Below are 57,671 nucleotides of genomic sequence, written 5' to 3' on the forward strand. Positions count from 1 at the left end.
CATTTTTAATGCGGTCCAAAATGTGCGGACGACCTTCATGCACCTTGTTCACTAAGCGAGGATTAATGCCCGCTTCGCCCAAGATAATAGCAGTGCCGTGAGTCGCATCAATTTCGTAACCTAACTCAATAAGCTTGGCAGCTAAGTCTGATACTCGCTTTTTATCACTGTTGCGCACAGACAATAACGCGCGGCCAGATTTAGGCACTTCAGATGTCGCACCAAGCTGGGCTTTGGCATAGGCTTCAGCAAATGTATCACCGACTCCCATGACTTCACCTGTAGAGCGCATTTCTGGGCCTAATAGCGGATCAACACCTGGGAACTTATTAAACGGTAATACCACTTCTTTTACCGAATAAAATGGCGGAATAACCTCTTTGGTAAAGTTCTGCGATATCAAGCTTTGACCTGCCATAACACGCGCGGCAATCTTGGCTAATGGTACACCAGTGGCTTTTGACACAAATGGCACTGTACGAGCGGCGCGCGGGTTAACTTCAATCATATAGATTTCGTTATCTTTAACCGCAAACTGCACGTTCATTAAGCCAATAACGCCGAGCTCGAAAGCAAGCTTTGTCACTTGATCACGCATTCTGGCCTGAATGTCTGCACTGAGTGTATACGGAGGCAATGAACAACCAGAGTCACCAGAGTGAACGCCAGCTTGCTCAATGTGTTCCATTATCGCGCCAACGACCACAGTTTCACCATCACATACGGCATCAATATCAACTTCAATCGCATCATCTAAAAAGTGATCAAGTAATACTGGTGACGCATTCGACACTTTAACGGCTTCATTAAAGTAACGTAGTAAATCCTGCTGGTCATATACAATTTCCATTGCACGACCGCCCAACACATAAGATGGACGAACCACTAACGGGTAACCAATTTTTTCAGCTTCAATCACAGCACTTTCAACAGTGGTTACTGTCGCATTTTGCGGCTGCTTCATGTTTAAACGTTGAATGGCTTGTTGGAAACGCTCACGGTCTTCTGCACGATCAATTGCATCAGGGCTAGTACCAATAATCGGTACACCTGCGGCTTCTAATTCGCGTGCAAGCTTAAGCGGTGTTTGGCCACCGTATTGAACGATAACGCCTTTTGGCTTCTCGATACGAACGATTTCTAGCACATCTTCTAGGGTTACTGGCTCAAAGTACAAACGATCTGATGTGTCATAGTCGGTTGATACTGTTTCAGGATTACAGTTAACCATAATGGTTTCGTAACCGTCTTCACGCAATGCTAATGCCGCGTGAACACAACAGTAATCAAACTCAATGCCTTGACCAATACGGTTAGGGCCGCCACCCAAAATCATGATTTTGTCACGATTTGATGGGTTAGCTTCACATTCGTCTTCATAAGTTGAGTACATGTAAGCGGTGTCAGTTGAAAACTCAGCAGCACAAGTATCAACACGTTTGTAAACGGGATGAATATCATGGCGTTGACGTAGTTTACGCACTTCGCTCTCATTTACGCCCAACACATCAGCTAAGCGCGAATCAGCAAAACCTTTGCGCTTAAGTTTACGTAACACATCTTGGTTTAAACCTGACATGCCAATTTCAGCCACGTTGGCCTCTTCAGCAATCAAATCTTCAATTTGAATCAAGAACCAGTGATCAATATTGGTCAATTTGAAGATTTCATCGCGCGATAAACCAGCGCGGAATGCATCTGCGATATACCAAATACGGTCACAGCCAGGCTCTTTTAATTCATGACGAATTTTTTGCATTGCATCTGGAGAAGTCACATCGATGATTGAGTCAAAACCGTTACGGCCAACTTCTAAACCACGCAATGCTTTTTGCAATGACTCTTGGAAAGTACGACCTATGGCCATCACTTCACCCACAGATTTCATTTGGGTTGTTAAACGGTCATTAGCACCGGCAAACTTCTCAAAGTTAAAACGGGGGATTTTAGTCACTACGTAATCGATTGCTGGCTCAAACGATGCAGGTGTTTTACCACCGGTAATGTCGTTGCTGAGTTCATCTAATGTGAAACCAACAGCAAGCTTGGCGGCAATTTTTGCAATCGGGAAACCAGTGGCTTTAGAGGCAAGTGCCGATGAGCGTGATACACGCGGGTTCATCTCAATAATCACCATACGACCTGTGTTTGGACAAATACCAAATTGGACGTTAGAACCACCCGTTTCAACACCAATTTCACGCAGTACTGCTAAAGAAGCATTACGCATTAATTGATATTCTTTATCTGTTAACGTCTGTGCTGGGGCAACAGTGATTGAGTCCCCGGTATGGACGCCCATTGGGTCAAAGTTTTCAATGGCACATACGATAATACAGTTATCGTTGCGGTCACGGACCACTTCCATTTCGTATTCTTTCCAACCAATGAGTGATTCATCAATCAATAACTCGTTAGTTGGCGACAAATCCAAGCCTTGAGAACAAATCTCTTCAAACTCTTCTTTGTTGTAGGCAATACCACCGCCGCTGCCACCCATGGTGAAAGATGGGCGAATAATACAGGGGAAACCCACCATATCTAACACGCCGTAAGCTTCATCCATGTTATGAGCAATACCCGCACGAGGGCAGTCTAAACCAATGGATTTCATCGCTTTGTCGAAACGACTACGGTCTTCAGCTTTATCAATCGCATCAGCCGTTGCACCAATCATTTCAACATTGAATTCTTTTAGTACGCCTTTAGCTTCTAATTGAAGTGCGCAGTTCAATGCGGTTTGACCACCCATTGTGGGCAAAATCGCATCAGGACGTTCTTTAGCAATAATATTGCGAACCACTTCCCAATGAATTGGTTCGATATAAGTTGCATCGGCCATTTCTGGGTCGGTCATAATTGTTGCTGGATTAGAGTTTACCAGAATGACACGGTAGCCTTCTTCACGAAGGGCTTTACAGGCTTGAGCGCCTGAATAATCGAACTCACACGCCTGACCAATTACAATTGGACCGGCACCTAGGATAAGAATACTTTTTATATCGGTACGTTTTGGCATTGCTTCTGTCTACTCCCAGATAATTACTTAGCGTGCTGACGGTATTGTTCAATAAGCTCGATGAAATGATCGAACAGTGGCGCGGCATCATTTGGGCCAGGGCTTGCTTCAGGGTGACCCTGGAAGCTAAACGCAGGCTTATCGGTTAAATGAATACCTTGAAGTGAACCATCAAATAACGATTTGTGAGTGACCTTAATGTTAGCAGGTAATGTGGTTTCATCTGCAGCAAAACCATGGTTTTGACTGGTGATCATCACGTTGCCCTTTTCAATGTTGCTCACTGGATGGTTTGCACCATGGTGACCAAATTTCATTTTTAAGGTTTTCGCACCTGAAGCTAACGCTAATAATTGGTGACCTAAACAGATACCAAAAACGGGTACCTCAGTTTTTAGGATTTCTTGAATCGCAGTGATGGCATAATCACATGGTTCAGGATCGCCTGGACCATTTGATAAAAAGACCCCATCAGGGTTCATTGCAAGTACGTCTGCGGCAGACGTTTTCGCCGGAACAACGGTCACATCGCAACCACGGTCAACCAGCATGCGCAAAATATTACGTTTTACGCCATAGTCATAAGCCACAACTTTATATTTAAGTTCAGACGCTGGCGTATCAGACGGTAAACCACCGACTAATTTCCAGCTACCGTTACGCCATTGATAGGCTTTGTCGGTAGTCACTTCTTTTGCTAAGTCCATGCCCTTTAGGCCTGGGAAGGCTTTAGCGGCCGCCAATGCTTTCGCTTCATCTAGGTCACCCACCATAATACAACCGGCTTGAGCACCTTTTTCACGCAAAATTCGAGTTAGTTTGCGAGTATCTATATCGGCAATACCTACAACATTATTCGCTTTTAAATAATCGCTTAATGATTGTGTATTGCGGAAATTACTCGCCATAAGCGGTAAGTCACGAATGATTAAGCCACATGCATGAACCGAATCAGATTCTGTGTCTTCTTCATTGGTACCAGTGTTACCGATGTGAGGATAGGTTAATGTTACTATTTGGCGTGAATATGAAGGATCCGTAAGAATCTCTTGATAACCTGTCATTGAAGTATTAAATACCACTTCACCAACAGACATACCGGTAGCACCAATTGATGTGCCAGAGAATACGGTTCCGTCTTCGAGTACGAGTAAGGCAGACTGTGTCAACGCGACCTCCAGAAAAGAGCCAAGCCACTGAAATTAAGTGTTTTTGTTTTTAACTAAAATACCAATTTTCGTTAAATTACGAAATTTTGACAAATTCTAGCGATTGTATAAGAAATTAGCATTTACGTCTATATTTTGTCGGATTGTTTTCAAAAAAAAACACCAGAAATAGGTGTTTTTTAAGGTTAATGCAATCCAAGAACTTGCTGCATGTCGTAAAGACCAGCATCTTGATCTGAGAGCCAAAAAGCCGCTCTCATCGCCCCATTAGCAAAAGTCATCCGACTCGATGCTTTATGGGTTATTTCTAGCCGTTCGCCTATATCTGCGAAGATTGCGGTATGTTCACCCACAATATCACCAGCACGAACAGTCGCAAAACCTATGGTATTACGGTCACGTTCACCTGTAATACCTTCACGGCCATAAACAGCACATTCTTCTAAATCACGGCCTAATACTTCAGCAATAACCTCGCCCATTTTTAATGCTGTACCTGACGGTGCATCTTTTTTATGACGATGATGCGCTTCGATTATTTCGATATCCGTATAATCACCCATCACTTGTGTAGCCAGTGCGAGCAACTTCCACATCACGTTAACGCCGACCGACATATTCGGTGCAAGTACCACTGGCACTTGTTCAGAATATGCATTAATTTGCTCTTTTTGAGCATGATTAAAACCGGTAGTACCAATAACAATGGCTTTGCGATTTTTAGCACACCAATCGATATGGACAATAGATGATTCAGGAGAAGTAAAATCAATCAGCACGTCAAAGTCGTTAACAACCAAATCAAGTGAATCAGTGATCGCGACATTCATCGTCCCTACACCAGCCAGTTCACCAGCATCAACACCTAACAAGCTTGAACCCGTGCGATCAATAGCAGCACCAAGCACAATAAGCTCTTGCTGTTTAGCTGATTCAATCAGTGTACGGCCCATACGGCCACTGGCACCCACAACAGCAATTCTCACTTTAGCAGTCATAAACTTCTCCCAGTGTTGAATGAAAAATGGCTTATACAAAAACGCCTAAGTTAACTTAGGCGTTTTAACGTATTAGATAATGTCTAACAACTCAACTTCGAAAACCAAAGCCGAGTAAGGCGGGATTGAAGCACCCGCGCCACGCTCACCGTAAGCCAAGTGATGTGGTACATATAATTTAAGCTTAGTGCCAACAGGCATTAACTGTAGCGCTTCAGTCCAACCGGCAATAACACCCGATACTGGGAACTCAGCAGGTTGACCACGAGTCACTGAACTGTCGAATACGTCACCGTTAAGGAATGTACCGTGGTAATGAGTACGTACAGTTGACTCATAGGTTGGCTTTTCGCCATCACCTTGTACTAATACTTCATATTGAAGACCAGACTCAGTCACGGTTACGCCATCACGCTTTGCGTTTTCAGCTAAAAATGCATCGCCTTCAGCAGTCGCCGCTGCAGAAGCCGCTTCTTGTGCTTCTTGTAAACGACGGCTGATTTCAGTAAAGGCCACTTGTAACTCTTCCATTGTTACTTGGCTTTCTGTACCGGCAAATGCATCAGCAAGACCAGCTTGAACAGCAGGGATATCAATACCTTCAAAAGAGTTTGCTGCTAGTTGCTCGCCCATTTGACGACCTACACCGTAGCTTGCATGCTGTTCCATAGTGCTGAACAAATCTGACATAATAAAGTTTCTCTCAATAATTCATTAAAAATTCGCACAAGAGTTTATCACAATAATCTACTCCCATGTTGGCAAAAAGTGCTATTTAACTTGAGCAATTTTACACTCAGTCAAAGACTGTTTTCTTGCCTGTGTATAAAGTGGCATCACTTGATTTTGAGCCGCTTGTAAGTCTTCAATACGATGGCTGTGAGATGGGTGAGTTGAAAGTAACTCTGGGCCTTGCGCTCCACCCGCCTTGGCCATGTTTTGCCATAAACTAATACTCTGGGCAGGGTTAAAGCCAGCTTTGGCCATTAACTCTAAGCCAACGATATCGGCTTCTGATTCTTGATTACGGCCAAAAGGTAAAATAATACCCACATTTGCCCCTAATCCTAGTGCGGCCATATATAAATCTTTATTGGCTACGCCCGACACACCAATAGCAGCGTCGGCCACTTGCATCCCTAAACCTGTTAGTTGTGCCCGTGATACCTGCTCGTTACCATGCTGGGCTAATACGTGCGCAACTTCATGGCCCATAACGGTTGCGAGTTGTTCTTGATTACTCGCCACCTTGAGTAACCCTGTGTACACACCAATATGGCCACCCGGCAAAGCAAATGCATTGACTTGGTCTGATTCAAACAACACCACATCCCATTGTTGAGATTGATCAGGCAGTACCGCAACGATACGTTTTGCAACGCAATTAACGTAGTCTGTTTGGGCTTTATTTTGGCTGATTTTCTCGCTTTGTTTCATCGTATCAAACGACTGAGCCCCCATCTGTTGCATTTGTGCATCAGAAAACAGTAATGTCTGTCCACGTCCGGTCGGTGATTGGTTATTCACACACCCCGCCAATAAAACGGATACTAATAAGGTTAGTGCAAGTGGTTTCATGGTATCGTCCTTTAACATGTATTGAGCCAAACTCAATCCGTAATTCAGTTATTTTATACTATTACCAATGGCGATTACATCACGGTAATAAACGCGAAAACCTACTATCGTGCTGGTTTACGTTTGCTAAAATCACTTTTGCTGTGTTTGCTCGCCGTACGACGATTGGCTTGTTTATCGCGTGGCGCTCGCTTGCTGTTATCACTCACAGGTTTATCTGTCACAGTAAAACCGGCGAGTTCATTTAAAGGTAATAATAGGGCTGTTAATGCTCTTATCGCTTCTAGGTAATCCATTTCTGCATGGCTCACTAACGATAACGCAACACCACTAAGCCCTGCTCTCGCTGTACGCCCTATACGATGCACGTAAACAGCAGCTTGCGCTGGCAATGTCATATTAATCACGACAGGTAGCGCATCAATATGAATACCACGCGCGAGCACGTCGGTAGCCACTAACACATTAAGTTGTTTATTTTTGAACAAGGCTAATGTTTGGCTACGCTGCGTTTGTTCTTTATCGCCGTGCAGTGCGTCCGCAGTAATTCCGGCCTTGAGTAGTTTTTTACATAAGCCATCGGCTTCATCTTTGGCATTCACAAACACCAAGACTTGTTGCCAATTATTTAGTGTAATTAACTGTATTAACGCTTGAGCTTTACTGCCTTTATTAACGTGATAAACCGTCTGAGCAATATCATCGACTGCACTGTTAAGTACCTGAGCTTCAATACGCACACTCTTTTTTGACAATAATTGCTCGGCTAACTCATTTAATGCAGCAGGCATGGTGGCCGAAAACAATAATCGCTGCCCAGCAGGCATCGCTGTAATGATGGCATTAATGTCATGAATAAAGCCCATATCCAGTAACCTGTCGGCTTCATCGAGTACCATACTGTGCACTTTGCTACACGGAATAACACCTTGTTGTATTAACGCTAGTAACCGCCCAGGGGTGGCCACAATCACATGAGCAGGCGCGCTTAATCGCTCAAGTTGCAATTCAATCGCTTCACCGCCGCACACTATATCAACCTGTAAATTTAATGCGTGGGCTAATGGGGTTAAGTCTTGCATAACTTGTGCAGCAAGCTCTCTGGTTGGAACCACGACCACAGCAGATAAACCTGAAATACCTTGCTGACTAATATGCTGCAAAATAGGTAAACCATATGCATAGGTTTTACCACTGCCTGTTTGGGCTAATGCCAACACATCTTGCCCTGCCAATATGGCAGGGATAGCTAATTGTTGAATACGACTTGGTTCAGTAATACTGCTAGGTAAGGCTTTCAATAACGCAGCGCTGAGTGTGAATTGAGAAAATAACATTGATAACGCCTAATAATAACAAACCTAAGAGTACCCATTGTACACGCCAATAAAAAAGGCTGCTTACCAAAGTAAACAGCCTTTAACATGGTCGCTAAGAGTTCGCGATTAACTGTTTAAGTCTTGAAAGAACTTTTTTACGCCATCAAAAAAACCTTCAGCTTTTGGACTGTGTTTTTTTGATTCGCCCGTTAACGTCGCTTCAAACTCACGCAATAACTCTTTTTGTTTTTCATTCAAGTTAACCGGAGTTTCCATCACCACTTTACACAGCAAGTCACCTACTGCATGGCTGCGGACCGACTTAACGCCTTTTCCGCGTAAACGGAACATACGCCCAGTTTGAGTTTCTGTTGGAATTTTAAGGCTCACTTTACCGTCAAGTGTTGGCACTTCAATCTCGCCACCTAACGCCGCTTTACTGAATGAAATTGGCACTTCACAGTATAAGTTGTTGGCATCACGGGTAAAGATTGCGTGTTCACGCACACTGACTTGAACGTATAAATCGCCCGGTGGTGCACCAAACTCGCCCGCTTCACCTTCGCCGGTCAAACGGATACGGTCACCAGTATCAACCCCAGCAGGGATCTTAACTGACAAGGTTTTGCTCTTTTCAACACGGCCTTCGCCATGACACTTGCCACATGGGTCTTTGATAATTTTACCGCGACCATGACAAGTAGGACAGGCTTGCTGTACTGCAAAAAAGCCCTGACGCATTTGTACTTGGCCTTGGCCATGACATGTACCACAAGTGGTCGCCGAACTGCCTTTTTTAGCACCGCTGCCATCACACAGATCACACGCGGCCAATGTTGGAATACGTAACTCTTTAGTTAAGCCACGTACGGCTTCTTCTAAAGACAACTCTAAGTTGTAACGTAAATCGCTGCCGCGCGCAGCTTGACGTTGTCCGCCACCACGGCGTCCACCACCAAAGATGTCACCGAATACATCACCAAAGATATCGCCGAAATCACCTTGACCACCGCCGTGTCCACCACGGTTAGGATCAACGCCAGCGTGACCAAATTGGTCATAAGCTGCTTTCTTGTCGCTGTCGGTTAAAATTTCGTACGCTTCTTTAATTTCTTTAAAGCTGGCTTCAGCGGCTTTGTCACCCGGATTACGGTCTGGGTGAAACTTCATCGCTAAGCGCTTGTACGCTTTTTTAATTTCGCGTTCACTGGTGTCACGTCCAACACCGAGAACTTCGTAATAATCACGCTTTGACATAGTGTTCTGTTTCTCGAAGGTGTGAGTAAATTGTTAAATTCAATTTATACAAACGGGCGTGTGAGGATAGCCTCAACGCCCGCTTTAATGGTAACTAACTGAAATTGTTAATTACTTTTTGTCGTCTTTAACTTCTTCGAACTCAGCATCAACAACATCATCAGCAGGTTTTGATTGACCAGCATCTTGTGCTTGGCCATCTGCGCCGCCTTGAGCTTGCGCTTTAGCTTGAGCAATTTCCATTAACTTAGCAGATGCTTCGATAAGTGCCTGAGTTGCTGTGTCCATTGCTTCTTTATCTTTGCCTTTGATGGCCGTTTCTAGCTCAGCAATAGCCGCTTCAATCTTTTCTTTTTCGTCGCTTGCTAAATCGTCGCCCGCTTCTTCAACTTGCTTCTTAGTTGCGTGTACTAAGCCATCAGCTTGGTTACGTGCTTTAACTAACTCTTCAAACTTCGCATCTTCGTCAGCGTGAGCTTCAGCGTCACGTACCATTTGTTCTACTTCTTCGTCTGATAGACCAGAGTTAGCTTTAATGGTGATGTTTTGCGCTTTACCGGTTTTCTTATCGGTTGCAGATACTTTTAAGATACCGTCTGCGTCGATGTCGAAAGCCACTTCAATTTGTGGTTGACCACGTGGTGCTGGCTCAATACCGTCTAGGTTAAATTGACCTAGAGATTTGTTGTAGCTAGCTTGCTTACGCTCACCTTGAAGTACGTGAATCGTTACTGCATTTTGATTGTCATCAGCGGTAGAGAACGTTTGGCTCGCTTTAGTCGGGATAGTGGTGTTCTTCTCGATAAGCTTAGTCATTACGCTACCCATGGTTTCGATACCAAATGATAACGGTGTAACGTCAAGTAGTAATACGTCTTTCACTTCACCAGAAAGTACGCCAGCTTGAATGGCTGCGCCTACTGCAACAGCTTCATCTGGGTTAACGTCTTTACGAGGCTCTTTGCCGAAGAAGTTTGTTACCGCTTCTTGTACTTTAGGCATACGAGTCTGGCCACCCACTAAAATCACTTCGTTGATGTCAGTGACTTTTAGATCAGCATCAGCAAGTGCAACTTTTAGTGGCTCTAATGTACGTTGAATTAAATCTTCAACCAATGACTCTAACTTAGCACGAGTAATTTTAACCACTAAGTGCTTAGGACCTGTTGCATCAGCAGTGATGTAAGGCAAGTTAACTTCAGTGTGGTTAGTGCTTGAAAGTTCGATTTTTGCTTTTTCAGCCGCTTCTTTCAAACGTTGCATTGCTAAAGGATCTTTACGAAGATCTAAGCCCTGGTCTTTTTTGAATTCATCAGCTAAATAGTTGATCATACGGTTGTCGAAGTCTTCGCCACCTAAGTGAGTGTCACCATTGGTTGCTAATACTTCAAATGTTTGGTCGCCATCATTGCTGTCGATTTCGATGATAGAGATATCGAATGTACCACCACCTAAATCGTATACTGCAACAATGTTGTCGCCTTGCTTCTTATCGATACCGTATGCTAACGCAGCCGCTGTTGGCTCGTTGATAATACGCTTAACATCAAGACCTGCGATACGGCCAGCATCTTTCGTTGCTTGACGCTGTGAATCGTTAAAGTATGCAGGAACAGTAATTACCGCTTCTGTTACTTCTTCACCTAAAAAGTCTTCTGCCGTCTTTTTCATCTTTTTCAAGATCTCAGCAGACACTTGTGGTGGCGCCATTTTGTTACCACGAGATTCAACCCATGCATCGCCATTATCTGCTGCGATAATTTTGAATGGCATGATGTTTACATCGCGCTGAACTTCGTCATCTTTAAAACGACGACCGATTAAACGCTTAATAGCAAAGAATGTGTTTGCAGGGTTAGTCACTGCTTGACGCTTTGCTGGTTGGCCAACAATCGTTTCGTCATCGGTATATGCGATGATTGAAGGCGTTGTACGGTCGCCCTCTGCGTTTTCAATTACGCGTGCTTTGCCGCCATCAAGGACAGCCACACAAGAGTTTGTCGTGCCTAAGTCGATACCAATAATTTTGCCCATGGGGTCCTCCAGAATTGACGCTATTACGTCACAAATATGTTATTTGATGTTGATATGGGGATGAACTACGTATTTTTCAACCTTTTGGTTGGTAAATTTGCGGTTCACATTTAGCCACTCATATCAGCCTTGATACCTATATTGGGACAGCAAAATGAATTACAAGGGTATTGATAAAAAATTTATGCCATTTTGCTTATATATCGAGAAATCTATTACCGTAAGCATTATGAGTATCGTATAGCCTCGACCAAAGGCTTTCAGCATCGATTTAGTTTTCACGCAAAATGAATTTTAGGGACTTATACAGCTAAATGTTTGATAAAAAACGGTATCAGAGTTATAACAAGATGTAGGAAAAAAAAGATCAAGCGCAAGAAGAGGATATGCGGCAATGGGACTGCCAAGATGGAATTTTAGTGACAAGACTGAACGACAAATAAGAATTGTTATCTTAACGATTGTTGGCCTGATCATGGCCTATGAAAAGTGCTATGGCGTTTCTAGCACCCAATACCCTGCAATGTATTTATGTGTATTTGCCCTCATCGCAACTTATATGACCAATAAGGTACAACGCCGCTTTTTTACTTATGTGATGGAGTACGCTCAAGCGTTTCGTATTGTGGCAATGCTAATGACTTGTGCTTTTTTCATCATTTGGTTATTAACGACCTATGAGCGTTTTACCCTCCCAGCCACACCTAGCCACCTTATTTACAACTTATAAGCAGCCATTGACACCATAAAATATGAGAGCGCTAAACAGCGCTCTTATATTATGGGTTAATTACGTTTTATGGCCTGCTAGTGTAATCGCCCCAGGCCAGCCACTTATAAGTGGTTAACGCATCGAGCGCCATCGGGCCACGAGCATGTAACTTTTGCGTACTCACCGCGACTTCTGCACCTAAACCAAATTGAGAACCATCGGTAAAACGAGTACTTGCATTGACATAGACGGCAGCAGAATCAACTTGATTCATGAAATGCGCTGCGGCATGAATATCGTCAGTTAAAATCGCCTCAGAGTGACCACTCGAATACTGCCTAATGTGCTCAACAGCTGCGTCGATATCGTGCACCACTCTTATGCCTAAGGTTAGCGATAACCACTCAGTTGAAAAAGATTCATCGTGGGCCGGTGTCACATCAAAACCTAAGCCCTCTAAATACGGTAATGCATGAGCACAAGCGTGAAAACGCACGCCTAGCGAATGAAGATGCGATGCAATATTAGGGATGAATTCTGCAGCAATACGTTGATGAACTAATAAAGTATCCAATGCATTACATACGGTAGGACGTTGCACTTTTGCGTTGGCGATAACATCAATCGCCCGCACTAAGTCGGCCTGTTTATCGACAAACAAATGACAAATACCAATGCCGCCTAGAATAACCGGGATACTCGACTGCTCGGCACATAAACGCTGCAAGTTTTGCCCGCCACGAGGAATAATCATGTCGACGTATTTATCTAAGCGCAGTAAACCGCTAACAATGCTTCTGTCGGGCGAGTCAATGAGCTGTACTGCATCTTGGGGTAATTTTTGGTTGACTAACGCAGAGCGGATAACGTCACTTAATACTTTATTTGATGTGAGCGTTTCTTTACCACCGCGTAAAATAACAGCATTACCGGTTTTAAGCGCTAGCACTGCAATGTCGACGGTAACATTTGGCCGAGCTTCGTAAATAACCCCAACCACACCTAATGGCACACTACGACGTGTTAACCGTAAGCCGTTATCAAGCACGCGACTTTCAGCTTCATTTCCAACGGGGTCGGCAAGTGCTATCACGTTATCAATATCAGCAATAATGCCCGCTAAACGGCCTTCATCAAGCATTAACCGGTCGATCATCGCCTCGGTTAAACCATTACGTTTCGCATTGGCAACATCTTGCGCGTTAGCGTGTAATATTTGCTCTTTATGCTCGCCCAACTGATGGGCTATTTCGGTTAACAAAGCCGATTTTTGCTTGGCCGATAATGCCGCTAACGTAAAACTAGCGGTTTTAGCGCGCTGGCCAAGTTGGGTTAAATATTCTGTTTCTGTGGCAGACATATGCTTATCCTTAATTATCGAGTACAACCATATCATTACGATGAATGATGGCATCTCCGTAGTCATAACCTAGCAAAGGCTCAATATCATTTGAGTGCTTGCCACTAATTTTAGTTAAATCGTTAGCACAGTATCGGCTTATTCCTTTGGCCAATACTTTTCCTTTTTGATCAACGATTAACAAGGTTGCTCCACGTTCAAACTTACCTTCTACTGCGATGATCCCTTTGGACAATAAACTACGCCCATTTGCCACAACCGCAACTGAAGCGCCCGCATCAATAATCAACTTACCTTGAGTGGCCGGCCCCGCTAAAATCCACTGTTTACGGCTTTCTAACGGATTTTCGATAGCACTAAAATGCGTACCAACAGTTTCACGGGCAGCAACTTTGGCAATCACATCTGGGTGATGACCAGACGCAATCACCACTTCGATACCCGCACGGCGAGCAATATCGGCCGCTTCAAGTTTTGTCGCCATACCACCCGTGCCTAAACCCGATACTGAACCGCCAGCTAACAAACGCAAACTGTCATCAATATTGGCCACTTGCTTAATCAATTGTGCATCAGGATTCGTGCGAGGATCGGCATCAAACAAGCCTTTTTGATCGGTCAATAAAATCAGTAAATCAGCATCACATAGCAAGGCTGCACGTGCCGATAAGTTATCGTTATCACCAACTTTAATTTCATTGGTCGCCACGGCATCATTTTCATTAATAATCGGGATGATATTGTGAGCTAATAACGCATTTAACGTATCACGCGCATTAAGGTAGCGTTCACGGTCTTGCAGATCTGCACGGGTCAGTAATAATTGCCCCACATGCAAACCGTAAATACTAAACAGTTGTGACCAGGCTAAAATCAACTGACTTTGGCCTACTGCGGCCAGTAATTGCTTATTGGCCATGGTGTCGGGGAATACCGGGTATTGAAGGTGTTCACGCCCAGCAGCTATCGCACCTGAAGTACACAATACCACCTCTACGCCTGCACGCATTAACATGGCCATTTGCCTTGCTAATTCTACCATATGCGCCTTATCGAGCTTTTTACTGCCCGATGTCAGCACACTCGTTCCCAACTTCACCACCACACGCCGATAACCCATGACTTCACTCAGTTAACTAAAAAACTCGAATTATTTTTATACCCAATAAAATGAATAATTCATAGTGAAAGCCGCTAATACAGGGCATTTTTTATTTTTAAGTCATAAAAAAGGGGCCAAAGGCCCCTTAAGTTAATTGTGATGCCATAAGCTGACAACATAATGCTATTAATGGTGAGATTAGCTGTAAGCAAATTTAACCATAAATAATGCCGCAACGACTAAAATGCCAGAGTTCAAATCTTTAAAGCGACCGGTCAACAATTTAATCACCGCGTAAGAGATAAAACCTAAGCCAATGGCATTAGCGATAGAAAATGTTAATGGCATAAGTAGACATGTCACGACAACAGGCGCCGCTTCGGTTAAATCTTCCCATTCCACGTTAACTAAACCCGACATCATTAAAATAGCAACGTAAAACAATGTTCCAGCCGTAGCATAAGCTGGCACCATACCCGCTAAAGGCGAAATAAATAATGCCGCAATAAACAGCAACCCGACAATAACAGCGGTTAAACCCGTTCGCCCGCCAGCACTCACGCCTGCAGTACTTTCAATGTAACTGGTGGTGGTTGATGTACCTAATGCAGCACCAGCAATGGTTGCCACACTGTCTGCCGTTAACGCACGTTTAACCCGTGGTAAACGACCTTTTTCATCGAGTAGACCACCACGTTGAGCCACCGCCACTAACGTACCAGAGGTATCAAATAGGTCGACAAATAAGAAGGCGAAAATAACCGACAACATGCTCACTTCAAGCACGCTAGACAAGTCCATTTTCATAAAAGTCGGCGCAATCGACGGCGGTAATGAAACCAATCCGTTATATTGCACATCGCCAAACAACAAACCTAATACCGTCACAATTAAAATGCTGAAGATAACCGCTGCTTTTAAGCCGCGTTGTACCATCGCAATAATCAAGAAAAACCCTAATGCCGCCATCATCGCAGGGAATGACGTAATGTCTCCCATTGTCACTAATGTCGCAGGACTTGCAACTACAATACCGGCACTTTTAAGACCAATAAGCGCTAAAAATAATCCAATACCTGCAGCAATACCAAAACGTAATGACATCGGGATACTATTAACAATCCACTCACGGATTTTCACCAGCGATAGAATTAAAAAACACACGCCAGACATAAACACCGCACCTAATGCAGTTTCCCAGCTATAGCCCATCTCACCGACGACGGTGTAAGTAAAAAAGGCATTCAACCCCATACCAGGCGCCAACGCAATAGGGTAATTTGCTAACAACCCCATCACCAAACAACCCACTGCAGCGGCTAAACAAGTGGCAACAAATACTGCGCCGTGATCCATTCCGGCGTCAGCTAACATCATTGGGTTTACAAAAATAATGTAAGCCATGGTTAAAAATGTCGTTAGGCCTGCAATCGCTTCTTGCTTCAGGTTGGTGTTGTGCTCTTTTAATTTAAACAGTTTTTCTAACATGGAACAGGGTTCCTTGGGTAAGGGTTAAAATATAGGTAATTGTTTTAGTATCATTAGGTAGGGTTTAGCCGACTTACTTAGCCGTGACTAAAATCATAAAACTAGCGTCATTAGTGCTGACTAACTTTATAAGATGTGGATTATAAGTTCTTACAGGCGTGATAGCTATAATTGGCCATTTTGTTGAAAGATTACAGTGTTTTATATAGCGGACTAAACTCGTGAGGTAAATTGCAGACAAAAAAAAGCCTACTCTGAAGAGTAGGCAGACATGTTACAAGCATCCCATATGGGGAAAGGAAAGCTAGCACCACTTAACGTGATGTGGCGATAAATTAATTAATTTACCACCTTGTCTAAAACCGTCAAACGCGACGAACAAAAGGTTGATGGATATTAAAGCTACTTTAAGAGGGTCAATTCTTAAAATTTCATGGCGAAAATACCGCCACGTAAAACTGATACGTCAGCAAACCAAGTGTTTTGCCAATAAATTTTGCCGTTACCTGTATAAGACATGGTCTTCTCCTGAATAAAGTTAAGTTGTATAAACCTAGTAAAGCTTGGCTCGGTTCCTTGGAACGTACATTTCTCAAATCCGTTGAGACAACTTGTCACTCAGATCCCTGGAGGCTATATCCATCCTGGATTAACTAGAGCCGATAAGCACACTGCTTGTCGACGAAAAGAATTATACAAAACTGTAATTTAATTACAAGTATTATTTGCTTTAATTCACAAAAACTTCATTAAAAGTGATTTAATTACAAATAAACCGTATTAAAACTATGTATAACTATTGTTAACCCAATGTAACAAACTAATTTTAATCAATAAAAGCAGCGAATTACACTGACAATTGTTACATTTTAGCAAACTGTAATAAAGCAACCAAAGGGTTCGCAGTGGGCTTACCGTAAAGAGGATCGCCCTCAACGGCACTGCCTGCGATATCAATGTGAGTAAATGCCAGCGATGTTTGCAGTAAACCAGACGCTTTTAACAAGAAAGCTGCAGGATATTGATGACCGCGTGCGGTAATCGATGACGGACCATTATTTGAAGACACCACATCGGCCGCTCCATTTTTGTCTGCGATTTTATCAAAGTCTTCTGGGCGCAAGCGCGACACCTCAAATGGCTCTCCCCACTGCTCGCCCACATCGGCTAATAATGTTGCTACGCCTTGTTGTTTAGCCACACTATTTTCAACTAACGCGGTGTAACCACCATAGGCCCTCACCACATGACCAGTTAGCGTTGCGACCGAAAATAATTGTGGATTAATAGCCTGTTGGGCTTGAATACGTAAATGCGACAATAAATCGGCAAGCACTAAACGCCCTTCTGCATCGGTATTACCTATCCTAACTCGCACACCTGCATGGCTAGTGATAATTTCGTCAGTGACAAAGGCATCACTGCCGATACTATTTCTAACTAATCCGAGCTCAGCGACCACTTTGATGCCCTTGGGTTTAAGAATAGATAATGCTTTCATTAACCCGGCAACAGCGGCGGCACCACCTTTATCACGGCTCATGCCAGCCATAGAGCCAGCCACTTTTATGTCTGCGCCCCCCGTATCATATACAACCCCTTTACCGGCAAAGAATAAGGTTTTTGTAATGGTACCCTCGCCGACATATTCTAGTTTCACCACCCGAGGATGATGACGCTCAATACCCAATGAGCTTCGACCAACAGCGCTTAACAGTGGATAGTCACTTTTTAATTGCTCAAGCTGATCAATCACCGACACCGCGAGACCACTGCCAGCAAAAGCGTCGACACAGTATTGCGCAAAGCCAATGGCAGACATACGCTCAGGATCGGTACCGCAAAGATCACGTGCTAACACTCGCCCAGATTCTGCGGCATTGACTAACAGGCTATAAGAGTTGCTATTGAGTAAACCAATGGCTTTAAAACTGGGTACTAACGCTTGGGCTTCACGTGCTTCTAATGGTTGCCATAACTCTTGGCCACATGCCAGTGCCGCAATTTGCTGTGCATATTGATAACGTTTATCACCCACAGCAGGCACAACAAGTAATGGCTTAATCGCGCCCGCAGCTTTTGCAATAGCAATACCTTCACGCGCTGCTTTAGCAAATACACGCACATCGTTATAAGAGTTATCGGCATCTGCAACTGGCGAGATAATTAAACGCCCTCCTGCTAAGCCTGGCGCGAACAGTAAAGTAGCACTTTTGCCAACACGCATATCAATTTGGCTAGCATGGGCTGCCAATAAATTAATTTCATCTTGCTTAATATCAGCAAGGCTCGGCGCAATGACGACCACGGCATCCCAACCTTCACCTTCAAAAATGGCTTCGTCACTGGTGACATCAATAAAAGGCACTTGAAATGCTTGCGCAGTTTGATTTATTTGGGTCATAAATGTCCTTATTCAACAACAGAGTTGCTGGTTCATATTTATTTACAGATTTGTGGCCTAAACCTTGGCAAATTGATGTGGCAATATCAAGTAACGCCGCAGAATATGTTAAAATATTTGCAGCTATATGCCCAATTACCGGGTGATGTTCGATTTCAGCAAGAATTTACACGCGTTTAGGCAAGGCATTGATTGCGGGTAATGGTCGTTCCCTTTCCAAAATCAGCTAAATTAACAAAAGCCGCAGCATAAACGCCTGTAAAACTTGCCCTTTGGGAGTTTCACCGTGTCCCTTGATTTTTAAATCAAGGGCGTTGATGCGCTAATTTATAAGGTACTTACATTAACGCATCTAGTATTGAAAACACGGTGAAGCTCTGAAACATGCATCTTCTGGTTGATTGGGTATAACATCTGTCGTATTCGACTGAATTCTTCATAGAGGGCGTTTCGTGACTGCATTAACTCAATTATATCCTCAGCCTCTTTGGCAATGGTTTGAACAAATTTGCGCTATTCCACATCCTTCAAAACATGAGCAAGCGTTATCGCAACATATTCAACAATGGGCTAAAGCTCAAGGGCTTGCAGTTGTTGAAGATAAAGTCGGTAACTTAATTATTCGCAAGCCTGCCACCCCAGGTATGGAAAATTGCAAAATAGTGGTGCTACAAGCACACATTGATATGGTGCCGCAAAAGAATGCCGATAAAGTCCATAACTTTGAAACCGATCCAATCGAAGCTTATGTAGATGGAGATTGGGTTAAAGCCAGAGGCACGACATTAGGTTCAGACAATGGTATCGGTATGTCGTCTGCGCTAGCCGTTTTAGGCAGCAAAGACATTAAACATGGACCATTAGAAGTATTGCTAACCATTGATGAAGAAGCGGGCATGACAGGCGCTTTTGGTCTAGAAGCGGGTTACCTTGAGGCCGATATCCTCATCAATACCGACTCTGAACAAGAAGGCGAAATCTACATGGGTTGTGCCGGCGGCGTTGATGCACAAATCAGTGTGCCGATGTCTTGGCAAGCACCAGAGCAAAGTAATGCCAGTTTCTCAATGACCCTATCTGGCTTAAAAGGCGGCCACTCAGGGGTGAACATTCACCTTGGACGAGGTAATGCCAATAAATTGTTAGCTCGCTTTTTGTTTAAATACAGTGATGAGTTAGCCATTGAGCTGGTTAGTTTTACGGGTGGTTCACTGCGTAACGCCATTCCGCGCGAAGCCAATATGACCTTTATGTTACCAAGTGAGAATGTTGCTGCGCTTAAACAGGCAATAGAGTCTTTCCAAGCTTTGGTTCGTGAAGAGTTAGCCATTGCAGACCCAGGCATGTTACTGAGCCTCGCAGAAATTGCCACACCAACAAAAGTGATGGGCGAAGATGCGCAAAATACCTTAATCGATTTACTTCATGCTAGCCCCAATGGCGTTATCCGCATGAGCGATGAAGTTGAAGGCGTAACCGAAACCTCACTCAATATCGGCGTGATTAGCACTGAAGATGAAAGCGTTGAAATATTGTGCCTTATCCGTTCATTAATCGACTCTGGCCGAGAAGAAGTTACCGGTATGCTGACTGCATTAGCTAATCTTTCTGGCGCAAGTATTGATTTAAGCGGTGCTTACCCAGGTTGGAAGCCAGACACAAGCTCGCCAGTCATGGCCATCGTGCGTGAAACCTATAATGATATTTATAAGAAAGACCCAACCATCATGGTCATCCATGCCGGTCTTGAATGTGGTTTATTTAAAGAACCATATCCGCACATGGACATGGTTTCGATTGGCCCAACGATCCGTTATCCACACAGTCCAGATGAAATGGTTAACATCACGACTGTTGGCCAATACTGGGAATTGCTACTGGCGGTATTAGCTCGTATTCCTGCAAAAGATGCGTAATACGTTAACGAACTAATTCATCAAAAAATCAAAGGCGACTTTAAGTCGTCTTTTTTGTGCGTAACGGTAAAAAGGCAGGTTAAAATTGTAAATCGAGTTGGGTCAATTTATCTGCTAAATCATCTGATTGGCCTTGGACGATATCGGCTAAACCTACACTCACACCGATTAAGCGTATGCCACGGCCTTGGCTGCGTTGCAGAGCCTGTTTTAATAATTCGTGAAACATATTGACTGAAATAGCATCGCTACGATGCTCAATCGTAGTCTGCTTAAAATCATTAAATTTTAATTTAACCACTTGTTTATTGATCAGTCGGTCTTTCGCACTGCGATGTACCCGCGCACTTAATTCTTGAATAAGTTGCGGTAAGACTTGGTGGCATTGCTCTAGGGTAAATATGTCTTTGGCTAAGGTGGTTTCAACACCAACAGACTTACGCACTCTGTGTGGACTAATTTGCCGCGTATCAATGCCTTGAGCACGCTCAATAAGCACATGGCCAAACTTACCAAAGGCTTCAATCAGTTTCACTTTGGGGTATTGCTGCACATCAAAGCAAGTGACTAAGCCAATATCAGCAAGCTTTTGTGAAGTGACCTTACCGACCCCAGGAATTTTACTCAAAGGTAAGTCTTTAACAAAGTCGCTGATTTGATTTGGGGTTATCACATATTGACCATTCGGTTTATTTAAATCTGAGGCAATTTTGGCTAGGAACTTAATCGGTGCAACCCCCGCTGAAGCGGTTAATCCTGTGATGGCAAATATCTCATCGCGTATGGCGTTAGCAATTAAAGTCGCACTGCCTTTATGTTCGGTGCAATCAGTGACATCTAGGTAGGCCTCGTCTAACGACAATGGTTCAACTAAATCAGTATAACGATGGAAAATCTCACGGATCTGCAACGAAACTGACTTATATACATCCATTCGTCCCGGCACTAAAATTAACTGTGGGCACAATTGCAATGCGTGATAACTCGACATTGCACTTCGGACACCAAATTTACGCGCTTCATAACTGCAGGTACTTATCACACCGCGGCGATCACTTCTGCCACCGACAGCAATGGCTTTTCCTCGTAACTCAGGAAAATCGCGCATTTCGACCGCAGCAAAATAACAATCCATATCGATATGAATGATTTTACGCATTCTGTGACCATCAGTGATTAACTTAACGCCAATAATATCACTGTATATAAAAACAGTACACTATCATTATCTCAATCACGGAGACAAAAAAGCCCAAACTGAGTTGGGCTTCTTTAGCGTAGCGTGTTATTTAATAATGATTACATTTTAGTTTGTAAATAGTTCTGTAAACCAATGCGCTCAATAAGACCCAATTGCTTTTCTAACCAATACATATGATCAGATTCAGTATCATCGAGTAACACTTCTAAAATTTCACGGGTCTGATAATCTTTCTTTGCTTCACACAAGGCAATAACCTTACGTAAGTTATCAGCTACGTGATACTCGTAAGCTAAGTCATTTTTAAACATTTCTTGTACGTCTTTGCCAATATTCAACGCTTCACGGCTGCCGACATCAGGCGTGCCTTCTAAAAATAGAATACGTTGAACTAACTTTGCCGCATGCAACTTTTCGTCGTCTGACTCATGTAAGATACGGGTATATAATTCATTAAATCCCCAATCTTCATACATATGAGCATGAACAAAATACTGGTCCATTGCAGATAACTCGCCAGTTAACAGTAAATTTAGGGCGTCGATTACTTCAGGATTGCCTTTCATGATAATTCCTATTAGTCGTTAATTTGTGATTGAAGATAGTTTTGGATACCCGTTTGGCTAATCAGCTCTTGCTGAGACTCGATCCAATCTAGGTGCTCTTCTTCGTCTTCTAATAAATCTTCAAATAGATCACGGCTAACGTAATCTTGCTGAGTTTCACATACACTAATCGCTTCACGTAAAATAGCAATTTGCTCAGTCACTGCGTCTAAATCACAGCTAAGCATCTCTTGGGCATGCTCACCAATGCGCAATTTATCTAACTGCTGTAAATTAGGTAATCCTTCAAGAAACAAGACTCGCTCAATCAACTTGTCAGCATGCTTCATGTCTTCAATCGATTTTTTGTACTCTTTCTCATTCAGCTTTTCTAAACCCCAGTGCTTAAACATGCGCGCATGTAAAAAGTACTGGTTAATGGCTGTCAGTTCGCAAGTAAGTACACGATTGAGTTGACTGATGACTTTAGGATGACCTTTCATAGCAATGTCCCTTGATAAATAGTGTGATCTCGATCAATTTCATACAGGATAGAACACTGTAGATAAAAAGGCAAATTTTCCTTTATTTTCACCAGCTTACAATTGATAACCATTATCATTATAACTAAGTTTTGTAACACCACTGTGGTTAGCAACCCATAAAAAAAGCCTTCATAATGAAGGCTCTTTACATTGTAAGCTCTAAAATCAGAAGCGATACAATTTAAATAATTCTATTTTGGTTGAGCATATCTTTACGGTCTTGTTCTTTTTGCATACGAAGTTTACGCGCATCACAAGGGTTATCACAGTCACAGGCTTTCTCAATACCTAAAACACCTAATCCACCGCAACTGCCTTCTACCGCTTTTTTCTTCACGATATAGCCAACAGACATTAATAAGAAAAACAAAAGTAACACCACAAACGCAGCAATAAATGTGCTCATTACGAACTCCAATTAACTCAATCTAGCCTAATTCTGACCTAATCGTCAGCAATATAACCCTATTTTAGGTTACTTTACATATGCTTTAAACGCATCACTGTAATAGACCTTAAAACCTTGATCCTGCTTTTCAATCAGCATTATTGCTAAATTTTTCTCTTTAGCAAGTGCCAATGAAGCTTCGGTACCTAACACCATCATGGCGGTGGCATATCCATCTGCGGTCATACAACTAGAGTGTAGCACGGTTGCAGAGGCAAGTTTATGCTTAATAGGATATCCGTTACGAGGATCAATCAAATGTGAAAAACGTTCGCCGTCTTCTTCATAAAAGTTACGATAATCACCTGATGTTGCTAACGACATCGTCCCAGGTTCAATCACTTGCTGTACGGCCAGGCCTTCGTCAGTCGGTTGTTCAACCGCAATACGCCATGCTATGCCATCTGCTTTGGTACCTTTAACATTTAATTCGCCACCAATTTCAACTAAATAACCATTGGCTTCATACTTATCTAAAATCGAGGCAATTTTATCAACGCCAAAACCTTTGGCAATAGACGATAAATCGACATATAAACCGGTATTGTGTTTGGTTAGTGTGGTGCCATTGACTGCAAGCGCATTAATGCCCATTTTCGCTTTAGCTGCATCTATCTGTGTTTGGGTTGGTACTGAAGTGGGTCGCTTATCAGGTCCAAATCCCCACAAATTAACCACAGGTCCTAAAGTGATGTCTAACGCACCGCCGGTTTCTTGGTATAAGCGTATGCCTTCATTAATCACTTTAAGCGTATCAGCTGACACTTTAACACTCTGCTGCACTTGCAATTGATTAAACTTCGACAATTCGGAATCATTGCGATAAGTCGACATCTGGTCGTTAACCACCTCTAACGCCATGTCGATTTCGGCTTGCAACAGTTGCGCTTCTGGCAGATTATCGTTTGGCACAACTTTAATATGGTAAGTCGTCCCCATCGTGCTACCCGATAAGGCAATAACAGGCTCTGGTGTACTGCAAGCACTCACGCAAAAAAGCAATAAAGCGGTTAATAATAACTTGATAGCATTCACGGTCATTTCAAATTTACGCTGGTTAAATGAATAAAAAAAATTGCAGCCTGCAGACCTGTGTTTGACCACCCTGTCTGCATTGCTGCAATTTTCATGACTTACTTGTCAATGTAATGAGTTACCTCATTAGCCACCGAAATCATCGAGCAAGATGTTTTCGTCTTCAACGCCTAAGTCTTTTAGCATCCCAATCACGGCTGCGTTCATCATTGGAGGCCCACACATGTAGAACTCACAATCTTCTGGTGCATCGTGGTCACGTAAGTAGTTTTCGTACAATACGTTATGGATAAAGCCTGTGTAACCGGTCCAGTTATCTTCCGCTTGCGGATCAGATAATGCAACATGCCACTTAAAGTTATCATTTTCAGCCGCTAAGCCGTCAAAGTCTTCTACGTAGAACATCTCACGTTTAGAACGGGCACCGTACCAGAAGCTCATTTTACGTTTTGATTTAAGACGCTTTAATTGGTCAAAAATGTGTGAACGCATTGGCGCCATACCAGCACCACCACCAATAAAGATCATCTCTGCATCGGTATCTTTAGCGAAGAACTCACCAAATGGACCAGAAATTGTCACTTTATCGCCAGCTGTTAAGCTCCAAATGTACGAAGACATTTTACCACAAGGTAGGGTTAAGTTACGTGGCGGTGGCGTAGCGATACGCACGTTCAACATAATAATCCCAAACTCTTCTGGGTAGTTAGCCATTGAGTATGCACGGATAGTTTCTTCGTCAACTTTAGACTCTAACTTAAAGAAGCCAAAGTGTTCCCAGTCGCCACGGTATTTTTCAGGTACTTCAAACTCAGCATACTTAACATGGTGAGCGGGTGCTTCAATCTGAATATAACCACCAGCGCGGAAAGGCACAGATTCGCCATCAGGGATTTGTAGCTTAAGTTCTTTAATGAACGTCGCTTTGTTATCGTTAGAGATAACTTCACATTCCCATTTTTTGATGCCGAAGATCTCTTCGTCAAGTTCGATTTCCATATCAGATTTAACGTTAACCTGACAAGATAAACGACACCCTTGACGTGCTTCACCTTTACTAATGTGATCAAGCTCAGTTGGTAGAATATCGCCACCACCTGATTTAATGTGCACACGACACTGACCACATGAGCCACCTCCACCACACGCACTTGATACGAAAATACCATTGTCTGCTAATACGCCAAGTAACTTGCCGCCTGCACCTGTTTTAATTGCTTTATCTGTGTCGCCGTTGATACCAATGATGATATCACCGCTTGCTACTAATTTTGATTTAGCGAATAAAATCACTAATACCAATACTAATACAATCACAGTAAACATACTCACACCTAGATAAACATCTATTGGAGTAGATTCAAGAATACCCATTCACTTATCCTTAAAGGTTCAAATTAATGCGTCGTCTCAATGTTCTTCTTAAAGAGAAACACCAGAGAATGACATGAAACCTAGAGCCATAAGACCAGCAGTAACGAAGGTAATACCTAAGCCACGTAAGCCATTTGGCACGTCAGAATATTTCATCTTTTCGCGAATACCGGCTAGCAATACAATTGCTAATGCCCAACCAATACCAGAGCCGATACCAAATACCACGCTCTCGCCTAGGTTGTAATCACGTTCTACCATGAAAGACACTGCACCAAAAATCGCACAGTTCACGGTAATCAAAGGTAAGAAAATACCTAACGCGTTGTACAAAGGAGGGAAATATTTGTCTAACGCCATTTCCAAAATTTGCACAAGTGCTGCGATCACACCGATAAAGGTGATGAACTTCAAGAAGCTCAAATCAGCATCTGGAATACCGGCCCAAGCTAACGCGCCAGGAGCAAGTAAACCTTGATAAATAATTTGGTTAGCAGGAACCGAGATAGCCAATACCACGATAACTGCAACACCTAGGCCCATCGCAGTAGTCACTTTTTTAGACACAGCTAAGAAAGTACACATACCTAGGAAGAACGCTAGCGCCATGTTTTCAATGAAAACGGAGCGAATTAATAAACTAATATAATGTTCCATTGCGTTTATCCTTTTGCTTCTACTTGCTCTGGCTTATACGTACGGAGCAACCAGATCAGACCACCAATCAAGAAGAACGCACTTGGTGGTAACAGTAATAAGCCGTTAGGCTGATACCAACCACCGTCAGAGATTTTACTGAGGATTTCTACGCCGAATAATGAACCATTACCAAATAATTCACGAATAAAGCCTACCGACAACAAGATTGCACCGTAACCTAAACCGTTACCGATACCATCCATAAAACTCATCAAAGGAGGCGTTTTCATTGCATAAGCTTCAGCACGACCCATTACAATACAGTTAGTAATGATCAAACCAACGAATACCGATAACTGTTTAGAAATCGAATAAGCATAAGCTTGTAGCACTTGGTCAACGACGATTACCAAAGAGGCAATAATCGTCATCTGCACAATAATACGTACACTGCTTGGAATATGATTACGAATAAGTGAGATAAACAGGTTAGAAAACGCTGTTACCGCAGTTAGTGCAATGGTCATTACCAACGCTGTTTCCAGCTTAGTAGTAACAGCAAGCGCACTACATACACCCAAAATTTGCAATGCAATTGGGTTGTTATTGATAATCGGTCCAGTTAGAACCTGTTTAAGTTCTTTAACGTCAGCCATTAGCTTACCCCTCCGTTGCGTGCTTTAGCGATAAAGCTTGCAAAGCCTTCTTTACCTAACCAAAATTGCAATGAATGTTGTACGCCGTTACTGGTTAATGTTGCACCAGATAATGCATCCACACCGTAAACAGTGCTCGCCACTGCAGGGTTCTTCGTTACATTGATAGCCAAGTCGCCTTGTTCATCAAATAACTTTTTACCTTTCCACAATGCTTTCCATTTAGGATTTTCAACTTCACCACCTAAACCCGGAGTTTCAGCTTGGTCATAATAAACTAAGCCTTGAATCGTGTTTAAGTCAGCTTCTAATGCTAAAAATGCATACATGGTCGACCATAAGCCGTAACCGTGAACAGGTAAAATAACACTGGTCAATTTACCGGCGTCGTCACGTACTAAGTACACAACAGCTTTGTCAGCTACACGCTTGATTGAGGCAATGTCGTTTTCAGGAATTGTTGAGGTTGTCATGTCACGCGACGCTTTACGTTGATCGTAAGCGTTAGCATCACCTTCTACAAACTCACCTGTTTTTAGGTCAACTAAACGAGCTTCAACATACTGGTTATATTTGCTCAGAATGTCTTGTTTAGTAACGTCACCTTCTTTGGTATCAATCAGGCTTGCTGCTTCGAGAATATACTTTTGCTTATCAAGTAGCTTATTTTCTTGCTGAGTTGGTTTTAAAACAACCGCCGCAGTCGATACAAGCACAGAACAGATAAGACATAAGCCGACAACAACAAATAGCGTTCTACCGAACGAATCTTTATTACTAGCCACGAGCAATCCTCCGCTTGATATTTGCCTGAACTACAAAATGGTCAAATAAAGGTGCAAATAAGTTAGCGAATAAAATAGCTAACATCATACCTTCAGGGAATGCAGGGTTTATCACACGGATAAACACTACCATTGCACCGATTAAGAAACCGTATGCCCATTTAGCAGTATTAGTGAACGACGCAGAAACGGGGTCTGTCGCCATAAACATCATACCGAAAGCAAAACCACCTAACACCAAATGCCAGTGCCAAGGCATTGCAAACATTGGGTTAGTATCACTACCAACAACGTTTAACAATGTTGCAATCGCAACCATACCGAGCATTACACCACCCACGATGCGCCATGACGCAATACGGGTATAGATAATAACAAGGCCACCTAGCAAAATAGCAAACGTCGACACTTCACCAACAGAACCAGGAATAAAGCCCATAAAGGCATCTATCCAGTTTGCATTAGAGGTATAGTCAAAAGCACCTTGTGCTGCTTGGCTCAATGCTGTTGCACCAGAATAACCGTCTGCAACCACCCAAGAGGTGTCGCCAGACATGCTTAATGGGTAAGCAAAGAACAAGAATGCACGGCCCGCTAACGCAGGGTTTAAGAAGTTACGACCTGTACCGCCGAAGATTTCTTTTGCGACAACCACACCAAAGGTGATACCTAATGCGACCATCCATAACGGAATAGTTGCCGGCAGGGTTAAGGCAAAGAGTACAGATGTTACGAAGAAACCTTCGTTAACTTCATGACCACGTACCGAGGCAAAGAGTACTTCCCAAAAACCGCCGACAATAAACGTGACGGCGTATATCGGTAGGAAGAAACAGGCACCATAAAACATTAATGATGCTATGCCAGAGTCCGCAGCAAGCTGCGCACCAAATAGTTCAAATAAACCAACTTGCCAAACGTCAGGGGTACCGAAACCGGCAGCCATAGCGATTTGAGCTTGTAAACCTACGTTGTACATACCAAAAAACATTGCTGGGAATGTACACGCCCAAACCGTAATCATCATACGCTTTAGGTCAAGGTTATCGCGAACATGGGTTTTACCATGGTTCACTTTACCTGGAGTATAGAAAACAGTAGCAGCGGCTTCATAAAGCGCATACCACTTTTCGTACTTACCGCCTTTTTCAAATTGCGGTTCAATACGCTCGATAAAATCTTTCAAGCTCATTAGCCTTCCCTCTCGATCGTATCTAGACAGTCACGTAAATATGAAGCGTAGTCATATTTACCTGGACATACGAACGTGCACAATGCCAAATCTTCTTCGTCTAACTCTAATGCGCCTAAACGAGCTGCGCCATCAAAGTCCCCAGAGACAAGGTCACGAAGTAGCATGGTAGCTAAAATATCTAAAGGCATCACACGTTCATAGTTACCAATTGGCACCATTGCACGGTCTGAGCCGCCCGTACTGGTCGTCATGTTAAACAGACGAGATGGGCTTAAGTGACCTAAGAATGCACGTGTAATAGAGAATTTATCTGAACCAGGCATTGCCCAACCAAACAATTCTTTCTCATTGCCTTCTTCTAGTACACTTACCTGCTGATGGTAGCGACCTAAATAAGCATGAGGTCCTACTGCCGTACGGCCATTTAATACCGAACCTGATACGATACGAACACTTTCACCTACTGTTTCATCAGCAGTAAGTTCAGTCATGCTTGCACCCAATACAGTACGGACTAAGCGAGGTTGTTTTGCTTTAGGACCACCAATAGCCACTACACGCTCAGTGTTTAACACACCTTGAGTGAACAGTTGGCCAATCGCAATCACATCTTGATAACCTACATGCCATACACTACGAGTAGCAGAAGCAGAAAGAACATGATGAATGTGTGTACCCACTAAACCTGCTGGATGTTTTCCGGCAAATTCTTCAACTTGGGCATTGGCTGCAGGGATATCAGCACCTGGCGCTTTACATAGGTAAACTTTACCTTCAGTTAATCGTGCTAATACCTTAAGGCCGTTAGCAAAATCGTCTTTATGTTGAGCGATGACTACCACAGGATCGGCAGCAAGAGGTTGAGTATCAATTGCAGTAACGAAAATACCTGCTGTAGTAGCATCTACGGCTGGCACTTTACTGAAAGGGCGTGTACGCAAAGCAGTCCACAAACCTGATTCAATCAGATTGTCACGAACGGCTTGTACGTCTAACGTGTCTAATTTCTCTGCTTTATATTGAGCAAAAGCAACGCAATCGTCACCTTCTACAGCAATAACAACAGATTGAAGTACACGTCTTGCACCTCGGTTGATTTCTAATATAGTACCACTGGCTAAAGCCGTATATTTAACGCCTAAATTCTTTTTATCTTCAAAAAGAACCTGGCCTTTTTGTACTTTATCGCCCACTTTGATTTTCATCGTTGGACGTAAGCCAATATACTCTTCACCCAAAGTAGCTACATGTCTAATGGCTGGGCCATTATGGATAACTTGCTCTGGTCCGCCTGCTATAGGCAGTTCCAATCCTTTCTTAATTGTAATCATATCCACAAGCACTACGTTTGAAGGAAAGACAATGCGCCACGTTCCGCTACAAAAACAAAGTATTAACAAATACTTGCCATTTGAGCTAGCGCAGATTTAACACGGAAATGCGATCGCAATCACGCTGGTCGCGCGCATTTTACCGTAAATATGAGACTATCGCCACGAAAATAATAGGTGTTTTCAAACCAATACCTTTGTCCCGCGACAGAATTTAACTTAATCCAACTGAATAACAACACCGTACAAAACAGCGACGACTGTATTACGATTTGACATACTATAGCATTAATAATTATAGAAATAATTTTATCTAATTTGTTCGCACATAAAAAAACAGCAGCTCAAGCAAGATGTGCTCAGGCTGCTGCCATTAATAATAGACTAAGACTAATTGATAACTAAAAACGCGCCTGGTAACCCAAATAAGCGCTCATTTCTGATTGAGCCTGTAAACCCGCTAGGGTGCGTTTTGCAACAAGCTCTTCATCCAATAGGTTTTCAACTCTTAAATACACTTCATGTTGTTTAGTCACGCGATAGCTCGCCGTTAAATCAACTTTCCATTGGCTGTCGATTGGCTCAATAGCGACAAGGTTGCCTTCATATTCTAATTCTGATTGGAACAGCGCCTGTGCAATCACAGACACATCACCCATTACCACACCAGAGCTGAAGCTAAACTGCTGCTTAGGTACCCAGGGTAATTGGCTGTCGCCGTCAAAGCAGCCATTAGTATTTGAACAATATCCAATATCTGTTTCGGCTTGGGTGTACTGATATTTTGCTTTAAATGGAATCGAAAAACTGTCAAACGCTAGGCTATACTCAGCCGATAAGTCGATGCCTGTCACCGTCACATCTTCGATGTTTTCTTGCAATGTAATTTGCTCGTAATTGCAAATCATGCCAAACATACAACCAATATGCTGGTTATCGTAATCATGCATATATGCCGTCATTGCCAATGCCAAAGCATCTTGTTTATACGCCACAGCTAATTGATATTGCAATGCTTCTTGAGCGATTTGATCGATATTACCGGCTGATGCAGCGGTCCAGGCCTGTTTGGCTTGTAATGCGGCAGACCAGGCGCCTTGAGTATAAGCAACCTCAATTGAAGGAGTCCAACCATCGTCTGAAAAATCAGCTTCCGCAAGGTCATAGTCATCGTTAACATCTCGAGACACACTCACATGCTCATAACCTAATCCTAGGTTAATCGACCACTGACCATAATTTAATTGAGCATCAACCGCAGACGAGAATGCTGACGCATCATCTTTATAGACCACCAACGCATTTTTATCTGTTACAGAGCTCAATGATAGATCGTTATTCCACACCCAATCTTGTTGCCCAAGCTCCATTTCAGCTTTATCGGTATGGTAACGAGCACTATAAGTCACTTTATGTTGACCTTGCATGCTAACGCCTTTGGTTTGTACGCCAAAACCGGCAAAATCGTTATCTTGGACTAACGCACCTAAGTTCATGCCATCCGCTGTTGGCGCGATTTCAAATGCTGCAATCTCACCAAGCAATACGGTGTTAATCATTTCGCCATCAACAAACAACATATTTGCTGTTTTTTGTGAATAGGTTTGGTAATAAAAATCGGTGTCGACCGTGGATGTCTTCGACAATAGCAGCTTATGGGCTAACACATAACGCTGACGTTCGCCGTCGGTAAAATCGATATTCGCTGCGCCATAGCGTTGATTTGGGGCAACAGAAAAGTCATTATTTGTTAAACCTAAAGTGCCTTGCTCAGCATCTTGGCTAGAATACTGGTAACTGAATTCTGTTGATTGCTTATTACGTGCACCCGGTAAACTGTCAGCACCGATTTTGAACATGATATCTTTTTGGGTTGCATCGGCATCGCGAGCCAGCTCATAACCCACATCATCTGATGCTGATTGATAATCTACAGCCAACAACATGCCAAATTCTTTAGTCGTACCACTAATAATCACACCACTGCTATAGTCGGCATCATCATTCATTTCAACATTAAATTCGCCAGCGTATTTTTTCTCATTAATCGCCACCGATTGATATTCTAGCTTACCAAATGCGGCTTCAGAGCCGTCTAGCACACTGGTCATGCTCGATAACGTTACACTTTGCTGTTGTTGCAAATTAGGCTGTAATACTAAGTTTTGACCAGAATAAGGTGCAGGGGAAAAGAAGATACCGTCTTGTAATACCGCCACACCATCTGATACACCACGGTGCATTAACTCAACATTGGCGTTTGGTGATGTCGGCAATACCGTTACCCCGGTTAATCCTAACGCAATATCACTTTGGCGATAATGAAAAGCCTTCTGTGTCGATTGTTGTAAATCAATCTGGTTATTTGCCTTATCAATTGATTCTGTGACCGTCTCGGCAAACGCCTGAGTTGAATGGCAGGAAAATAACACCGCGGCGGCAATTACCGACAGGCAAAATGGGTGGTTAGACATGATTATCTCCGTATATGTGTCTGGTCGAGCAAAGTTGAAATTGTATGTATTATTATGCTCGATACAATAACGGTTTCAGTGACATAAAAACAGCATACTGATAACGTTTCATCAATATTATCGGGGTCTATTGACAAAAAAAGCGGCCTAAGCCGCTTTTTATATGTGTAGAGATAAGTTTAGAGGTTACCTAAAATCTCATCACTCAGTTTTAAGTCATCATTTCGATTGACGCTCACACCAGCTGCAATAATCATGCGAGCAATATCTTGCGCTTCTGTTAACGAGTGCATTTCATAAGTACCACATTGGTATTCGTTAAGCTCTGGAATGTCTTTTTGCTCAACCACGTTGGTGACATCACTCATCGCAGCTAACCATGCATCGGCCACCATGCGCTCAGAAGGTTGACCAATTAAACTCATGTAAAAGCCGGTGCGACAGCCCATAGGTGAGATATCGATAATTTCAACACCAGCACCGTTTAAATGATCGCGCATAAAACCGGCAAATAAATGCTCAAGGGTATGGATACCACGTTCACTTAATATGTCTTTATTCGGCGCGCAAAAACGCAAATCAAAAACGGTAATCGCATCACCGCTTGGGGTGCTCATGTGTTTTGCAACACGAACCGCTGGAGCATTCATACGAGTATGATCTACGGTAAAACTGTCTAATAAAGGCATTGCTCTCTCCCAGAATATAAAATAATTTTGATACTGTATGATCTAGACACAACATGATCTAAACACTGTACGATCTCTAAACACTATACGATCTAATGTCGAAATAGTATCACTAATCAATTTTTGTCACAGCGGGTATTGATATCATTTTATTCATGATAATTCAGTGCGTCTTCGGTATAACGAAAATAACGTTTAACCGCCGTTTCATTGGCTAAATAAGCCTGTAAGACTTTAGCAAACAGAGGATCTTTTGTGGCTTCTTGCGCTAACACATCATCTCGGGCTTGTTTTAATGCTAATAACACAGAAGAAGGAAACGGTTTAATCTCAACACTGTGCTCATCAATCAATGCATTCATTGCGGCAATATGACCTTGAGTATAATCGTCTAACATATCTTGATTCACTGCGCGCGCAGCCACTTTTACGATGGCTTGTAAATCGGGTGCCAATGCAGCAAAAGCTTGTTTGTTAATTAAAAACTCCATGGTTGAACCAGGCTCATGCCAACCAGGGTAATAATAATATTTAGCGACCTGATTTAACCCTAAAGGTAAATCATTATATGGCCCTACCCATTCAGCCGCATCGATTGCGCCAGTTTGTAATGCGCCATAAAGCTCGCGGCCAGCAAGTTCGTCAACAGGAATACCACCAAGTTTTTTTAAGACCTCACCACCAATGCCGGGCAAACGCATTTTAAGCCCTTTAATGTCTTCTGGGGAATGAATAATCCGATTAAACCAGCCGCCCATTTGCATTCCGGTATTGCCACCCGCTAACGGTAAAACCCCAAACGGTTGATACACTTCTTCCCACAGTGCCATACCACCACCGTAGTGCAACCATGCATTCATTTGTTGTGCATTTAATCCAAAAGGGATCGACGAAAAAAACTGTGCGGCAGGTGCTTTGCCCTTCCAATAATAAGCAGCACTGTGTGCCATTTGAACCGTGCCTTGACTGACACCATCAAAGACAGACAAGGCCGGCATGAGCTCACCAGCGCCATAAACATCGATTGATAACCGACCATTAGACATTTGCTCAACTAATTGTGCAAACCGCTCGGGAGCCATGCCTAATCCAGCAAGGTTTTTAGGCCAAGATGTCGCTAAACGCCATTTAATTACTTGATAAGGTACAGCAGGCGATTGCACTACTGATTGTAATTCTGACTGAGGCGTTTGCACCTCAGGTTGGCAACCTAACAGTAAAGTGAGCCCAATTAACCAGCAGGTCTGTTTCACCTTACCCATGACGACATCCTTAATTTTCAAACATAATTAAGGTTTACTCTAACATAACCATAACAAGTGACAATAATTGTCATGCAATAAAAAACCTCACACAGAGGCGAGGTTTTTTCGTTTAACGTATTGAATAACTTTATGCTTTTGCCAGCTAAATATTGTCGTGCTAATGCTCAACCACTCACAGCAAAAATGACAGTAAAGGCGGCTTAACCTTTGCAGTTAGGCGTTTTAGGCACTTCATCTAATGCCTGCCATTCTGTTTCGGTATATACATTTATCGATAATGCATGCACACCATTGGCTAACTCATCCGCTAAGGCTTGGTTAACTAAACGATGGCGGGCAAGTAAACGTTGTTCGTTAAACTGGTCACTTACAACAACCACTTTAAAATGGGTTTCTGAGTTGGGCGGCACGTGATGACGATTACTTTCGTTAACCACCTCAAGATGCACGGGCGCAAAGGCTTGACTCAATTTATCTGTAATGATTTGTTCGACAGACATAGTGATACTCTTGTTAATTCATATCAATGAAATCGCAGGGTACTGGTTTGCACATTAAAGGTCAAACAAGCAGCGTAAAACTCACTGTTGGTGCACAACTTTTACTCAACTCTTATTTGGCTTACACATCATCACGCCGTTGGCCAGTCAGCCATATCCACAGTATCAATACTCGGGTTATTGCAGCCCTCACCTTGCTGTAAGGCTTCGCTGCCTAGCCATGCGGCAATAAAGTGGCCGTGAGGGTCATAAGTTTGCTGTTGCTTAACAAGATTGAACCGTCTGGAACCTCGAGGATCGGCACCCACACCAGCCAAATATTGCCAATTCCCCCAGTTGATTGCCACGTCATAGTCGATCAGTTGTTGCTGAAAATATGCTGCACCATAGCGCCAATCGCATTGCAATTCATGGATCAAACAGCTGGCGACAATTTGCCTACCACGGTTAGACATGTAACCAGTGTTATTTAATTGTTTCATTAATGCATTCACCAGAGCAAATGGCGTGGTTGCGGTTTTCCAGGCTTGCAATCGTTGTGCATAGAAACTGGTTAACGGCTTTTTGCCGCTAATCCCAGAAAAACGAAATATTGTGCGATTAAATTTATGGCTATACCAATGAAAATACTCTCGCCACAATAACTCATATTCTATCCATTGGCTTGAGTCGTTGGCACCATGCTTTGATTCAAATTGTCGCAATGCCGATACGACTTGGCGTGCCGATAAACAGCCATTGGCTAACCATGGCGAAAACTTTGTTGAGTGTTCCCAGCCATCGAGTTCGTTACGCACAACTTTATAACTGTGGGCCAAATTAGAGGCAAAATAACTGTCTAATTGCAACGCACCTTGAGCCTCGCCGCCACAAAATACATTACTCATCATGTGAGTTTGAGGGAGCCATTTGGGGTACCGTAACCAATCCTGCAACAGCCTATCTTGTGATTGCAACGGGATCATTGGTGGCAGCCAAGAAACCGCATCACTGGCCGCAGTAATATCAATACCCTCAAGCTGTTTACGAAATTGACTGAATGTCGCTGGGAGCGCATTTAAATCAAAAGGCAATTGCGCTACATTAAATAAGGTTTGAGTCGTAACGGTTGAAAATTCAATGCCAGCACTATCGCTGCATTTCTGCTGAATAACCTGCCATGCCGCTTGCTCATCCGCACCGCTGTGATGGCTTCGATAAACTCGCGTAATACCATGTATATCAATAATGTGAGGCAGGCAATCTTGCGCCCGAGCATAAACGATGTGAAGTTGTTGGCCATATTGATTGAGGGAGTCATCTAAAGCCTGCAGTGACTCAAGTAAAAAGCGCAATCGGTGCTTTCCTACATAGTCGGCTTGATATTGAACACTACGAAACCACTGCGGATCAATACAATACACCATCATAAGTTGTTGTGCATTCTTGGCTATATCGGCAAATATAGCGTTATCGGCTATGCGTAAATCATCGCCAAGCCAATAGAGCGCATTAACATTCTGATGTGGCGTTGTGATGCCACCGGTAGAAGAAGTCTTAACATTTACTTTTATCATTTATTGCACCACTGCAAGGTGTTCTCATACCTGTTTAGTACGTAAACATGGCACAGTAAGGTTCAATAAAAGCTTTTTTGCTGAGCAGTGTTGTGAGAACACAGACTTAGCGATAGTAATGAGGGATAACATGCCTAAAAGTAAAATTAATTCTTGGCTCGGTTACTTTAAGTCGTTTAGGCAAAGCATGTTGCCAGTGCTGTTGCATACCTGGATGCATAATCAACAAATCACCTGACTCCAGTGCATATTTTACTTTAGTTTGCGTCTCTTTATGGCGCACAACAAAATCTCGGCAAGCACCCAATGTGACAGATGCAATCGCAGAACGAGTCACAATCTCTGGTTCATCATCACTGTGCCATCCCATACAATCATGCCCATCGGCGTAGCGATTTACTAACACTGAATTGCTTTGTATTTGATGATCGCTCAACAGCTTTTGTCGTAACCGACTTAATACTTGGGGCCAGGGTAATGCGCTAATGTGCAATTTAGAATAATGATAATCGCAGCCCACATCGCCAAACCACGCTTGCGTTCGTGGAATAAGATGTTGTTTACCATACACTTCAATCGCGACTTTTTCTAAAGGATAGTGAGCCACCTCATTAAGCAACAACTGTTGCTGTTTAGCGGATAAGAAGCCTTTAACCCAAGTGACGGGTGGATTAATTTGATGAGCAATTTGATGGCCCATAATGACGTTATCGGCATCGAGATCTAACTCGGTATGTGGCCCATCAAAATCAAACCCCTTTTGCAAACCTGACACCATTTCTCCTATTGACGCTATTGTGTTAAAACCAGCGCTTTATTTTAGCCATCCATAAACCCGAAACTGCAATTAGCGCCATTAAGATCAATACTGCAAAATAGCCATAAGACCATTTGAGCTCTGGCATATTGTCAAAGTTCATCCCATAAATACCCGCGATGACCGTTAACGGCAAAAATATAGCCGTGACTAAGGTTAATGTCATCATCACCCGGTTGGTTTTATGCGCGCTCACAGAAATAAAGCCATTAATTAAGCCGCTGACTAGGCCTAGGTATAAACTGGCACGGCTCGATAAACGCTCAAACTGGTTATATAAATAACTCAACTGTGAGTAATCAAATCCAATGTGTTGTTGGCCATCATCGCCTAATAGTTGTTGTAGCAACTCTTCATGATAACTAAACGAGCGTTTAGCCTTTTGTAATTTACTGCTGTATGCCATTAATTCAGCGAGCAAATCATCACTTGATGCATCAAAAATCTCGTCTTCAATATCATTAAGGCGTTCTTCTAACGCCAACATCACCGCTAAATAATCGATCACAATTTGCCGCATAATAGCAAAACACACCGAGCTCATTTCAGGCGCAACAATCGCGTTACTATCTATCAATTGTTGGGTGACTTTGCTGACACTAATAGACGGTTTGAGGTGCTGTGTAATCAAAAACTGACTATTCACATGCATTAGCAAATGACTTCTATCGAGTAATAAATAATTCTCGCGCTCCATTAACTCGTGAGTGAGCAGATAAGCGTGATCACTGTAGGCTTCTATTTGCGGCGGATGACGCTCACGATGCGCGTCTTCAAAATCAAGATTATCAATACCAAACTGAGGGTGTTCGTTAAAGAAAGCGTGATTATTAGGACCGCTAATATCAATCCAAATAAGATGTAGATTTGGATCGTATTGCGCCATTAAGCTGTCATCGCCATGCGACAACAAATGACCTTGAGTATCAAATAATAAAATGTGAATTGTCATAATTGACTCGTGTTCAAACAGCACTAAAGCCAAGTAAACTAGCTGGCCAATTCCTGAGGTTCGCCCTCTTCTATCACCGTTTTAATTTGTTGAAAATGGCTATTTACCCACGCACTGCTAATGGGGCCCCAAGTCGAAATTCGATAATGCCCTTCATTATGTCGCTGACCTTGCTGGATAAAATCAACCTTAATACCAATATCGGCAAACGCAGTTATGGCATCTTGTAAGGTTCGTCTTGGCATACCTGTTAATTTTTGCAAGCTCAACAAGTTATGCTGTTCTTCATCAAGTAAATGCGCTAAATACAATTTCCGCAAAAAAGCCTTTTGCGATTTATTGACCTCGTTAAGCTCAGAAAACATCATGATAGCGCCTTATAAATAATACCACTTAATCTGAAATTACTGCATGTGTCGCCTTGCTTGCAAGTTATATCAACGGTTGAGGCCTAATCAATAGGCAAAAACCACTTGAGATAAACATTTACAACCTCTTAGTCGCTAATTGCCATTAAAACATGGCAATATAATATGGACGGTAACAAAGGAATAACATAATAATGAAAATGGAACCAACAGAAAAAAGCCCTCAATTATCAACTAAAATCTCCGAGACATTGAATGAACCCGAAGTTGAATTAATCCATTATCAGCATGGCCCTAGCTTAACGCAGGCGCAATATATTCCTTTAGCCACGTTACCCTTAACAGCTGTCGATGCGAATTACCCCAAATTGCTACTCATTATCAGTGTTGCCATCGCGATATTCATCACCCTCGCCATTACCATTTTTGGTCTCGTGAATCCCGATATTCCAACGAGCGTGACATTATCAATATTGCCTGGTTATGCATTGCTGGCCTTAATTATCATTAAACTGATTCATCTTAAAGCCAAGCGGATCGCCTATGGCGTATTTGAGCACGAGTTAGTGTTACGTGAAGGTCTATTTTGGATCTCGACAACCGCATTACCTTATACCCGCTTACAACATGTTAATTTATCCCAGGGGCCGCTTGAGCGCAGATATAACCTGGTGTCATTAAAATGCTTTAGCGCAGGCAGTGGCGTAGCAGAAATAGATTTACCCGGATTAAATGCCGAACTGGCTGAACATATACGTCAGCACCTGTTAGTTAAGGCGGCATCGAACCACCAGCCTATAACTGAACCGCCTAAGAATCACAGCAATAGTTCATTAGAAAATGACACTCAAGCCAACGAAGATGTGGAGCATCAACTCACCACGTCTAAAGCCGAAACTTCCGTTGAGGACACTCCTCATGGATGAGTCGCCAAAAACACCTCAATCGATAAAACAACCTGATGTTATAAAGGCTGCTACGACTCAGCAGCACAGCAGTGATGATCTCGCCAATCAACTCAAAGACTGGCAGGCCTTGTCACCCTGGTCGATTATTACTTATATTTTTAGCACCCTAAAAGGCATTCTCAGTAACGGGTTTGCTGTAATCCCTTTAGTGTATACGGGTTGGAAACAAGGCTTTGATGCGCAATGGTTTATCCTGGCGCTAAGTGCAATCATCATCCTTGTGAGTATTGCTGCCACCATTGAGTGGCGTAAATTCCGCTTCCGTTTAAATGGCGAACAACTCGACGTAAAGCGTGGGCTATTTTTTACTAAAAAAGATGAAATACCACTCACCCGCATTCAAAATATTCGTTATGAGCAGCCTTTTTATTTTAAACCCTTGTCGTTAGGCACCTTAGTCATTGAAACCGCAGGTTCCAAAAAAGATGAGGCACAGCTTGCTGCTTTAGACACCGAGCAAGCACAAACACTTAAGCGTTTATTACTCAAGCTAAAACAATCAGAGAATCCACTTAACCACTCGGCTCAAACAACAGATGCCTCACCTGCAGAAAAAGCTCATACAGAGGCGTTAGACTCGCAACCGATCGCTCTTAAATCGTTTGGTGATTTGTTGCTGTTTGGCTTTTACCATAATAACTTTATTTGGTTTGCGGTGATTGCTGGTCCAGTCCTTGGCCAGCTAAATCTAGACAAGGTATTTGATTCGCCATTAGCCAAGCAGTTCTGGTTATGGATAGAGAGCCAAACTCACCAAAACATCGGCTTACAAGGCTTGTTCTTTATCATGGGTTTACTCTTTTTATACGGATTGTTTTCACTTATATCGATTATCGCTGCTGTGTTGAAATATTACCCATATAAGCTCGACCGGCACGACGATACCCTTCAGCGCAGCGGTGGGGTAATTTCACATCAACAAGATGCTTTGGCCATTAAACGGGTACAACTTATCCATGCTCAACAGCCGGTATTGGCACGTTTATTTGAACGCTGGACCTTGTATTTTAAACAAGTCAAAGGTCAGGAGGTTGAGCAAAAAACCAAGCAACATATGCTTATCCCCAGTGTAAAACCAAACGAAGTCGAATCGATTTTAACAGCCATGCCCAATCTCAGTGGTGGCGCTGGCGCTTTACCTCGTCATTACACCCATATTCACATTAATTGGTTTACAAGGCGGATCATGCTGCCACTTGCTATCGCCATATTACTGTCGGTTATAGCTTGGTTCGATGGTCGCAATTCGAGCTATTTTGAAACGACGTGGTTAATAGCCTCCATCGTCATTGGAGTCATCTATTTACGCTATCGACATTGGGGATATGTGCTTGAAGATAAGGTGGTTTGGCAGCATACAGGTTTGTTAGGCAGGCAATGGAAACGCATTGCGTTTGACAAAGTTCAGCATGTCAAAATAACCCAAACACAGGGGCAAAAGCGTTCAAAACTTGCTTATGTCGAAGTGGGCCTTGCCAGTGGCAGTATCGTGTTCCCCTATGTCCCTGTCCACATTGCTGAGCAGATCATTTCGCGTTCGTTACATGCTGTGAATCGTAATACCCAAAACTGGATTTAGCGTCAGATGCCCCATACAAACAAAGTTGTCTAGGTCAATACAAACAGGCACTGTCTAGACGAGATTGCAAATGCTACCAGTTACCTATCACTGGTCACTGGTCACTGGTCACTGGTCAGCATTGTTAATCAACCAGACTCAAGCAGTTAAAGGTTACTTGACCACTAACACGGGACATTTCGCTTTGTTAGCCACTTCTTCAGCCACATTATCATGTAAAAAGTGTGCAAGACCTGTACGACCATGACTGGCGATAACCACCATGCCAATTTCATCGCTATTGGCTTCAGCTATAATTTCGGTCACGGCATCACCGCGGCGGATAACGGTTTCGACCTTTAAATCGGTTTTTAGCTGAGCTAATAATTCATGCATTTGCTTAGCGGCAGCATCTTCCATAGTTTTAGACAACTCTTCAGGCGTAATGGCGAGCACCATATAATTTTCGTCTCCAAGAGGTTGATCTACCACATTCAAAATACGAATTCCCACATTGTACAAATTTGCCATTTCAATTGCATATCGCAGCGCATGTGACGCCGTATCAGAAAAATCGGTAGGCCATAAAATATTACGTGTACGCATGTTGTTATCCTCCCGTACGTGAACAACTAATGAGTGAAGTAACCGCTTAACGATGACAGTAACCATTACAGCTAATAAACACCAATACAACCCGAAGATACCATTACAATCTGTAGATTGTATCTGCAAGATTAATCACTCCCCTTTCATTATTAGTGTAGTCATGAATGGGTGATTTTTTAGTGATCGAAATCAAAAAATATACTGAAAACTTGCGTTGGTTCAAAAATACGCCTAATATCAGACCGACTAATCAGTCGGTTTATTTTTAAACATATTGGCCATTCACAAAGGGCAATCTTATCATGTTGAAACAGGCATGATTAACCGACAACCTACTTCAGCCGGAGAATAATAATGAATATGGCAGTTGATCAAACAGTAAACTCACTCGCGCAATTACTCGACACTCAACGAAGCCGTTATTTGTCGCAACCGGCACCCAGTTATCAATCACGCGTCAATAAGCTCACTCAATTAAAACTCGCATTGCTTGATAACCAACAAAAAATAATCGATGCCCTTAATCAAGATTATGGCCACCGCTCAGCTAACGACACCGTCATTTCAGATATTTTACCTTGCATTAATAATATCAATTACACCATAAAGCATCTCAAATCGTGGATGAAACCGAGTCGTCGTCATGCAGGTATGTTGTTGTCACCGTCTACGGTTTCTGTGCAATATCAACCATTGGGCGTAATAGGCATTATCGTGCCGTGGAACTTCCCCATCATGTTATCAATGGGTCCATTGGTCACAGCCATTGCGGCAGGCAATGGTGCCATGCTGAAAATGTCAGAATTCACTCCTGCCACCAATGCGGTTTTACGACAATTATTGGCCACTATTTTTGAAGCGTCAGAAGTCACTATTGTTGAAGGCGAAGCTGAAGTTGCAGCCGAATTTTCATCGCTGCCTTTTGATCATATTTTGTTTACCGGCTCTACTGTAGTGGGGCGTCATGTTATGCGCGCTGCGGCCAATAATTTAACCCCTGTCACCTTAGAGTTAGGCGGCAAGTCACCGGCAATCATTGCCCCAGATATGCCAATGGAAACCGCCGTTGAACGGCTCATTTTTGGTAAATGTTTAAATGCTGGGCAAATCTGTGTGGCGCCCGATTATGTGCTCTGCCCAGCCGAAAAAGTCGATGAGTTTATAGCAGCGTACCGTGCACGATTCAGCAAAATGTATCCAAACTTTGTCAACAATGACGATTACGGCAACATAATTAACGATCGCCAGTATCAACGTTTAATGAAAGTGCTCGATGATGCAAAAAGCAAAGGTGCCAATGTCACGTCTGCAACCGATGACCCTGTATCAAGTAGTTCACGAAAGTTAGCAACGCAGCTCATCACTCAAACCACCGACGACATGCTGCTTATGCAAGATGAAATATTTGGGCCATTGTTACCCATTATTAGCTATCACAATATTTCCGAAGCCATCAGTTATGTTAACCGGGGTGATAGACCGCTTGCGCTTTACCTGATGAGTTTTGATAACCAAACTCAGCAAACTATTTTGCAGCAAACCCATTCTGGTGGTGTTTGTATTAATGACACAGTGTTTCATGTCGCAGCAGATGATGCTCCGTTTGGTGGCATTGGTCCATCAGGTATGGGGCACTACCACGGTAAAGAAGGATTCTTAACGTTTAGCCACGCAAAAACGGTATTAAACAGTGGTAAAATTAACACTGGTATTTTTGTACATCCACCTTATGGCGGCTTTATTCAACGCCTATTGATGAAATTCTTCTTACGTTAACATGCTCAAGCCCAGCAAATGTATTGCAACACTTGTTGGGCTCAAACCACTTAATTGACAGGTATTATTGACCTAATGAATAGTGCACCCGTTACCATTACACAAAAGAAACAAGCCATTTTAGATTCGGCGCTGTCACTGTTTGTCGATAAAGGCTTTAATGCCACATCAACCGCATCAATTGCTAAAGCAGCAGGGGTTGCTACGGGTACACTATTTCATCATTTTCCGGCAAAAAATGACATAATGAACCAACTTTTCCTGTCGATTAAACAAGAGTTTGCTAACAATATGGTGAGTAATATTGCGCTTTGTGGCGACATTGAAAAAGATGCCAATAACCTGTGGCAAAAAGCCATTGACTGGGCCATAGCACAACCCCTTAAGCAATTGTTCTTTTTACAATATTCAATGTCAGCCGATATTGATGCCGCAGTAAGAAAGCAAGCGATGACCAGTATTTTAGGTTTTGTGGTTGATTTGATTGAACAAGGTAAACAACAAGGGATTATTGCGGATTTTCCGAGTGAATTATTACTCGAAAATTGTCATGGTCAGTACTTAGCTGCTATTCGTTTTTTTACCGACAACCCACATCTAGGAGATGACAAAATACATCGCAGCGCCAGCTTCAAGTTATTCTGGCATGCCATGAAAGCCCAATAAGCCCACAGTTTAAGACTGAGTAATTAAAACTGAGTAATTTAAAACTAAGTAACTAAAAACTAATAACATAAAGCTGAGCCGCTTAGCTAATTATCTAAACCAAAGTCATCTAAACTAAAACCCGCTAAATCGACATCATCGCTTACTGAGTCGTTGTTATTGTCAAAATCGAATTGCGCAGTGTGGGCAGCTTGCTGGTTAAGCACTTCTTGTTGCTTGGCTTTATGCAGAGCATATTGACGGCGACGTTTTCGCTGCAAGCACAAACGAATCACATCTTGTTTTTGTAACTCACTAAACGTCATCCAGTTAAAACGCTCATCACGGCTTCGAAGGCAACCCACACAATAACCGCGACTGTCAGACTGACATACGCCAATACAAGGGCTGGGGACCGCAAAAAAACTTAACTGTTCCATCATCAGTGAAATTAACTCCAGTACATAAAATGAAGACTCTTTCAGATTATCGATTACTATACGATATAGTCGATAAATTAATCGATACATTCATCGTGACATTCATCGTAAGAAGTATAGGTAACGGATCTACACAGCTACAATCTTCGTATATTAAGGTTATACTAATTGAGTTAATTTTGTACATTATTGCTGTTTAATAGGAGGTCTCATGAAAACATTTTGGCATTCTGGTCAATTTTTTAGTCGTTACATAGGATGGCGCAAGCCTGTCATCATCTTAAGTTCGTTGCTATTAGTGGCCTCGTGCACAACTAAACCAAAGCAAGATTATGATGTAAATTATGACTTTTCTGCACTCAATAGCTTTAGTCAACTTACCATTGAGCAAACGGATGACCCATTAACCGCAGACAGAATTAACGCGGATATTAAGCAAACATTATTGAATCAAGGTTATGTTTATCAAGCAGACAATGCTGACTTTATTGTTAATTACGCTTTTGTCACTCAAGACAAAGAAAAAAATTCAGGCCTGTCTATTGGCTTAGGTTCCGGCACTTGGGGGTCTAGTGGTGGTATTGGTTTAGGCACGAGTATTGGTATTCCACTTGGCAGTGACACCGCAAAAACACAAGTAATACAAATTGATATTGTCGATCCTAAAGATAAGCGTTTAATTTGGCGCGGTAATGGCCAATATCATTTTGATCAAGGCGGCGAAGAAAAAGCCCAAGGAATAAACCAAACCGTTATCGCAATTTTGGCGCAATTCCCGCCGCAAAAATGATAACTCATGGCCATTGTGTAGTGAAAAATATCCAATGGCCGGCTTAGTTATCAAGTCGATGAAAAAATCTATTTAGCAATTAGCAACGCCGCGGTAAACTAGTGGCCAATTTACTTTATTGATTTGTTGAAATGACCACCGAAACATATAACCAAGCATTACTGACTTTAGCCCTGGCAGGCATCGATGCCATAAATACTTCTGCATCGCAGCATAAATCGCCAAGAACGCCAGCACAAGAAAGCCACTTTTTATGCAATTGGATGGTTGAGTCATTAAAAACTAAACGTTTTTCTAAACTAGTCGCAGACGATCTCACAACATGGATCCGTCAAGCTCGCAGTCAAGGCGCTGGAGCCCAGCTTAAACGACTGCTGACTTGTATTGCCGATCAGTATCAACAAGCCAATAATAGCGCTATCGCTACAGGAGCAGGGCTTAAAAATCTGCTCGCTGAATTAACGGCACAAAAGTGGGTGATCATTACCGACACCGATATTGATGCTAAACTTAAGCTCGACAGTGTTGGGCAATCAAGCTTAATCATCTCGGCTAAAGAATTTAATCAGCACATTATCGATGACAACATCGTTAAATCCATTTCCATGTACATCCGCGGTGATGAAAGTCTAGTGGCGCGTTTAGCACTCACTCAAGGCATTTTATTAAGCCAAGGCAATAAGAAAACTACACTGATTAAACACCACAAGACCTACACCTTACGGCCTAAAAATCTGCATCCAAGTTTATGCTTATTGTGTATTGATCAATATTAGCAAAAGCAAACCCGGCAGCGTATTGCGGGCACACGTGTAATGTGAGGAGGTACCATGAAAAGAAGCGTTATTGCGGTGACTTGCTTTGTACTCTTTTTTCTATCTACGCTAGCGTTTGCCGATACTGCGCTCAAATATAACGTTAATGGTTCCAGTAATTGGGTGCCTTATTACATCCCCGACTCACCTGAAAGCCCTGGTATTTTAGGTGAGTTAGTGCCCCTTTTGCTCACCCATGCCAACATCAAAATTGAAAAACACAACTTTCCACCAAGACGAACCAACTATGCGTTAGACAGTGGCTGGCTTGACTTTGATTTTGTTAGCCCGAGTTGGTTTCCTCATGACGATTTAGGCGAGGAATTTGTTCAATCGTCGGCCATTATCGCCATTGAAGAGCACATCATTACCCTAGCCTCTAACGCTAAAGATTGGCAAAGTAACGACAGCCTAAAAGGTCAAGAAATTGGTACGGTAGGTGGCTACTTGTATCATGATGACACAGAGTTCACCCGGGTGGATTTCAGCTCAGAACGAGAACTCATCAAAGCACTTTATAAAGACCGAGTCAAAGCGGCAATATCAGGTGACTTGCCCGCACTATATTGGGCCAAACAGCTCAACAGCCCTATCACGCTAGCCGCGCTCCATTCAAAAGGGCATTTAGTAATGCGACTTAGAAAAGAGCATGCGGCATTATTACCGAGAATCAATGCAGCTATTATTGAGTTGCAGTCTAACGGTACGATTACGCGCATTATCAACAAATACACCCAGCAAGCAGTATTTGAGCACATTGAGCACATTGAGAAATAGTCTCTGCGTAAAAGGCTTAAAACGGGTTTACGCTATAACCTTCGTGAGCCAATACAGCATGAGCCGTTAATGCCGACAGCGCCATATCCACTCCAGGTAATAAGTCATCAGGCGTAATGCCATAATAAGCTGCGGTTTGGCCGCACACATAAAACCTAACGCCTTGTTTAACTAATTGCGCAATCAAGTCTGCATTAGCATTACTCTTACCCGTATTAAGCATTTTGTAAAATCGCTCTTGAGTCATATCGCTCGCAGCTTGCCCATGAACGACCATCGCCAGTGAAATGTCTTCTAGTTTCACTCCGGCTGCAACGTGCATATTAATAAAACGGGCTAAGGTATCTATGCTGCGATTAAGTTCACCCGCTTTTGCTGCTTGGCCTAGATCAAAAGCCACTTTAAACTTCATGCCTTTGGGGATCACTAAACTGCTATTGACCTCTGCAACCTTGCCATAATCTTTAATCACGGTGCCGGGTTTAAATGCTTCAATGCCAGCATTAACCGTAAAAGAAAAACATGCCAAAACGGCAATTAACGCGGAAAACACCGCGGGTGTGACCGTTAAAGGTAAATGAATTTTCATTATAGTGATGTTCCTTATGATACCGATTCTCGCAGCTTAATTAGCCACTCATTAACAATGTGGATGCCACTTTAACACAGTTTAACGCATGGAATTTAGCGCATTTCTGAGTATAATCGCCTCTAAAATAAGCCAAAACTGATTAATATGCCAATACGCCCGATTTGCCTCACTGACTGGTCAAGCATTATGTCCATACAAGCTCAATGTTATGTCGATCTCACTCCTGAATCTTTAAGTGTGATGCAAAGTAAATGGCTGGCATCGCCTTCAACCTGTGTGGTCTTCGAGCAAGCTCAACAAGTATTAGCCTATGCTTTAGTGCATCCCTGGAATCGTGGCGATGCACCGTCGTTAGACTGTGAGATATCATCGCAACATTCAACCAGTTGGTATTTACATGACATGGCCATTGCACCGAGTGCGCAAGGTTTAGGGGTTGGCAAACAACTTTTAACGCATGTACTTAATCAAGCTAGCGCGTTAAATATCGACGGCATTGGGCTCGTTGCGGTGCAAGGTGCACACACGTATTGGCTGCAACAAGGCTTTAAGCCACACGCAACATCGCCAAAACTCACTCAATCGCTTAGCAGCTATCCTGCTGGAGCCTGTTATTTATATTTAACGTTAACTTAAATGTAACCAATGGCCTCTTGATAAAGGTTAATAGCGATTTTATTGATAATTTATGGCAAGTTTTTGCGAACCTATTGGTTATAGCCTGTTGAACGTGGGACAATTAGCCATTATGTAAGAGCCTGCAGTTACACCCACTAGACTCTTACAACGTGGTACCTCATGCCTTAGCAGCCATCTTGTGGCAGGACAATCATCCTAGGTACCATATTATTTATGATTTACATTAATTTCAGGAGTTCGTCATGGCGCGCCAAGTGATTTACATTTTTAAAGGTCAAACAAAAACGATTCCATTTAGCTACGATATACACCACGACCTTTATGAAGCGGCTGCTGAGGCTGAAGGAATTGATTTAAAAAAGTTTCTCTCCATGGAAAAGCAAATTGCATTGACCTCAAAAAAAGGCGCTAAAGCAGAAAAAGAATTCCGCAAAAGCGAATTCGCTCGTTTTGGCTTTACCAGCATTAAGTTTGTGCGTGAAGATGATGAAATCTAACCTCAATTGAGTCGTAAGGAATATCAATGTTAAACACAGAACATGCCAATTTCCCTCGAGCCAGTTTTGTTCGCAGAGTCGGGGCGATAATTTATGATTCTTTACTCGCTGTTGCAGTTTATATGTTTGCCGGCGCGATTGGTTTTGCTGTCTTCTTTGGCTTACAAAGCAGCGGCATGATTTCACTCAATGGTTTTGAGCACACCTCAGATCTACTCAATAACACGCCGCTTTATCATGGCCTTTATCAACTGTGGTTAGCACTGTGTGTAGTGAGCTTTTACGCTATTTTTTGGAGCCGTGGAGGTCAAACATTAGGCATGAGAGCCTGGCGTTTAAAAGTCCAACATCCTAACGGGCAAAACCTGAGCTTTATTACTGCTTGTGCTCGCGTAGTGTGGTCTTTATTAGGAGTGGGTAACTTATGGATTTTAATCAATGCCGATAAACTGGCTTTGCAAGACATGATGACCCGCTCAGAAGTGGTGTTATTGTCGGTTGAGGCCAATCAAATGCGCAATTGGCACGGCGCATAACATTGCTAAATAATGACATAAGTTAATTGCATAAGTTGATGACATTAGTTGATGGCATTAGTTAATTCCTAAGCAATAAAAATGGCAACCTACTGGTTGCCATTTTTGTTTATCGCGTTAGCAAAATATTTATTTTCGGATGTAATACAAGGCAAAGCCGGTAAATAATACACTGGGCGCGACGGCCCCAATAAATGCCGGTATCTCGTAAACAATGCTCATGGGACCAAATATTTGGTTACTAATATAAAAACTAAAGCCAGCCACAACACCCAATAACACTCGAGCGCCCATCGTTACGGTACGCAATGGACCAAACACAAACGATAACGCCACGAGCATCATTACTGCCACCGTCACAGGCTGCATAATCTTGCGCCATAACGCTAAATCATATCGACTTGAGTCTTGTTGGTTAATCTCTAAATAGTCTAGATAATCGAGAAGCCCTCGAATGGATAACGACTCAGGCTTAACAGACACGACACTCAATTTATCTGGTGTCAGTGATGAGCGCCAAATATCGCTGTCTACATAATCTCGAACCACTTTATCATCTTGTATTGAAGTATGATTAACGCCAATGAGCTTCCAAACATCTCCCTTAAACATGGCTTGCTCAGCGTGAGTAACTCCAGTCAATTCGAGCTTATCGTTAAAGCGATATAAGCTAACATTATTAAGGGAATCGACATTGATCACTTCACCGATATTAACGAACATATCGCCATCTTTAGCCCAAACACCGCGATGAGATTTAATTAAACTGCCACCTGAGGTTTTAACCGCTTGCAATTCTTTAGCGCTTTTTTCCGCAATGGGAGCGCCCCACTCTCCTAGCGCCATCACCATAATCATCAGTGGAATCGCAGTTTTCATCGCCGATTGAGTAATTTGTAAACGCGACATGCCAGAAGCTTGCATGACCACAAGCTCAGAATTAGACGCCAACATCCCCATGCCGATTAACGCGCCAAGGAGTACCGCCATTGGGAAAAACATTTCAATGTCTCGTGGCACTAAAAACAATACGTAGATACCCGCATCGATTAACGTATAACTACCGCGTCCAACAACGCGTAACTGATCTACCCACTTAATAATGCCCGACAAGCCAGTTAGAACAAGTAAACACAATGCCGACGTGCTGACAATCATACGGGCAATATAAAGGTCTAAAATTCTCATGCTGCCACCTGCTTACGTTTAAATAAGCCTAGCAACTTTTTACCTGACGGCCGTTCTTTAACTAATAACAGTAACCCTAATATCAAAGCGCAACCATGGATCCACCACATGCCTAAATACTGTGGTACCACTTCATCTTGCAAGGCTTTACGGCCCGCTACCATCAATCCAAAATAGCCTAAATACAATAAAATAGCCGGGAACATTTTGGCAAACTTACCTTGACGAACGTTCACTCGAGCTAAAGGTACGGCAATTAATGTCATTAATGGAATAGCGATAGGAATTGCCAAACGCCATTGAAACTCAGCTGAGGCTTCAGGTCCTGGGGTTGCCAATAATTCATCAACAGGCAGCGCTGACAATTTACGACGACGCTCATCCACTTCCTGCTCTTTGATTTCCATTTTATAGCCACCAAACTCAATGGTCTGTAAATCAAGAGAATTGGGACTACCTTGGTAACGTACTCCGTTTTCAAGTTGCAGTTGTTGGCTGCCAATATCGTCTTCTATCACTCGGCCTTGCTGAGCAACAACAATGTTGGTTAAGCCATCTTCATCTTCAGGATCAGGTAACTGCGCCACAAAGACGTTATCAAGAGTGTTGTCTTTGTTAATACGTTCAACAAACAACACCGCCCGCCCGTTAGGACTGGCTTGGAAGCGCCCTTGAGTCAAGGCTGCAAGACCGGCCTCCGACTGAGCTTTCTCTAATACCTGGTTTTGACGTTCTTCTGCCCACGGACCGACATAAATCGACAAATAAGCGGTAAAAATCAAATTGCCAAGCGCAACCAGTAACGTGACGCGGGTGACATACCATTCGCTGACACCTACGCCGTGCAATACCACCATTTCATTTTCGGCATACATACGCCCATGAGCCAATAAAATGGCTAAAAAGAAACTCAGCGGCAACACTAAAACGGTTAATTGAGGCAAGTTAAGCCCCAGTAATGTCATGACTAATGATGCAGGAAATTCGCCGTCTGAAGCGTCAGCTAACACACGCACAAATTGCTGGCTAATAAAAATAGTTAACAGTACCAAAAGTACCGCAAATTGCGCTTTTAAAACTTCACCAATCAGGTATCTAAATACAATCACAAGTAGGATCCGGTGGCTAAACTTATCTTTTTACTGGTATCAGAGCAACTTTCATGTAAACTGTCTACTTTCAGCAGTTTTGCTAGTTTTCTGACCAGCGCGGAAGGTGCTTTCGGGTCATCATTAACCTCTATTTTGGCAGTCAATTTTCGCCTTTTTTTAGTTAATAACCCCAAACAGTTAACACCTTTTCGTTGATTATATGCCAGATGGCCTAATGCAAACATTATCTAATAAATATAAAAATTTGTCTTTAAGAATCTAGGAGTGCTCATGGAGTTTAGCGTAAAGAGCGGCAGCCCCGAAAAGCAACGTTCGGCTTGTATCGTTGTTGGTGTCTACGAACCTCGCCGTTTATCTGGTATCGCAGAGCAATTGGATAAAATCAGTGAAGGTTACATTAGTAATCTACTTCGCCGTGGCGACCTTGAAGGTAAGCCTGGTCAAATGTTGCTATTGCATCACGTACCCAACGTATTAAGTGAACGTGTATTATTGGTTGGTTGTGGTAAAGAGCGTGAGCTAGACGAGCGCCAATACAAACAAATCATCACAAAAACCATCAGCACGTTAAACGAAACCGGCTCTATGGAAGCAGTATGCTTCTTAACTGAATTGCATGTCAAAGGCCGCGACACCTATTGGAAAGTTCGCCAAGCCGTTGAAACAACTCAAAACAGCTTATATTCATTTGATGCATTAAAAACCCGTAAGGGTGAAACTCGTCGTCCACTGCGTAAAATGGTATTTAATGTGCCTACTCGCCGTGAACTCACCATTGGTGAGCGCGCGATTGAGCACGGAGCCGCGGTGTCAGCAGGTATGCATTTATGCCGCGACGTGGCCAACATGCCACCGAATATCTGCAACCCAGCTTATTTAGCATCTCAAGCTCGTCAAATGGCTGAAGTGCACGAAAACCTTAAAGTGACGACCATTGGCGAAGAGCAAATGGCCAAGCTAGGTATGCATTCATACCTTGCTGTAGGTCGTGCTAGCGCAAACGAGTCAATTATGACCGTGATGGAATATCAAGGCGCGGTAAACAGCACAGAAAAACCAATTGTACTTGTGGGTAAAGGATTAACCTTTGACTCAGGCGGCATTTCATTAAAACCAGGCGAAGCCATGGACGAAATGAAATACGACATGGGTGGCGCTGCGGGTGTAATTGGCGCAATGAAAGCGCTATGTGAAATGAAGCTGCCTATCAATGTTATTGGTATTTTAGCTGGCTGTGAGAACATGCCTGCGGGTAACGCATATCGCCCAGGTGACATTTTAACAACCATGTCAGGTCAAACAGTTGAAGTGCTTAACACTGATGCTGAAGGTCGTTTAGTGTTATGTGATGTATTAACTTACGTTGAACGCTTCGATCCTGAGCTTGTCATTGACACTGCAACCTTAACCGGTGCATGTGTGATTGCATTAGGTAAACACGCTTCAGGCTTGTTTAGCTCACACAACCCATTAGCACATGAATTGCTTAATGCTGGTGAGCAAAGCGGTGACCGTGCATGGCGTATGCCGTTATGGGATGAATACCAAGACATGCTAGACAGCCCGTTTGCTGACATGACTAACTTAGGTGGCCGTCCTGCGGGTTCAATCACTGCGGCGTGTTTCTTGTCTCGCTTTGCTAAAAAGTACAATTGGGCGCATTTAGACGTAGCCGGTACAGCTTGGAATAGCGGCGCAAACAAAGGTTCAACCGGTCGTCCGGTGCCGATTTTAAGCCAGTTCTTAATTAATCGTGCTGGTGTTGAAATTAGCGAATAAGCTTTGGCTTAACGCATAAAAAAGGGTAAAGCGCAGGCTTTACCCTTTTTTGTTACTGTTTTATTAGGATGGTAGATAATCATCACCTCGGGCCACATGGTTTTAAGATTAGAGAGCTTAAGTTTAGAGCCGTTGAATATAGTCACTTTGAATATGGTCACTTTGAATTTAGTTTTATTAAGCGTAGTGCTATTAAGCGAAGTGCTATTGAGTAAAGCGTTATTGAGTGGGCAAACCAGAATTAGACGACTTAAATTAGCTCTCAAATCAGCCCTCAAATTATGCCAGCCATTGACGATGTAACTGCTCGCCATCACCGAGATAATCTAATACCCAGGCCAATGCGGGTGACATTTGTTCATCATTCCATGCCAGACAACATGGACTCGGTTGCTTAATTCGACTCAGTACCTTGCTCACTAACCTACCCGACTCAATTAACGGCTGTGCTAAATGAGCAGGCATATAGCCAACACCAAGCCCTTCGACAAAACAATTAATCGCACTGTGCCAATCGGGCACAACCAAGCGGCGTTGGCCATTTAACAACCAATCGGTTCGTTTAGGAATTTCACGTGACGTATCTTCCAAGCAAATAGACGGAAACACTTTAAGTTCATCATCAATCAAAGGCCGCATAATATCGGCTAACGGGTGCCCCGCACTGACAACAAACAACCAATCAATGTCGCCCATATAAGTAAACTTATAAGCCCCGCCAACCGGATTGGCGGTAGTTGCACCAATCGCAATATCGCTACGACCAGTGGCAAGTGCCTCCCATACGCCATTAAACACTTCGATGCGAATAATTAACTCAACATCTTGAAACTGCCTATAAAAGTCAGCAATTAAGGCATGTACACTGTCGGTTCTCGCAATGTTATCAAGCGCAATTGACAAAGTGGGCTTCCAGCCATTCGCCACTCGTTGAGTGTCGCGCTTCATCAGCGCCATATCAGCCAAAAAGACACGAGCTTTGGCTGCAAAATGTTTACCGGCAGGGGTTAACGTCACACTGCGATGATGACGAATAAATAGCTCAACACCTAATTCCGTTTCAATTTGTTTAATTGAATAACTAATAGCAGATGGCACTTTATGTAATTTCTTTGCCGCCGCAGTAAAGCTGCCTGTTTGGGCAACAACATCAATTAATTCGAAAGTTTGCTGTGAAAGCATATTGATTTAACTCATTAAAAATGGATATTTATCTAAAATCAACAAACATAAAAATACATCCTAAATAAATACCCCGCCCTAATCCATCAATATTTTTGATAGCAATAGTCAAAAATAAACGTTTCCCGCTAATTTAGTAACCCATTAAGCTACTGTTTTTTATTCATACCAACAGAACTAAAGATGTCAGAATTTAGCAGCAACAATATAATTAATAACACTAAACTAACAAAATTAATGTTTTATTTTTTCCTTTTTTATTTAGCCTTGCTGAGTATGTTAGGGTTTATTGCAACAGATATGTATCTACCTTCGTTCAAATCTATTGAAGGGACATTTAATGCCACCACCTCAGAAGTGGCTATTTCGCTAACCAGCTTTTTAGCTGGGCTTGCAATCGGTCAGTTACTGTATGGTCCGTTAGTCCATAAAATAGGCAAACGAAACGCCCTACTGGTTGGCTTAGGTTTATTTATGCTGGCAAGTGCATTGATTGCAACCAGTGACAACATCATGACAATGAACATTGCGCGCTTTTTTCAAGCCATTGGAGCATGTAGCGCCGCAGTAATTTGGCAGGCGATTGTGATTGAACAATACCCAGCAGATAAAGCGCAAAACATATTTTCTAATATCATGCCATTAGTTGCACTTTCTCCTGCGCTAGCCCCTATTGTGGGTGCATTTATACTAAACAGTTTTGGTTGGCGGGCTGTGTTTATCTGTTTGTGTATCATCGCCGTTATGCTGATTACCATGACCTGTATTTTTGTCCCTAAAGAATCCAAACTTATTCAGGCCAATAAAACACATATTGGCTATCTGCAGCTACTCAGCAATACTCGCTACTTGGGTAATGTATTAATATTTGGCGCGTGCTCAGGGGCTTTTTTTGCTTACTTAACCTTATGGCCAGCGGTAATGGAACAATATGGTTATGCCGCAACTGAAATTGGTTTAAGTTTTGTTCCACAAACAATCATGTTTATCGTCGGTGGCTACTCCAGTAAAATACTCATCAAAAAGCTGGGTACCCAAACCACATTAACTTGCTTATTGATTTTCTTTGGTTATTGCGTTGCAGCCATTTTTGTCTCAAGCGTGTTAATCAACACCGACACCATTTGGCCGTTATTAATTGCATTTTCACTACTTGCTGGCAGTAATGGTGCAATTTATCCCATCGTCGTTAACAATGCGCTGCAAGAGTTTAAACACAACGCGTCAAAAGCCGCTGGATTACAGAATTTTATTCAAATTTCGATTGCCTTCGGCGCGTCAAGCTTAGTCGTGCTTTGGGCTGACTTAGGTGACAACGCGATTGGATGGGGTATTTTAGTTTGTTCAATATTAGTCGCAGTGGGATACATCATTAAACGTCATGATTCTTGGAAACAAATCAAGCAGCACTTTGTGTTCCCCGATCCAGCAAGACTGAGTCAAACCTCAAGCAAAGAGGTGCCTAAATAACGCATCAATAAACGCAATAATGATGAGGTTATAGTTTGTTTTATAACCTCATTACATGGTAGATTAAATATCGAACAATATCATCGAACAACATCGCTAAAAACGACGTTATATACTGACTCAACAATCAGAAGGAATTGATTGAATGGCACGGCATGCTCAACATACTTATCCCCTACACTTGGTCATTAATTGATGAAATACTCTCAATTAAGCCTCAGTACTATATTAATATGTGCCTTTGTGACCTTGATGCCTTTAAACAAGCTAGCAGCACAATCGCTCAACGACACCCAATTTATTACCCACCCACTACGGCCTTTTAGTTACCAGGATAATGAAGTGCTAAGTGGATTTTCTGTCGACATAATTCAGGCGATGATACAAAACAGCCACGTTAATATTAAAACAGATATAGAAATATACCCTTTTAATAGAGCTTTTCAGTTGTTAAAGTCACAACCCAATACTGCCTTGTTTGTTATCGCGAAAAGACCTGAGCGCGAGCAGAACATGAAGTGGGTCGGGCCTATCATTACTAGCGGCGTATATTTTTATAAAAAGCGAAGTTCGCAATTGTCTGTTGCTCACTTAGCAGACCTCAAGCGAGTACAAAATATTGGCGTGGTGCTTGATAATGCCGACCACACTTACTTAAACGCCCAAGGGTTTACCAATCTCAGCACCGACAGCGCTCAATTACAATCCTTAAAGATGCTCAGCTACGGCCGTGTAGACGTAGCGCCAATGAGCGAATTAGTGATGCCGTTTTTAGCAAAAGCGGCAAATATCGATATTAATACCATTGAGCGTACGCCAGTTAAGCTATATGACTCGACCTTGTTCATTGCTTTTTCAAACGACACCAGTGACGATGTAGTGGCACTTTGGCAACAAGCATTTGATGAACTAAAAACATCAGGGCAGTATCAAGCAATTTATGACCGATACTTTACCCAAGAGATCAGTATTGCTCAGCACTAAAAAACCAAACTGCCAAAACTCAACATCTTAAATCCAGCGCCATTGTGTTAAACACGTTAACCTGGGGCGCTTATTAATGCGGAATGGTATTAATCATCTACTCATTTTATCCGCTAAAAATACCGCTACCGACAATGTCGATTTGAAAAATCTAAGCGAAAAAATAGCCAGCAACTAAACAATTGTTAACTTGTTACACATAAGTAACAAGTCTATTATCTCGTTTGCAAACATGATAAGTCCATAATCTATAAAACAAACTCGCAGAAAGGGATCTTCAGGTGAAAGCGTTAAAAGTCATCATCATTACAATCGTTAGTGCATTGGCCCTTTATGGATTAGTGGCAATTTTATTGGGCTGGCTACTCAGCTCCATGTGCGGTAACACCGTTTACACCGAGTCACTTTCATTAGATAAAATGTACAAGGCTGTCATTTTTGAACGAAGCTGCGCCGGTGCTTCTGACTACTCAACTCAAATATCAATCATCAAAGCAGATGAGCAACTGTGCGACAATTGCGCTGGCGATGTGCTCGTTGCTAATGGCCATCCTAACGACAATAAACTCAGCTTAATCTGGTT

At 42.7% G+C, this 57,671-nt stretch carries 53 protein-coding genes (2 of these 53 cut by a window edge); 16 read left to right on the plus strand and 37 right to left on the minus strand.

The window, feature by feature from the left end:
* The 8 genes from carB to dnaK all read right to left on the minus strand — a co-directional run.
* Window positions 1–3,019, minus strand: partial view of a carbamoyl-phosphate synthase large subunit gene (carB, locus tag AC19MV_RS03680; protein ID WP_432399042.1) — the 5' portion only. Its footprint begins 203 nt before the window's first position; 3,019 of the gene's 3,222 nt are visible here — the first part of the coding sequence; it begins with the start codon at window positions 3,017–3,019; its stop codon lies beyond the left edge, outside the window.
* A gap of 23 nt (window positions 3,020–3,042) precedes the next feature.
* Window positions 3,043–4,200 (minus strand): glutamine-hydrolyzing carbamoyl-phosphate synthase small subunit, encoded by a 1,158-nt coding sequence (gene carA / locus AC19MV_RS03685; protein ID WP_432399209.1) that lies wholly within the window; start codon window positions 4,198–4,200, stop codon window positions 3,043–3,045.
* A 173-nt stretch (window positions 4,201–4,373) separates the two neighbouring features.
* Window positions 4,374–5,186 carry a 4-hydroxy-tetrahydrodipicolinate reductase gene (gene dapB / locus AC19MV_RS03690; RefSeq protein WP_432399043.1) on the minus strand — a complete coding sequence of 271 codons (813 nt, stop codon included), beginning with the start codon at window positions 5,184–5,186 and terminating at the stop codon, window positions 4,374–4,376.
* Window positions 5,187–5,258: 72 nt separating this feature from the next.
* Window positions 5,259–5,876, minus strand: coding sequence for a BamJ family beta-barrel-assembly machinery protein (gene bamJ / locus AC19MV_RS03695; protein WP_432399045.1), 618 nt, complete (start codon window positions 5,874–5,876; stop codon window positions 5,259–5,261).
* 81 nt (window positions 5,877–5,957) lie between these two features.
* Window positions 5,958–6,764, minus strand: coding sequence for a M48 family metallopeptidase (locus tag AC19MV_RS03700; RefSeq protein WP_498305836.1), 807 nt, complete (start codon window positions 6,762–6,764; stop codon window positions 5,958–5,960).
* A 104-nt stretch (window positions 6,765–6,868) separates the two neighbouring features.
* Window positions 6,869–8,101, minus strand: coding sequence for a DEAD/DEAH box helicase (locus tag AC19MV_RS03705; RefSeq protein WP_498305837.1), 1,233 nt, complete (start codon window positions 8,099–8,101; stop codon window positions 6,869–6,871).
* A 108-nt stretch (window positions 8,102–8,209) separates the two neighbouring features.
* Window positions 8,210–9,340: a molecular chaperone DnaJ gene (dnaJ, locus tag AC19MV_RS03710; RefSeq protein ID WP_160055296.1), complete on the minus strand. Its 1,131-nt coding sequence runs from the start codon at window positions 9,338–9,340 to the stop codon at window positions 8,210–8,212.
* Window positions 9,341–9,451: 111 nt separating this feature from the next.
* Window positions 9,452–11,374 (minus strand): molecular chaperone DnaK, encoded by a 1,923-nt coding sequence (gene dnaK / locus AC19MV_RS03715; RefSeq protein WP_432399048.1) that lies wholly within the window; start codon window positions 11,372–11,374, stop codon window positions 9,452–9,454.
* Window positions 11,375–11,768: 394 nt separating this feature from the next.
* On the opposite strand from dnaK, the gene AC19MV_RS03720 reads away from it, so the two are divergent.
* Entirely contained in the window at window positions 11,769–12,104 is a 336-nt protein-coding gene (locus AC19MV_RS03720) for a hypothetical protein (RefSeq protein WP_432399049.1), read from the plus strand.
* Between the two features lie 67 nt (window positions 12,105–12,171).
* Here the strand turns inward: AC19MV_RS03720 and AC19MV_RS03725 are convergent, their stop codons facing one another.
* The 4 genes from AC19MV_RS03725 to AC19MV_RS03740 all read right to left on the minus strand — a co-directional run bounded on the left by AC19MV_RS03725 (window position 12,172) and on the right by AC19MV_RS03740 (window position 18,440).
* Window positions 12,172–13,446 (minus strand): glutamate-5-semialdehyde dehydrogenase, encoded by a 1,275-nt coding sequence (locus AC19MV_RS03725; RefSeq protein ID WP_498305838.1) that lies wholly within the window; start codon window positions 13,444–13,446, stop codon window positions 12,172–12,174.
* Window positions 13,447–13,456: 10 nt separating this feature from the next.
* Window positions 13,457–14,566 carry a glutamate 5-kinase gene (gene proB / locus AC19MV_RS03730; protein ID WP_498305839.1) on the minus strand — a complete coding sequence of 370 codons (1,110 nt, stop codon included), beginning with the start codon at window positions 14,564–14,566 and terminating at the stop codon, window positions 13,457–13,459.
* A 180-nt stretch (window positions 14,567–14,746) separates the two neighbouring features.
* Entirely contained in the window at window positions 14,747–16,036 is a 1,290-nt protein-coding gene (locus AC19MV_RS03735; RefSeq protein WP_432399052.1) for an NCS2 family permease, read from the minus strand.
* Window positions 16,037–16,898: 862 nt separating this feature from the next.
* The gene (locus AC19MV_RS03740) at window positions 16,899–18,440 is read right to left on the minus strand and encodes a M17 family metallopeptidase (RefSeq protein WP_498305840.1); all 1,542 of its coding nucleotides are present in this window, start codon (window positions 18,438–18,440) and stop codon (window positions 16,899–16,901) included.
* A 452-nt stretch (window positions 18,441–18,892) separates the two neighbouring features.
* Between AC19MV_RS03740 and AC19MV_RS03745 the strand changes: the two genes are divergently transcribed.
* Window positions 18,893–20,356 (plus strand): aminoacyl-histidine dipeptidase, encoded by a 1,464-nt coding sequence (locus tag AC19MV_RS03745; protein ID WP_432399054.1) that lies wholly within the window; start codon window positions 18,893–18,895, stop codon window positions 20,354–20,356.
* Between the two features lie 79 nt (window positions 20,357–20,435).
* Here AC19MV_RS03745 and dinB read toward each other — a convergent pair whose 3' ends face one another.
* The 19 genes from dinB to AC19MV_RS03840 form a co-directional block, all read right to left on the minus strand.
* Window positions 20,436–21,515: a DNA polymerase IV gene (dinB, locus tag AC19MV_RS03750; protein WP_498305841.1), complete on the minus strand. Its 1,080-nt coding sequence runs from the start codon at window positions 21,513–21,515 to the stop codon at window positions 20,436–20,438.
* A gap of 140 nt (window positions 21,516–21,655) precedes the next feature.
* Window positions 21,656–22,123, minus strand: coding sequence for a bacterioferritin (gene bfr / locus AC19MV_RS03755; protein ID WP_432399056.1), 468 nt, complete (start codon window positions 22,121–22,123; stop codon window positions 21,656–21,658).
* A gap of 11 nt (window positions 22,124–22,134) precedes the next feature.
* Window positions 22,135–22,605, minus strand: a complete 471-nt coding sequence (gene bfr / locus AC19MV_RS03760) for a bacterioferritin (protein WP_498305842.1) — start codon at window positions 22,603–22,605, stop codon at window positions 22,135–22,137.
* Window positions 22,606–22,828: 223 nt separating this feature from the next.
* Window positions 22,829–23,053, minus strand: a complete 225-nt coding sequence (nqrM, locus tag AC19MV_RS03765; RefSeq protein ID WP_432399058.1) for a (Na+)-NQR maturation NqrM — start codon at window positions 23,051–23,053, stop codon at window positions 22,829–22,831.
* A gap of 69 nt (window positions 23,054–23,122) precedes the next feature.
* A complete protein-coding gene (locus tag AC19MV_RS03770; RefSeq protein ID WP_498305843.1) occupies window positions 23,123–24,136 on the minus strand; it encodes an FAD:protein FMN transferase in 1,014 nt (337 codons plus the stop codon).
* A gap of 120 nt (window positions 24,137–24,256) precedes the next feature.
* Window positions 24,257–25,504 carry an NADH:ubiquinone reductase (Na(+)-transporting) subunit F gene (gene nqrF / locus AC19MV_RS03775; RefSeq protein ID WP_188954155.1) on the minus strand — a complete coding sequence of 416 codons (1,248 nt, stop codon included), beginning with the start codon at window positions 25,502–25,504 and terminating at the stop codon, window positions 24,257–24,259.
* A 48-nt stretch (window positions 25,505–25,552) separates the two neighbouring features.
* On the minus strand, window positions 25,553–26,161 hold the full coding sequence (gene nqrE / locus AC19MV_RS03780) for an NADH:ubiquinone reductase (Na(+)-transporting) subunit E (protein ID WP_188954153.1): 609 nt from the start codon (window positions 26,159–26,161) through the stop codon (window positions 25,553–25,555).
* A gap of 5 nt (window positions 26,162–26,166) precedes the next feature.
* A complete protein-coding gene (locus AC19MV_RS03785) occupies window positions 26,167–26,799 on the minus strand; it encodes an NADH:ubiquinone reductase (Na(+)-transporting) subunit D (RefSeq protein ID WP_188954151.1) in 633 nt (210 codons plus the stop codon).
* Window positions 26,799–27,584, minus strand: coding sequence for a Na(+)-translocating NADH-quinone reductase subunit C (locus AC19MV_RS03790; RefSeq protein WP_432399060.1), 786 nt, complete (start codon window positions 27,582–27,584; stop codon window positions 26,799–26,801). The genes AC19MV_RS03785 and AC19MV_RS03790 overlap by 1 nt, the downstream gene beginning before the upstream one ends.
* On the minus strand, window positions 27,577–28,776 hold the full coding sequence (locus tag AC19MV_RS03795) for an NADH:ubiquinone reductase (Na(+)-transporting) subunit B (protein WP_432399061.1): 1,200 nt from the start codon (window positions 28,774–28,776) through the stop codon (window positions 27,577–27,579). Before AC19MV_RS03795 ends, AC19MV_RS03790 begins: the two co-directional genes overlap by 8 nt.
* Window positions 28,776–30,110: a Na(+)-translocating NADH-quinone reductase subunit A gene (locus AC19MV_RS03800; RefSeq protein WP_498306249.1), complete on the minus strand. Its 1,335-nt coding sequence runs from the start codon at window positions 30,108–30,110 to the stop codon at window positions 28,776–28,778. The genes AC19MV_RS03795 and AC19MV_RS03800 overlap by 1 nt, the downstream gene beginning before the upstream one ends.
* A 401-nt stretch (window positions 30,111–30,511) precedes the next feature.
* Window positions 30,512–32,584 (minus strand): TonB-dependent receptor domain-containing protein, encoded by a 2,073-nt coding sequence (locus AC19MV_RS03805; RefSeq protein ID WP_498305844.1) that lies wholly within the window; start codon window positions 32,582–32,584, stop codon window positions 30,512–30,514.
* A 179-nt stretch (window positions 32,585–32,763) separates the two neighbouring features.
* Complete coding sequence (gene luxS / locus AC19MV_RS03810; RefSeq protein WP_432399064.1) at window positions 32,764–33,273, minus strand: S-ribosylhomocysteine lyase; 510 nt, start codon at window positions 33,271–33,273, stop codon at window positions 32,764–32,766.
* A gap of 149 nt (window positions 33,274–33,422) precedes the next feature.
* Window positions 33,423–34,535, minus strand: a complete 1,113-nt coding sequence (locus AC19MV_RS03815) for a TRAP transporter substrate-binding protein (RefSeq protein WP_498305845.1) — start codon at window positions 34,533–34,535, stop codon at window positions 33,423–33,425.
* 203 nt (window positions 34,536–34,738) lie between these two features.
* The gene (locus AC19MV_RS03820) at window positions 34,739–35,038 is read right to left on the minus strand and encodes a BolA family protein (RefSeq protein ID WP_432399067.1); all 300 of its coding nucleotides are present in this window, start codon (window positions 35,036–35,038) and stop codon (window positions 34,739–34,741) included.
* A 131-nt stretch (window positions 35,039–35,169) separates the two neighbouring features.
* The gene (locus AC19MV_RS03825) at window positions 35,170–36,594 is read right to left on the minus strand and encodes a DASH family cryptochrome (RefSeq protein WP_498305846.1); all 1,425 of its coding nucleotides are present in this window, start codon (window positions 36,592–36,594) and stop codon (window positions 35,170–35,172) included.
* A 106-nt stretch (window positions 36,595–36,700) separates the two neighbouring features.
* On the minus strand, window positions 36,701–37,294 hold the full coding sequence (locus AC19MV_RS03830) for an alpha-ketoglutarate-dependent dioxygenase AlkB family protein (RefSeq protein WP_498306251.1): 594 nt from the start codon (window positions 37,292–37,294) through the stop codon (window positions 36,701–36,703).
* A gap of 100 nt (window positions 37,295–37,394) precedes the next feature.
* Window positions 37,395–38,363, minus strand: a complete 969-nt coding sequence (locus AC19MV_RS03835) for a magnesium transporter CorA family protein (RefSeq protein ID WP_498296464.1) — start codon at window positions 38,361–38,363, stop codon at window positions 37,395–37,397.
* Window positions 38,364–38,401: 38 nt separating this feature from the next.
* Window positions 38,402–38,731: a winged helix-turn-helix domain-containing protein gene (locus AC19MV_RS03840; protein WP_432399070.1), complete on the minus strand. Its 330-nt coding sequence runs from the start codon at window positions 38,729–38,731 to the stop codon at window positions 38,402–38,404.
* Window positions 38,732–38,925: 194 nt separating this feature from the next.
* Between AC19MV_RS03840 and AC19MV_RS03845 the strand changes: the two genes are divergently transcribed.
* On the plus strand, window positions 38,926–39,657 hold the full coding sequence (locus AC19MV_RS03845; protein ID WP_498305847.1) for a PH domain-containing protein: 732 nt from the start codon (window positions 38,926–38,928) through the stop codon (window positions 39,655–39,657).
* Entirely contained in the window at window positions 39,650–41,278 is a 1,629-nt protein-coding gene (locus AC19MV_RS03850) for a PH domain-containing protein (protein ID WP_498305848.1), read from the plus strand. The genes AC19MV_RS03845 and AC19MV_RS03850 overlap by 8 nt, the downstream gene beginning before the upstream one ends.
* Window positions 41,279–41,431: 153 nt before the next feature.
* Here AC19MV_RS03850 and AC19MV_RS03855 read toward each other — a convergent pair whose 3' ends face one another.
* Window positions 41,432–41,863, minus strand: coding sequence for a universal stress protein (locus AC19MV_RS03855; RefSeq protein ID WP_498305849.1), 432 nt, complete (start codon window positions 41,861–41,863; stop codon window positions 41,432–41,434).
* A gap of 357 nt (window positions 41,864–42,220) precedes the next feature.
* Here AC19MV_RS03855 and AC19MV_RS03860 point away from each other — a divergent pair, with 357 nt between their 5' ends.
* On the plus strand, window positions 42,221–43,642 hold the full coding sequence (locus AC19MV_RS03860; RefSeq protein WP_498305850.1) for a coniferyl aldehyde dehydrogenase: 1,422 nt from the start codon (window positions 42,221–42,223) through the stop codon (window positions 43,640–43,642).
* Between the two features lie 75 nt (window positions 43,643–43,717).
* Entirely contained in the window at window positions 43,718–44,308 is a 591-nt protein-coding gene (locus tag AC19MV_RS03865) for a TetR/AcrR family transcriptional regulator (RefSeq protein WP_432399077.1), read from the plus strand.
* 86 nt (window positions 44,309–44,394) lie between these two features.
* Here AC19MV_RS03865 and AC19MV_RS03870 read toward each other — a convergent pair whose 3' ends face one another.
* Window positions 44,395–44,727, minus strand: coding sequence for a DUF1289 domain-containing protein (locus AC19MV_RS03870; RefSeq protein WP_432399211.1), 333 nt, complete (start codon window positions 44,725–44,727; stop codon window positions 44,395–44,397).
* 253 nt (window positions 44,728–44,980) lie between these two features.
* Here AC19MV_RS03870 and AC19MV_RS03875 point away from each other — a divergent pair, with 253 nt between their 5' ends.
* From AC19MV_RS03875 to AC19MV_RS03885, 3 genes are all read left to right on the plus strand, one after another.
* Window positions 44,981–45,517 (plus strand): DUF4136 domain-containing protein, encoded by a 537-nt coding sequence (locus AC19MV_RS03875; RefSeq protein WP_498306253.1) that lies wholly within the window; start codon window positions 44,981–44,983, stop codon window positions 45,515–45,517.
* A gap of 131 nt (window positions 45,518–45,648) precedes the next feature.
* On the plus strand, window positions 45,649–46,293 hold the full coding sequence (locus AC19MV_RS03880) for a DUF2913 family protein (RefSeq protein WP_498305851.1): 645 nt from the start codon (window positions 45,649–45,651) through the stop codon (window positions 46,291–46,293).
* 54 nt (window positions 46,294–46,347) lie between these two features.
* Window positions 46,348–47,109: a substrate-binding periplasmic protein gene (locus AC19MV_RS03885; protein WP_498305852.1), complete on the plus strand. Its 762-nt coding sequence runs from the start codon at window positions 46,348–46,350 to the stop codon at window positions 47,107–47,109.
* Between the two features lie 16 nt (window positions 47,110–47,125).
* On the opposite strand, the gene AC19MV_RS03890 is transcribed toward AC19MV_RS03885, so the two are convergent.
* The gene (locus AC19MV_RS03890) at window positions 47,126–47,698 is read right to left on the minus strand and encodes a DsrE family protein (protein ID WP_498305853.1); all 573 of its coding nucleotides are present in this window, start codon (window positions 47,696–47,698) and stop codon (window positions 47,126–47,128) included.
* A 189-nt stretch (window positions 47,699–47,887) separates the two neighbouring features.
* On the opposite strand from AC19MV_RS03890, the gene AC19MV_RS03895 reads away from it, so the two are divergent.
* From AC19MV_RS03895 to AC19MV_RS03905, 3 genes are all read left to right on the plus strand, one after another.
* The gene (locus tag AC19MV_RS03895; protein ID WP_498305854.1) at window positions 47,888–48,337 is read left to right on the plus strand and encodes a GNAT family N-acetyltransferase; all 450 of its coding nucleotides are present in this window, start codon (window positions 47,888–47,890) and stop codon (window positions 48,335–48,337) included.
* 245 nt (window positions 48,338–48,582) lie between these two features.
* Window positions 48,583–48,837: a DUF2960 domain-containing protein gene (locus tag AC19MV_RS03900; RefSeq protein WP_432399082.1), complete on the plus strand. Its 255-nt coding sequence runs from the start codon at window positions 48,583–48,585 to the stop codon at window positions 48,835–48,837.
* Between the two features lie 26 nt (window positions 48,838–48,863).
* Window positions 48,864–49,373 (plus strand): RDD family protein, encoded by a 510-nt coding sequence (locus AC19MV_RS03905; protein ID WP_432399083.1) that lies wholly within the window; start codon window positions 48,864–48,866, stop codon window positions 49,371–49,373.
* A 129-nt stretch (window positions 49,374–49,502) separates the two neighbouring features.
* On the opposite strand, the gene lptG is transcribed toward AC19MV_RS03905, so the two are convergent.
* Both lptG and lptF read right to left on the minus strand, forming a co-directional pair.
* A complete protein-coding gene (gene lptG, locus AC19MV_RS03910) occupies window positions 49,503–50,561 on the minus strand; it encodes an LPS export ABC transporter permease LptG (protein ID WP_498305855.1) in 1,059 nt (352 codons plus the stop codon).
* Window positions 50,558–51,670: an LPS export ABC transporter permease LptF gene (lptF, locus tag AC19MV_RS03915; RefSeq protein WP_498305856.1), complete on the minus strand. Its 1,113-nt coding sequence runs from the start codon at window positions 51,668–51,670 to the stop codon at window positions 50,558–50,560. The genes lptG and lptF overlap by 4 nt, the downstream gene beginning before the upstream one ends.
* A gap of 273 nt (window positions 51,671–51,943) precedes the next feature.
* Between lptF and pepA the strand changes: the two genes are divergently transcribed.
* Window positions 51,944–53,452, plus strand: coding sequence for a leucyl aminopeptidase (gene pepA / locus AC19MV_RS03920; protein ID WP_432399086.1), 1,509 nt, complete (start codon window positions 51,944–51,946; stop codon window positions 53,450–53,452).
* A 279-nt stretch (window positions 53,453–53,731) separates the two neighbouring features.
* On the opposite strand, the gene punR is transcribed toward pepA, so the two are convergent.
* Window positions 53,732–54,634, minus strand: coding sequence for a DNA-binding transcriptional activator PunR (gene punR / locus AC19MV_RS03925; protein ID WP_498305857.1), 903 nt, complete (start codon window positions 54,632–54,634; stop codon window positions 53,732–53,734).
* A gap of 183 nt (window positions 54,635–54,817) precedes the next feature.
* Here punR and punC point away from each other — a divergent pair, with 183 nt between their 5' ends.
* The 3 genes from punC to AC19MV_RS03940 all read left to right on the plus strand — a co-directional run.
* A complete protein-coding gene (punC, locus tag AC19MV_RS03930) occupies window positions 54,818–56,104 on the plus strand; it encodes a purine nucleoside transporter PunC (RefSeq protein ID WP_498305858.1) in 1,287 nt (428 codons plus the stop codon).
* A 252-nt stretch (window positions 56,105–56,356) separates the two neighbouring features.
* Window positions 56,357–57,088, plus strand: a complete 732-nt coding sequence (locus tag AC19MV_RS03935; RefSeq protein WP_498305859.1) for a substrate-binding periplasmic protein — start codon at window positions 56,357–56,359, stop codon at window positions 57,086–57,088.
* Window positions 57,089–57,369: 281 nt separating this feature from the next.
* A protein-coding gene (locus AC19MV_RS03940; protein ID WP_498305860.1) for a hypothetical protein crosses the window boundary here: on the plus strand, window positions 57,370–57,671 show its beginning. 391 nt of this gene lie beyond the right edge of the window; 302 of the gene's 693 nt are visible here — the first part of the coding sequence; its start codon is at window positions 57,370–57,372; the stop codon falls past the right edge of the window.

The organism is Shewanella sp. MF05913 (genome assembly GCF_059758095.1).

What these genes read in the sequence shown, in the direction of transcription:
- dapB (WP_432399043.1), bottom strand. Translation starts at nt 5,186, where the DNA reads ATGACTGCTAAAGTGAGAATTGCTGTTGTGGGTGCCAGTGGCCGTATG.
- bamJ (WP_432399045.1), bottom strand. Translation starts at nt 5,876, where the DNA reads ATGTCAGATTTGTTCAGCACTATGGAACAGCATGCAAGCTACGGTGTA.
- AC19MV_RS03700 (WP_498305836.1), bottom strand. Translation starts at nt 6,764, where the DNA reads ATGAAACCACTTGCACTAACCTTATTAGTATCCGTTTTATTGGCGGGG.
- AC19MV_RS03705 (WP_498305837.1), bottom strand. Translation starts at nt 8,101, where the DNA reads ATGTTATTTTCTCAATTCACACTCAGCGCTGCGTTATTGAAAGCCTTA.
- dnaJ (WP_160055296.1), bottom strand. Translation starts at nt 9,340, where the DNA reads ATGTCAAAGCGTGATTATTACGAAGTTCTCGGTGTTGGACGTGACACC.
- dnaK (WP_432399048.1), bottom strand. Translation starts at nt 11,374, where the DNA reads ATGGGCAAAATTATTGGTATCGACTTAGGCACGACAAACTCTTGTGTG.
- AC19MV_RS03720 (WP_432399049.1), top strand. Translation starts at nt 11,769, where the DNA reads ATGGGACTGCCAAGATGGAATTTTAGTGACAAGACTGAACGACAAATA.
- AC19MV_RS03725 (WP_498305838.1), bottom strand. Translation starts at nt 13,446, where the DNA reads ATGTCTGCCACAGAAACAGAATATTTAACCCAACTTGGCCAGCGCGCT.
- proB (WP_498305839.1), bottom strand. Translation starts at nt 14,566, where the DNA reads ATGGGTTATCGGCGTGTGGTGGTGAAGTTGGGAACGAGTGTGCTGACA.
- AC19MV_RS03735 (WP_432399052.1), bottom strand. Translation starts at nt 16,036, where the DNA reads ATGTTAGAAAAACTGTTTAAATTAAAAGAGCACAACACCAACCTGAAG.
- AC19MV_RS03740 (WP_498305840.1), bottom strand. Translation starts at nt 18,440, where the DNA reads ATGACCCAAATAAATCAAACTGCGCAAGCATTTCAAGTGCCTTTTATT.
- dinB (WP_498305841.1), bottom strand. Translation starts at nt 21,515, where the DNA reads ATGCGTAAAATCATTCATATCGATATGGATTGTTATTTTGCTGCGGTC.
- bfr (WP_432399056.1), bottom strand. Translation starts at nt 22,123, where the DNA reads ATGAAAGGCAATCCTGAAGTAATCGACGCCCTAAATTTACTGTTAACT.
- bfr (WP_498305842.1), bottom strand. Translation starts at nt 22,605, where the DNA reads ATGAAAGGTCATCCTAAAGTCATCAGTCAACTCAATCGTGTACTTACT.
- nqrM (WP_432399058.1), bottom strand. Translation starts at nt 23,053, where the DNA reads ATGAGCACATTTATTGCTGCGTTTGTGGTGTTACTTTTGTTTTTCTTA.
- AC19MV_RS03770 (WP_498305843.1), bottom strand. Translation starts at nt 24,136, where the DNA reads ATGACCGTGAATGCTATCAAGTTATTATTAACCGCTTTATTGCTTTTT.
- nqrF (WP_188954155.1), bottom strand. Translation starts at nt 25,504, where the DNA reads ATGGGTATTCTTGAATCTACTCCAATAGATGTTTATCTAGGTGTGAGT.
- nqrE (WP_188954153.1), bottom strand. Translation starts at nt 26,161, where the DNA reads ATGGAACATTATATTAGTTTATTAATTCGCTCCGTTTTCATTGAAAAC.
- AC19MV_RS03785 (WP_188954151.1), bottom strand. Translation starts at nt 26,799, where the DNA reads ATGGCTGACGTTAAAGAACTTAAACAGGTTCTAACTGGACCGATTATC.
- AC19MV_RS03795 (WP_432399061.1), bottom strand. Translation starts at nt 28,776, where the DNA reads ATGAGCTTGAAAGATTTTATCGAGCGTATTGAACCGCAATTTGAAAAA.
- AC19MV_RS03800 (WP_498306249.1), bottom strand. Translation starts at nt 30,110, where the DNA reads ATGATTACAATTAAGAAAGGATTGGAACTGCCTATAGCAGGCGGACCA.
- AC19MV_RS03805 (WP_498305844.1), bottom strand. Translation starts at nt 32,584, where the DNA reads ATGTCTAACCACCCATTTTGCCTGTCGGTAATTGCCGCCGCGGTGTTA.
- luxS (WP_432399064.1), bottom strand. Translation starts at nt 33,273, where the DNA reads ATGCCTTTATTAGACAGTTTTACCGTAGATCATACTCGTATGAATGCT.
- AC19MV_RS03815 (WP_498305845.1), bottom strand. Translation starts at nt 34,535, where the DNA reads ATGGGTAAGGTGAAACAGACCTGCTGGTTAATTGGGCTCACTTTACTG.
- AC19MV_RS03820 (WP_432399067.1), bottom strand. Translation starts at nt 35,038, where the DNA reads ATGTCTGTCGAACAAATCATTACAGATAAATTGAGTCAAGCCTTTGCG.
- AC19MV_RS03825 (WP_498305846.1), bottom strand. Translation starts at nt 36,594, where the DNA reads ATGATAAAAGTAAATGTTAAGACTTCTTCTACCGGTGGCATCACAACG.
- AC19MV_RS03830 (WP_498306251.1), bottom strand. Translation starts at nt 37,294, where the DNA reads ATGGGCCATCAAATTGCTCATCAAATTAATCCACCCGTCACTTGGGTT.
- AC19MV_RS03835 (WP_498296464.1), bottom strand. Translation starts at nt 38,363, where the DNA reads ATGACAATTCACATTTTATTATTTGATACTCAAGGTCATTTGTTGTCG.
- AC19MV_RS03840 (WP_432399070.1), bottom strand. Translation starts at nt 38,731, where the DNA reads ATGATGTTTTCTGAGCTTAACGAGGTCAATAAATCGCAAAAGGCTTTT.
- AC19MV_RS03845 (WP_498305847.1), top strand. Translation starts at nt 38,926, where the DNA reads ATGAAAATGGAACCAACAGAAAAAAGCCCTCAATTATCAACTAAAATC.
- AC19MV_RS03850 (WP_498305848.1), top strand. Translation starts at nt 39,650, where the DNA reads ATGGATGAGTCGCCAAAAACACCTCAATCGATAAAACAACCTGATGTT.
- AC19MV_RS03855 (WP_498305849.1), bottom strand. Translation starts at nt 41,863, where the DNA reads ATGCGTACACGTAATATTTTATGGCCTACCGATTTTTCTGATACGGCG.
- AC19MV_RS03860 (WP_498305850.1), top strand. Translation starts at nt 42,221, where the DNA reads ATGAATATGGCAGTTGATCAAACAGTAAACTCACTCGCGCAATTACTC.
- AC19MV_RS03865 (WP_432399077.1), top strand. Translation starts at nt 43,718, where the DNA reads ATGAATAGTGCACCCGTTACCATTACACAAAAGAAACAAGCCATTTTA.
- AC19MV_RS03870 (WP_432399211.1), bottom strand. Translation starts at nt 44,727, where the DNA reads ATGGAACAGTTAAGTTTTTTTGCGGTCCCCAGCCCTTGTATTGGCGTA.
- AC19MV_RS03880 (WP_498305851.1), top strand. Translation starts at nt 45,649, where the DNA reads ATGACCACCGAAACATATAACCAAGCATTACTGACTTTAGCCCTGGCA.
- AC19MV_RS03885 (WP_498305852.1), top strand. Translation starts at nt 46,348, where the DNA reads ATGAAAAGAAGCGTTATTGCGGTGACTTGCTTTGTACTCTTTTTTCTA.
- AC19MV_RS03890 (WP_498305853.1), bottom strand. Translation starts at nt 47,698, where the DNA reads ATGAAAATTCATTTACCTTTAACGGTCACACCCGCGGTGTTTTCCGCG.
- AC19MV_RS03895 (WP_498305854.1), top strand. Translation starts at nt 47,888, where the DNA reads ATGTCCATACAAGCTCAATGTTATGTCGATCTCACTCCTGAATCTTTA.
- AC19MV_RS03900 (WP_432399082.1), top strand. Translation starts at nt 48,583, where the DNA reads ATGGCGCGCCAAGTGATTTACATTTTTAAAGGTCAAACAAAAACGATT.
- AC19MV_RS03905 (WP_432399083.1), top strand. Translation starts at nt 48,864, where the DNA reads ATGTTAAACACAGAACATGCCAATTTCCCTCGAGCCAGTTTTGTTCGC.
- lptG (WP_498305855.1), bottom strand. Translation starts at nt 50,561, where the DNA reads ATGAGAATTTTAGACCTTTATATTGCCCGTATGATTGTCAGCACGTCG.
- pepA (WP_432399086.1), top strand. Translation starts at nt 51,944, where the DNA reads ATGGAGTTTAGCGTAAAGAGCGGCAGCCCCGAAAAGCAACGTTCGGCT.
- punR (WP_498305857.1), bottom strand. Translation starts at nt 54,634, where the DNA reads ATGCTTTCACAGCAAACTTTCGAATTAATTGATGTTGTTGCCCAAACA.
- punC (WP_498305858.1), top strand. Translation starts at nt 54,818, where the DNA reads ATGTCAGAATTTAGCAGCAACAATATAATTAATAACACTAAACTAACA.
- AC19MV_RS03935 (WP_498305859.1), top strand. Translation starts at nt 56,357, where the DNA reads ATGCCTTTAAACAAGCTAGCAGCACAATCGCTCAACGACACCCAATTT.